This window comes from Sphingomonas sp. FW306-1B-B10E (genome assembly GCF_058782005.1).
On sequence record NZ_JBYSXG010000027.1, the window covers coordinates 1 to 56,250 of the forward strand.

The 56,250-nt window shown below is 66.5% G+C and carries 51 protein-coding genes (1 of these 51 only partly in view); 27 read left to right on the top strand and 24 right to left on the bottom strand.

From position 1 onward, the window contains the following. Positions 1–39 precede the first annotated feature (39 nt). From AC3WJI_RS11870 to AC3WJI_RS11885, 4 genes are all read right to left on the bottom strand, one after another. Complete coding sequence (locus AC3WJI_RS11870; protein ID WP_492757479.1) at positions 40–1,050, bottom strand: arginine N-succinyltransferase; 1,011 nt, start codon at positions 1,048–1,050, stop codon at positions 40–42. Beyond that, entirely contained in the window at positions 1,047–2,255 is a 1,209-nt protein-coding gene (locus tag AC3WJI_RS11875) for a hydrolase (protein WP_492757480.1), read from the bottom strand. Before AC3WJI_RS11875 ends, AC3WJI_RS11870 begins: the two co-directional genes overlap by 4 nt. A gap of 92 nt (positions 2,256–2,347) precedes the next feature. Then, entirely contained in the window at positions 2,348–3,241 is an 894-nt protein-coding gene (locus tag AC3WJI_RS11880) for a DUF481 domain-containing protein (RefSeq protein ID WP_492757481.1), read from the bottom strand. Between the two features lie 60 nt (positions 3,242–3,301). Beyond that, positions 3,302–3,796, bottom strand: a complete 495-nt coding sequence (locus AC3WJI_RS11885) for an RNA pyrophosphohydrolase (protein ID WP_492757482.1) — start codon at positions 3,794–3,796, stop codon at positions 3,302–3,304. Between the two features lie 75 nt (positions 3,797–3,871). On the opposite strand from AC3WJI_RS11885, the gene AC3WJI_RS11890 reads away from it, so the two are divergent. The 5 genes from AC3WJI_RS11890 to AC3WJI_RS11910 all read left to right on the top strand — a co-directional run bounded on the left by AC3WJI_RS11890 (position 3,872) and on the right by AC3WJI_RS11910 (position 10,352). Further along, positions 3,872–4,765, top strand: coding sequence for a histone deacetylase family protein (locus AC3WJI_RS11890; protein ID WP_492757528.1), 894 nt, complete (start codon positions 3,872–3,874; stop codon positions 4,763–4,765). A gap of 89 nt (positions 4,766–4,854) precedes the next feature. After that, positions 4,855–6,798, top strand: coding sequence for a 2-oxoacid:acceptor oxidoreductase subunit alpha (locus tag AC3WJI_RS11895; RefSeq protein ID WP_492757483.1), 1,944 nt, complete (start codon positions 4,855–4,857; stop codon positions 6,796–6,798). Positions 6,799–6,840: 42 nt separating this feature from the next. Further along, positions 6,841–7,875, top strand: a complete 1,035-nt coding sequence (locus tag AC3WJI_RS11900; protein ID WP_492757484.1) for a 2-oxoacid:ferredoxin oxidoreductase subunit beta — start codon at positions 6,841–6,843, stop codon at positions 7,873–7,875. A gap of 84 nt (positions 7,876–7,959) precedes the next feature. Continuing rightward, positions 7,960–9,198 carry a class I SAM-dependent methyltransferase gene (locus AC3WJI_RS11905; RefSeq protein WP_492757485.1) on the top strand — a complete coding sequence of 413 codons (1,239 nt, stop codon included), beginning with the start codon at positions 7,960–7,962 and terminating at the stop codon, positions 9,196–9,198. Next, on the top strand, positions 9,198–10,352 hold the full coding sequence (locus tag AC3WJI_RS11910; protein ID WP_492757486.1) for a serine hydrolase domain-containing protein: 1,155 nt from the start codon (positions 9,198–9,200) through the stop codon (positions 10,350–10,352). Before AC3WJI_RS11905 ends, AC3WJI_RS11910 begins: the two co-directional genes overlap by 1 nt. 50 nt (positions 10,353–10,402) lie before the next feature. Here AC3WJI_RS11910 and AC3WJI_RS11915 read toward each other — a convergent pair whose 3' ends face one another. Both AC3WJI_RS11915 and purF read right to left on the bottom strand, forming a co-directional pair. After that, entirely contained in the window at positions 10,403–11,113 is a 711-nt protein-coding gene (locus AC3WJI_RS11915) for an SDR family NAD(P)-dependent oxidoreductase (protein ID WP_492757487.1), read from the bottom strand. Positions 11,114–11,234: 121 nt separating this feature from the next. Then, positions 11,235–12,692 carry an amidophosphoribosyltransferase gene (purF, locus tag AC3WJI_RS11920; RefSeq protein ID WP_492757488.1) on the bottom strand — a complete coding sequence of 486 codons (1,458 nt, stop codon included), beginning with the start codon at positions 12,690–12,692 and terminating at the stop codon, positions 11,235–11,237. A gap of 129 nt (positions 12,693–12,821) precedes the next feature. Here purF and AC3WJI_RS11925 point away from each other — a divergent pair, with 129 nt between their 5' ends. From AC3WJI_RS11925 to AC3WJI_RS11955, 7 genes are all read left to right on the top strand, one after another. Then, a complete protein-coding gene (locus AC3WJI_RS11925; protein ID WP_492757489.1) occupies positions 12,822–13,070 on the top strand; it encodes a DUF7218 family protein in 249 nt (82 codons plus the stop codon). Positions 13,071–13,211: 141 nt separating this feature from the next. After that, entirely contained in the window at positions 13,212–13,574 is a 363-nt protein-coding gene (gene hisI / locus AC3WJI_RS11930; protein ID WP_492757490.1) for a phosphoribosyl-AMP cyclohydrolase, read from the top strand. Next, positions 13,571–14,062 (top strand): hypothetical protein, encoded by a 492-nt coding sequence (locus tag AC3WJI_RS11935; RefSeq protein ID WP_492757491.1) that lies wholly within the window; start codon positions 13,571–13,573, stop codon positions 14,060–14,062. The genes hisI and AC3WJI_RS11935 overlap by 4 nt, the downstream gene beginning before the upstream one ends. Positions 14,063–14,212: 150 nt before the next feature. Then, positions 14,213–15,712, top strand: coding sequence for a methionine--tRNA ligase (gene metG / locus AC3WJI_RS11940; protein ID WP_492757492.1), 1,500 nt, complete (start codon positions 14,213–14,215; stop codon positions 15,710–15,712). Next, positions 15,709–16,488 (top strand): TatD family hydrolase, encoded by a 780-nt coding sequence (locus AC3WJI_RS11945; protein ID WP_492757493.1) that lies wholly within the window; start codon positions 15,709–15,711, stop codon positions 16,486–16,488. Before metG ends, AC3WJI_RS11945 begins: the two co-directional genes overlap by 4 nt. A gap of 130 nt (positions 16,489–16,618) precedes the next feature. Then, positions 16,619–17,389 carry an MBL fold metallo-hydrolase gene (locus AC3WJI_RS11950; RefSeq protein WP_492757494.1) on the top strand — a complete coding sequence of 257 codons (771 nt, stop codon included), beginning with the start codon at positions 16,619–16,621 and terminating at the stop codon, positions 17,387–17,389. After that, entirely contained in the window at positions 17,386–18,069 is a 684-nt protein-coding gene (locus tag AC3WJI_RS11955) for a retropepsin-like aspartic protease family protein (RefSeq protein WP_492757495.1), read from the top strand. Before AC3WJI_RS11950 ends, AC3WJI_RS11955 begins: the two co-directional genes overlap by 4 nt. Positions 18,070–18,206: 137 nt before the next feature. On the opposite strand, the gene AC3WJI_RS11960 is transcribed toward AC3WJI_RS11955, so the two are convergent. The 3 genes from AC3WJI_RS11960 to AC3WJI_RS11970 all read right to left on the bottom strand — a co-directional run bounded on the left by AC3WJI_RS11960 (position 18,207) and on the right by AC3WJI_RS11970 (position 27,415). After that, positions 18,207–21,242, bottom strand: coding sequence for a glycosyl hydrolase family 28-related protein (locus tag AC3WJI_RS11960; RefSeq protein WP_492757496.1), 3,036 nt, complete (start codon positions 21,240–21,242; stop codon positions 18,207–18,209). 69 nt (positions 21,243–21,311) lie between these two features. Next, positions 21,312–24,293, bottom strand: a complete 2,982-nt coding sequence (locus AC3WJI_RS11965) for a TonB-dependent receptor plug domain-containing protein (protein ID WP_492757497.1) — start codon at positions 24,291–24,293, stop codon at positions 21,312–21,314. Positions 24,294–24,385: 92 nt separating this feature from the next. Continuing rightward, a complete protein-coding gene (locus AC3WJI_RS11970) occupies positions 24,386–27,415 on the bottom strand; it encodes a glycosyl hydrolase family 28-related protein (protein ID WP_492757498.1) in 3,030 nt (1,009 codons plus the stop codon). Between the two features lie 148 nt (positions 27,416–27,563). Between AC3WJI_RS11970 and AC3WJI_RS11975 the strand changes: the two genes are divergently transcribed. From AC3WJI_RS11975 to AC3WJI_RS11990, 4 genes are all read left to right on the top strand, one after another. Further along, a complete protein-coding gene (locus tag AC3WJI_RS11975; RefSeq protein ID WP_492757499.1) occupies positions 27,564–28,127 on the top strand; it encodes a gluconokinase in 564 nt (187 codons plus the stop codon). Between the two features lie 207 nt (positions 28,128–28,334). Next, on the top strand, positions 28,335–28,607 hold the full coding sequence (locus AC3WJI_RS11980; protein ID WP_492757529.1) for a helix-turn-helix domain-containing protein: 273 nt from the start codon (positions 28,335–28,337) through the stop codon (positions 28,605–28,607). 50 nt (positions 28,608–28,657) lie between these two features. After that, a complete protein-coding gene (mazG, locus tag AC3WJI_RS11985) occupies positions 28,658–29,404 on the top strand; it encodes a nucleoside triphosphate pyrophosphohydrolase (protein ID WP_492757500.1) in 747 nt (248 codons plus the stop codon). Between the two features lie 97 nt (positions 29,405–29,501). After that, positions 29,502–30,131: a hypothetical protein gene (locus AC3WJI_RS11990; protein ID WP_492757501.1), complete on the top strand. Its 630-nt coding sequence runs from the start codon at positions 29,502–29,504 to the stop codon at positions 30,129–30,131. Between the two features lie 20 nt (positions 30,132–30,151). On the opposite strand, the gene hflX is transcribed toward AC3WJI_RS11990, so the two are convergent. The 7 genes from hflX to dusB form a co-directional block, all read right to left on the bottom strand. Then, entirely contained in the window at positions 30,152–31,441 is a 1,290-nt protein-coding gene (hflX, locus tag AC3WJI_RS11995; protein ID WP_492757502.1) for a GTPase HflX, read from the bottom strand. A 6-nt stretch (positions 31,442–31,447) separates the two neighbouring features. Further along, a complete protein-coding gene (hfq, locus tag AC3WJI_RS12000) occupies positions 31,448–31,939 on the bottom strand; it encodes an RNA chaperone Hfq (RefSeq protein WP_492757503.1) in 492 nt (163 codons plus the stop codon). 122 nt (positions 31,940–32,061) lie between these two features. Next, entirely contained in the window at positions 32,062–33,441 is a 1,380-nt protein-coding gene (ntrX, locus tag AC3WJI_RS12005; RefSeq protein WP_492757504.1) for a nitrogen assimilation response regulator NtrX, read from the bottom strand. Next, on the bottom strand, positions 33,438–35,690 hold the full coding sequence (locus AC3WJI_RS12010) for a sensor histidine kinase NtrY-like (protein ID WP_492757505.1): 2,253 nt from the start codon (positions 35,688–35,690) through the stop codon (positions 33,438–33,440). The genes ntrX and AC3WJI_RS12010 overlap by 4 nt, the downstream gene beginning before the upstream one ends. Positions 35,691–35,750: 60 nt before the next feature. Then, a complete protein-coding gene (gene ntrC, locus AC3WJI_RS12015; RefSeq protein WP_492757506.1) occupies positions 35,751–37,193 on the bottom strand; it encodes a nitrogen regulation protein NR(I) in 1,443 nt (480 codons plus the stop codon). Further along, the gene (locus AC3WJI_RS12020) at positions 37,190–38,287 is read right to left on the bottom strand and encodes a two-component system sensor histidine kinase NtrB (protein ID WP_492757507.1); all 1,098 of its coding nucleotides are present in this window, start codon (positions 38,285–38,287) and stop codon (positions 37,190–37,192) included. The genes ntrC and AC3WJI_RS12020 overlap by 4 nt, the downstream gene beginning before the upstream one ends. Further along, complete coding sequence (dusB, locus tag AC3WJI_RS12025; RefSeq protein WP_492757508.1) at positions 38,263–39,261, bottom strand: tRNA dihydrouridine synthase DusB; 999 nt, start codon at positions 39,259–39,261, stop codon at positions 38,263–38,265. The genes AC3WJI_RS12020 and dusB overlap by 25 nt, the downstream gene beginning before the upstream one ends. Before the next feature lie 83 nt (positions 39,262–39,344). Here dusB and AC3WJI_RS12030 point away from each other — a divergent pair, with 83 nt between their 5' ends. From AC3WJI_RS12030 to AC3WJI_RS12045, 4 genes are all read left to right on the top strand, one after another. Beyond that, positions 39,345–40,487: a bifunctional 2-C-methyl-D-erythritol 4-phosphate cytidylyltransferase/2-C-methyl-D-erythritol 2,4-cyclodiphosphate synthase gene (locus AC3WJI_RS12030; protein WP_492757509.1), complete on the top strand. Its 1,143-nt coding sequence runs from the start codon at positions 39,345–39,347 to the stop codon at positions 40,485–40,487. After that, entirely contained in the window at positions 40,484–40,996 is a 513-nt protein-coding gene (locus AC3WJI_RS12035) for a hypothetical protein (RefSeq protein WP_492757510.1), read from the top strand. The genes AC3WJI_RS12030 and AC3WJI_RS12035 overlap by 4 nt, the downstream gene beginning before the upstream one ends. Positions 40,997–41,063: 67 nt before the next feature. Then, entirely contained in the window at positions 41,064–41,597 is a 534-nt protein-coding gene (locus AC3WJI_RS12040; protein WP_492757511.1) for a CinA family protein, read from the top strand. Positions 41,598–41,655: 58 nt separating this feature from the next. Beyond that, on the top strand, positions 41,656–42,027 hold the full coding sequence (locus AC3WJI_RS12045; protein ID WP_492757512.1) for a hypothetical protein: 372 nt from the start codon (positions 41,656–41,658) through the stop codon (positions 42,025–42,027). Here AC3WJI_RS12045 and AC3WJI_RS12050 read toward each other — a convergent pair. Beyond that, positions 42,024–42,479, bottom strand: a complete 456-nt coding sequence (locus AC3WJI_RS12050) for a type II toxin-antitoxin system RatA family toxin (RefSeq protein ID WP_492757513.1) — start codon at positions 42,477–42,479, stop codon at positions 42,024–42,026. The two genes, AC3WJI_RS12045 and AC3WJI_RS12050, sit on opposite strands and share 4 nt — an antisense overlap. Further along, on the bottom strand, positions 42,479–43,411 hold the full coding sequence (lipA, locus tag AC3WJI_RS12055) for a lipoyl synthase (protein ID WP_492757514.1): 933 nt from the start codon (positions 43,409–43,411) through the stop codon (positions 42,479–42,481). The genes AC3WJI_RS12050 and lipA overlap by 1 nt, the downstream gene beginning before the upstream one ends. Positions 43,412–43,527: 116 nt before the next feature. Between lipA and AC3WJI_RS12060 the strand changes: the two genes are divergently transcribed. Continuing rightward, entirely contained in the window at positions 43,528–44,157 is a 630-nt protein-coding gene (locus tag AC3WJI_RS12060; protein WP_492757515.1) for a carbonic anhydrase, read from the top strand. Between the two features lie 29 nt (positions 44,158–44,186). After that, a complete protein-coding gene (locus AC3WJI_RS12065) occupies positions 44,187–44,633 on the top strand; it encodes a hypothetical protein (RefSeq protein ID WP_492757516.1) in 447 nt (148 codons plus the stop codon). Positions 44,634–44,660: 27 nt separating this feature from the next. Here AC3WJI_RS12065 and AC3WJI_RS12070 read toward each other — a convergent pair whose 3' ends face one another. Then, positions 44,661–45,434 carry a polyphosphate kinase 2 family protein gene (locus AC3WJI_RS12070; RefSeq protein ID WP_492757517.1) on the bottom strand — a complete coding sequence of 258 codons (774 nt, stop codon included), beginning with the start codon at positions 45,432–45,434 and terminating at the stop codon, positions 44,661–44,663. 155 nt (positions 45,435–45,589) lie between these two features. After that, positions 45,590–47,428, bottom strand: coding sequence for an aspartate--tRNA ligase (aspS, locus tag AC3WJI_RS12075; RefSeq protein WP_492757518.1), 1,839 nt, complete (start codon positions 47,426–47,428; stop codon positions 45,590–45,592). Between the two features lie 95 nt (positions 47,429–47,523). Here aspS and AC3WJI_RS12080 point away from each other — a divergent pair, with 95 nt between their 5' ends. From AC3WJI_RS12080 to AC3WJI_RS12095, 4 genes are read left to right on the top strand one after another with little or no spacing between them, the layout of a single operon-like run. After that, positions 47,524–47,928: a hypothetical protein gene (locus tag AC3WJI_RS12080; RefSeq protein ID WP_492757519.1), complete on the top strand. Its 405-nt coding sequence runs from the start codon at positions 47,524–47,526 to the stop codon at positions 47,926–47,928. Continuing rightward, on the top strand, positions 47,928–48,578 hold the full coding sequence (locus tag AC3WJI_RS12085; protein WP_492757520.1) for a hypothetical protein: 651 nt from the start codon (positions 47,928–47,930) through the stop codon (positions 48,576–48,578). The genes AC3WJI_RS12080 and AC3WJI_RS12085 overlap by 1 nt, the downstream gene beginning before the upstream one ends. A gap of 58 nt (positions 48,579–48,636) precedes the next feature. Then, on the top strand, positions 48,637–49,809 hold the full coding sequence (gene rnd / locus AC3WJI_RS12090) for a ribonuclease D (RefSeq protein WP_492757521.1): 1,173 nt from the start codon (positions 48,637–48,639) through the stop codon (positions 49,807–49,809). Continuing rightward, positions 49,809–50,096, top strand: a complete 288-nt coding sequence (locus AC3WJI_RS12095) for an I78 family peptidase inhibitor (RefSeq protein WP_492757522.1) — start codon at positions 49,809–49,811, stop codon at positions 50,094–50,096. The genes rnd and AC3WJI_RS12095 overlap by 1 nt, the downstream gene beginning before the upstream one ends. A gap of 37 nt (positions 50,097–50,133) precedes the next feature. On the opposite strand, the gene AC3WJI_RS12100 is transcribed toward AC3WJI_RS12095, so the two are convergent. The 4 genes from AC3WJI_RS12100 to AC3WJI_RS12115 are packed head-to-tail and all read right to left on the bottom strand — an operon-like array spanning position 50,134 to position 55,706. Further along, on the bottom strand, positions 50,134–51,627 hold the full coding sequence (locus AC3WJI_RS12100) for a Ppx/GppA phosphatase family protein (protein ID WP_492757523.1): 1,494 nt from the start codon (positions 51,625–51,627) through the stop codon (positions 50,134–50,136). Further along, positions 51,627–53,771, bottom strand: coding sequence for an RNA degradosome polyphosphate kinase (locus AC3WJI_RS12105; RefSeq protein WP_492757524.1), 2,145 nt, complete (start codon positions 53,769–53,771; stop codon positions 51,627–51,629). Before AC3WJI_RS12105 ends, AC3WJI_RS12100 begins: the two co-directional genes overlap by 1 nt. A 46-nt stretch (positions 53,772–53,817) precedes the next feature. Beyond that, positions 53,818–54,426 (bottom strand): P-loop NTPase family protein, encoded by a 609-nt coding sequence (locus tag AC3WJI_RS12110; RefSeq protein WP_492757525.1) that lies wholly within the window; start codon positions 54,424–54,426, stop codon positions 53,818–53,820. Beyond that, entirely contained in the window at positions 54,423–55,706 is a 1,284-nt protein-coding gene (locus AC3WJI_RS12115) for a heavy-metal-associated domain-containing protein (RefSeq protein ID WP_492757526.1), read from the bottom strand. Before AC3WJI_RS12115 ends, AC3WJI_RS12110 begins: the two co-directional genes overlap by 4 nt. A gap of 221 nt (positions 55,707–55,927) precedes the next feature. Between AC3WJI_RS12115 and purM the strand changes: the two genes are divergently transcribed. Next, positions 55,928–56,250 carry the start of a phosphoribosylformylglycinamidine cyclo-ligase gene (purM, locus tag AC3WJI_RS12120; protein WP_492757527.1) on the top strand. Its footprint extends 772 nt past the window's final position, so 323 of the gene's 1,095 nt are visible here — the first part of the coding sequence; the start codon lies at positions 55,928–55,930; its stop codon lies off the right edge, out of view.

Below are 56,250 nucleotides of genomic sequence, written 5' to 3' on the forward strand. Positions count from 1 at the left end.
CCCCCTACCCCTCCCCTGAAGGGGAGGGGCTTTAGAAGTTCATCGCGCGACATGGAGCACCTCGTCGCCAGCGACGATGCCGAGCGCGCTAGCGCAGGTGGCGTCGATCGCCACGCCCGCGTCACCTGCCTCAATGCGCCCATACGCCACGCGGAAATCGGCGAGCCGGCCGGTCGCGAGCATCGCTGGCGCGCCGCCCTCGCCGATCGCCGTGACCGTCGCAGACTTGGCCTCCCGGATCGTGCGGACATTGTCGGTGCGCGCGGTCATCGTCGGGCCACCGTCGAAGATGTCGACATAATTCTCGAACGCGAAGCCCTCGCTCTCAAGCATCCGCATCGCCGCGCGGCCCGAGGGGTGGGGCAGCCCGATCACCGAGCGCGCACTCTCCTGGAGCATCGCGGTATAGATCGGGTGCTTGGGCATCAGGTCGGCGATGAACTGGTTGCCATGGGTGGCGTTGAATTCGTCGGCCTGCTGGAAGTTCATCCCGAAAAAGCGCCCGGCGACACCGTCCCAAAAGGGCGAGCCGCCCGCCTCGTCGATCACACCGCGCAACTCGGCGAGAATGCGCTCGGCGAAGCGCGCGCGGTGGCGGGCGATGAACAGATAACGGCTACGCGCGAGCAGCATGCCGAGGCCCCCGGCGCGCTCGCCGGGATGCAGAAAGAGCCCGCCGACTTCGCTCGAACCCTCAAGATCGTTGACCAAGCTCAGGATTTCAGCGCGAAAAGTTCGGTTGAGCTCCTGGCTGTGCTTGGTCACCGTGCCGAGCCGATAGCTGTAGAAGGGCCAATGCTGACCGACATGGGTAAAGATCTGGCAGGTGCCGCGCACCTCGCCGGTCTCGACATTCTCGAGCACCAGCACGAACAAATCGTCGAACAGCCCGTCCTCGGCGCGGGCGAAGGCGCTGTGGCTGCGGACGAGCTTGGCGCGCAACGCGTCTTTCTCGGGGGGCAGGTTGGTGAAGCCCCCGCCGGTCAGCTTGGCCATCTCGTAGAGCGGCTGGAGGTCCTCGTCGCGCGCGGCGCGGATGCGGAAGGTCATGGCCGGCCGCGCTCGGCGATGCGCAGGATGGTCAGCGCCGACAATGCGGCGCGCTCGGGCAGGCTCTCGGGGATCAGAAATTCCTCCGCTGAATGTATCGCGCCGCCGCGGGCGCCCATCGTGTCGACCACCGGTACGCCGCAGGCGGCGATGTTGTTGCCGTCGCATACGCCGCCGGTCGCCTTCCACGCCACCGGAATGCCGAGATCGCTGCCGGCGTCGCGGACCAGTTCGAACAGGCGTTCGGCGCCGGGATCGAGCGGTTTGGGCGGCCGATTGAAGCTGCCATGGACCTCGATCCGCACCTCGTGCGACGCCATGACGTCATTAGCCGCCTTTTCGATCGCCGCTTTGGCGAGCGAGATGCTCCATTCATCCCGCGGGCGGAAATTGACGCGCAGGATCGCTAGGTCGGGAACGACGTTGTTGGGGCCGCCGCCGTCGATCCGCGCGGGATTGACCGCAAGCCCGGGCGCCCGTGCCTCGGCGAGCCGCACCGCCAGCGCCGCCGCGGCGACCAGCGCGTTGCGGCCGTCCTCGGGATTGCGTCCGGCATGCGCGCTGCGGCCGTGGACGACGAGCGAGAAATTGCCGGTGCCGCCGCGTGCACCGGCAAGGGTGCCGTCGGGCAGCGCGGGCTCGTAGGTCAGGGCCGCGACCTTACCGCGCGCGGCGCCCTCGATCAGCGCGCGCGAGGCGAAGCTGCCGGTCTCTTCGTCCGAATTGATCACCACTTCATAGCCGAGCCGGCCGGCGAGCGGACTCGCCTCTACCGCTTCGAGCGCGGCGAGCATCAGCGCGAGCCCGCCCTTCATGTCGGCGGCGCCGGGCGCGTTCAGGCGGCCGTCGTCGAGCCAGCGCCCGGCCTGGAAGGTATGGTCGGCGCCGAATACCGTGTCCATATGCCCGGTGAACAGCATCTGCACCGGCGCCTCGGGGCGGACCGCGAGATGGAGATGGCGGCCATGATCGATTGCCTCGACGCGGCCATCCGGGGTGACGCTCTCCGCCGGCGCCGGATCAACGAGCGCGAGGTGTCCCGGAAGCACCGAGAAAGCGTCGGCGAGCGCGCCGGCCAGAGTCGCGAGTCCGGCGACATTGCGCGTGCCGCTGTTGATCGCAGTCCAGGCCTCGGTGCGCGCGAGCATCGGCGCGTCGCCGACCTGCGCGACGGCTGCCTGTTCGATGCTGGAGAGCCCGCCCATGCACGGCTGGTAGCCTGAAATATTATTGCCGTCATCCCGGCGCGTGCGGGAGCCTCATGCCGCAAGGGCATGGCCCTCGTGGGAGCCGATATTCAGAAATCCACTACCAATGCCGCCCGGCTGGTCGTGTCGGTGGTCTGGCGGCCCACTGGCGGGGTGCTTTCATATTGCAGCGTGTAGGAGAATTGCGCCGAGAGCGGCCCGAACAGCTTGGCGAGCAGCGCCGAGCGGCTCGACACCGTGCTGTTCGCGTCCTGTAGATAGGCCGAGGCATTCTGCGTCACCGAGATGCCGCGTGAGAGCTTCCAGCCGAAGTCCATGCTGCCGCGCGCGGCGAGGTTGCTCTCGCGCTTGTCGTCGATGAAGCGCGTCAGTCGATAGGCCGGGCCGAGCTCGACATCGAGCTTGACCGCCGGCGACTTGATCGCGCTGTAGCCCGCGCCGGTCGATAGCGAGACGCGATCGTAGAAGCCGGAAAAGCGGTCGCTCTCATATTGCGCGGCGCCATACATGTAAGCGCGGTCGTCGAACTTCCAATTGGGCTCGTAGGCGGCGAGATAGCGCTCGCGCGTCACGACGCTCAGGCTTTCCTGATAGTCGGCCTGGAGACGCAATTTGTGGCGCCACTCGAGCCCCTCGCGCTTGATCTCGACCGCGGCGGTGAGCCCGACATTCTCGGTGTTGCCGGTGCTGACATAGCCGCCCAGCTCGGCGCGTCCCTTCACCAGATCGAAGAAATCGGCTTCGCGGATCTTGCGATTGGCCTTGGCGACCCGGTCGTTGCGCCAGTCGGTCGCGGTCTTGACCACCAGGTCGGCGCTCGCCGGATCGGCAGAGCGCGCATATTTGACGATCACCGCGACGTCGCCCTCGCTGCCCGACTGCATCGCGGCATCGAGCATCGACTTGATCGTTGCCGGAATTTGAGGGTCTTCGGCTGCAGTGTTGGCCAGCAGCAGCGGCAAGGCGAGGAGCAGGGCGCGCATGGCCGAATCCCTAGTCATATTAATAGGGCATCAAAAGGGCGCCACGCGACGGGCCGATCGTTACGCCCGACGAAGCGAGTCGAGCGGCTCGGCGAAGATTCCGAGAAGTTGCGCGTAAAGCTCGCGTTTGAACGGCACGATGATGTCGGGGAGGTCGGCCGGCTCGGCCCAGCGCCAGGCACGGAACTCGGGCTCGGCGGTGGCGATGTTGACGTCATGGTCCTCGCCGAGGAAGCGGAACAGGAACCAGCGCTGGCGCTGACCGCGCCATTTGCCCTTCCATACCTTGCCGATCAGGTCCTCGGGCAGGTCGTAGCTGAGCTCGTCGGGCGCGGTGGCGATGAGCTCGGCATGATCGCGCTCGACCCCAGTCTCTTCCCACAATTCGCGCCAGGCGGCTTCGAGCGGATCCTCGCCGGGATCGATCCCCCCCTGCGGCATCTGCCATGCCTCAAGCGTCGAATCGAGTCGCTGCCCGACGAACACGCGCCCCTCGCGATTGACCAGCATCACGCCGGCGCAGGGACGATAAGGGAGGGAGGCGGTGTCGGTCATAGGTACTCCATACACTTTCTCCTCCCTTGAGGGAGGGGGTAGGGGCGCTGGAGGGGAGCGGCTATGTGGAACGCCATGATCCACGTCGTCCACCACCCCGCTTACGTCGGGCCCGCGCCGAAGCGGAGCCAATATCAGTGGAACAAGAACGGGCTGGTGCGCGGCCTGCTGCGTGCCGAGGGCGAGGCTTTCGCCTGGCACCTGCCCGAGGCGATGCCGCGCGACTGGCTCGAGGCGGTGCACGATCCCGATTATGTCGCCGAAGTGCTCGAGGCGCGAGTGCCGCCGGCGAAGGAACGGCGGATCGGCTTTCCCGTCACTCCGGAAGTCGCATTGCGTGCGCAGGTCGTGCCCGGCGGGACCTATCTCGCCGCACGGCTCGCGCTGACGCACGGCTATGCCGCCAACACTGCCGGGGGCAGCCATCATGCGCTCGCCGACACAGGGGCGGGGTTCTGCGTGTTCAACGATCTCGCACTCGCTGCGGTACGGCTCGCCGAGGAAGGGCGGCGCGTGCTGGTCGTCGATTGCGACGTCCACCAAGGCGACGGCACCGCCGCGCTCACCGCGGGCCGGAACGATATCGCGACCTATTCGATTCATGCCGAGAAGAACTTTCCGGTGCGCAAGGCGCGTTCGACCCTCGACGTGGCGCTCGCCGACGGCACCGGCGACGTGGAATATCTCGACACGCTCGCCACGACGCTGGTTCCGCTGCTCGACGATTTCGCGCCCGACCTGATCCTCTATCAGGCCGGGGTCGATCCGCTCGCGGGCGACCGGCTCGGCCGACTGGGTCTCAGCTATCAGGGGCTCATCGACCGCGACCGCTGGATCGCGCGGACCTTCGCGGAGCGCCGTATCCCCTTCGCCAGCGCGCTCGGCGGCGGTTACGGCATAGACGCGCTCGAAGTCTCGCAGCGTCACGTCGCGTCGATTTTCGCGCTCGGATCAGGATTCGCTACCTAAGCGGTACAGGGCTGAGCGCATTTTCTACTTTGGCGGTAGTGCAAGTCGGGCGTACAGCATTTGCAACGATAAATACCGCAGGAGATCGGATGGCCAGCGCCGTGCATCAGCTGACGCCGCAAGAGGCGCAGGCGCATCCTGCGCCCGAGGCGATCGTGGTCCGCTTCGCCGGCGATTCGGGCGACGGGATGCAGCTCACGGGAGGGCAGTTCACGCTGTCGACCGCGCTTGCCGGCAACGACCTCGCCACCTTCCCCGATTTTCCCGCCGAGATCCGCGCGCCGCAGGGCACCTTGTTCGGCGTCTCGGCCTTCCAGATCAATTTCGGCTCGGCCCAAATCGATACGGCCGGCGACCAGCCCGACGTGCTCGTCGCGATGAATCCTGCGGCGCTCAAGGTCAATGTCGGCGCGCTCAAGCCCGGCGGGCTGATCATCGCCGACACGGGCGAGTTCGGCCAGCGCAACCTCGACAAGGCCAAGTACGCCGCCAATCCGCTCGCCGACGGCAGCCTCGACCCATGGCAATTGCTCAAGCTCGACATCTCGGCGCTGACGATCGAGGCGGTCAAGCCGTTCGGGCTCGGCAACAAGGAAGCGCTGCGCTGCAAGAACATGTGGACGCTGGGCCTAGCGCTATGGATGTTCGACCGCGACCGCGCGCCGCTGGTCGAGTGGCTGGCCGCCAAGTTCGCCAAGGCGCCCAACCTCGCCGAGGCCAATATCGCCGCGCTCAACGCCGGCCATGCCTATGGCGAGACCGCCGAACTGGGTGCGATGGGAATCGCCCAGCGCCAAGTCGCTGCGGCGCCCTCCGAGCCGGGGCTGTATCGCACCGTGACGGGCGCGGATTCGATCTCGATGGGGCTGGTCGTCGGCGCGCAGCTCGCCGGGCTGCCGATGTTCTTCGGCGGCTATCCGATCACGCCCGCCTCGGCGATCCTCCACAGCCTCGCGCGCTACAAGGAATATGGCGTCACCACCTTCCAGGCCGAGGACGAGATCGCGGCGATCGCCTCGGCGCTCGGCGCGGCCTATGCCGGATCGCTGGGGGTAACGTCCTCCTCGGGGCCGGGGATCGCGCTCAAGGGCGAGGCGATGGGGCTCGCGATCATCACCGAATTGCCGCTGGTCATCGTCAATTCGCAGCGCGGCGGACCCTCGACGGGGCTTCCCACCAAGACCGAACAGTCCGATCTCTACCAGGCGGTCTATGGCCGCAACGGCGATGCGCCGATGCCGGTGCTCGCCGCGCGCTCCGCGGCCGACTGTTTCGACGTCGCGATCGAGGCGGTGCGGATCGCCACGCAGTACATGACTCCGGTGATGATCCTTACCGACGGCTATATCGCCAATGCCGCCGAGCCGTGGAAAGTGCCGGACATGTCGGCCTATGCGCCGTTCCCGGTGACCTTCCACACCGATCCGCCGGCCGAGGGCCAGAAGTTTCAGCCTTATGCGCGCGACGCGAAGCTGAAGCGCCCCTGGGTCAAGCCGGGCACGCCGGGGCTGCTCCATCGCATCGGCGGGATCGAGAAGGCGCAGGGCACCGGCAATATCGATTACTCCCCGTCGAACCACCAGGCGATGACCGACCTCCGCCGCGACAAGGTTCTCGGAATCGACGTACCAGACCAGGCGATCGAACAAGGCGGGGAAGGCGGCAAGCTCGTCGTGGTCGGCTGGGGGTCGACCTATGGTCCGATCGCCAGCGCGGTGCGTCGGGCGCGGGCGAAGGGGCTCGACGTCAGCCATGTGCATATTCGGCACGTCTGGCCGCTTCCGAAAAATCTAGGCAGCTTGCTCAAAGGTTACGAGCATATCCTCGTACCGGAAATGAACACCGGTCAGCTCAAGACGGTGCTGCGCGACCAATATCTCGTCGACGCCGTGCCGCTCAACAAGGTGTCAGGCCAGCCCTTCACCATTTCCGAGATCGAAGCGGCAATCGCGCGGCACCTGAGCAGCGATCGCGCGGAGGAGCTGGCCCCCGACGATACGCAGCTGCCGAGCCCGGAGGCAGTGAATCCATGATCTCCCTCTCCCACTGAGAGAGGGCTTTGCAGGAAGCGCGCGATGAACGAGATCACGCCGATCAAGCCGAGCACCCCCAAGGATTGGGAGACCGACCAGGAGGTGCGCTGGTGCCCCGGCTGCGGCGATTATGCGATCCTCAAGGCAGTGCAGCGCACGATGCCCGAGATCGGCGGCAAACCCGAGAACACCGTCTTCGTCAGCGGCATCGGCTGCTCGTCGCGCTTCCCTTATTATATGGAGACCTATGGCTTCCATACCATCCACGGCCGCGCGCCTGCGGTGGCGACCGGGGTCAAGCTCGCCAACCCGGATCTGGACGTGTGGATCATCACCGGTGACGGCGATGCGCTGTCGATCGGCGGCAACCACACGATGCATCTGTTGAGACGGAATCTGAACTGTCAGGTCCTGCTGTTCAACAACGAGATCTACGGCCTGACCAAGGGCCAATATTCGCCGACCTCGCGCGAGGGGACGCGCTCGCCCTCCACGCCGTTCGGCTCGGTCGACCACCCGGCCAAGCCCTGCGCCTTCGCGCTCGGCTCGGGCGGGCGCTTCGTCGCGCGCGGGATCGACGTGCACAAGAACCTGCCATCGGTTCTGAAGGCGGCGCACGCGCACCAGGGTGCGGCATTCGTCGAGATTTTCCAGAACTGCATCGTCTATAATGACGACGTGTTCGAGCCGTTCACCGCCAAGCCCAACGCCGCGCTGGGCCAGCTCTGGGTCGAGCATGGCAAGCCGATGCTGTTCGCCGGCGGCACCCAGGGGATCAGCCTCGATCGCGAGGCGCTGACGCTGAAGGTGGTCGACGTGGTCGAGGACGACTGGGAAGCTGCCGGGGTGATCGTCCACAATGTCACCAACCGCGCGATCGCGCACATGCTCGTCGAGATGCCGTTCGGACCGTTCCCGATGGCGCTCGGCGTCCTCTACGACGATCCCGCGCCGACCTTCGAAAGCGCCGTGGTCGCGCAGAACAAGGCCGCGGCCGAGGGCAAGGTGGCCGACCTCCAAAAGCTCGTCGCCAAGGGCCAGACCTGGATGGTCGACAAGGCGCCGCATGTAATCTGAGGTCGTTTTCCTCGTCCTCAGCAGAAGGCAGCTTTTCTGGCTTCAACCACTTGCTCCTGCACGTCCTGCGTGCATGAAGGCGTGATGAACGCGCCAACGCGAGAACAGAGTCGCACCCACCAGGAACGACGCAGCGGTGGCATTTTGGGCGTATTTGCGCCGATCTTCCACCGGCTGCTCGACCGGCTCGATCGCGGGATTGCCGAGGGCAGCCTCGAATTGCTGCTGCCCAACGGCCGCGCGCGGTTGCTCGGGGGGCGGGCAGATGGTCCCGCAGCAGTGGTCGACCTGCGCAGCTGGCGCGCCTTGCTGCGGCTGGCGCTCGAAGGGTCGAGCGGCTGGTACGAGGCGTGGGCGGCGGGGGAGTGGGCGAGCCCCGATCCGGTCCAGCTCTTCGCCTTGTTCAGCCGCAACCGCGCCGGCCTGGCAAGTCCCGCGCGCGCCACCGGTCCGTGGCGGCTCGCCAAGCGCTTCTGGCATTGGGCGCGACGCAATCACCGCGACGGTTCGCGTCGCAACATCCAGTTCCACTACGATCTCGGCAACGACTTCTATCGCCACTGGCTCGACGCGGGCATGACCTATTCGAGCGCGCGATTCTCCGCGCCGGGCCAGTCGCTCGAGGCAGCGCAGCAGGCCAAGCTCCAGGCGATGCTAGAGCGCACAGCGACCGCGAAGGGTGACGCCATTCTGGAAATCGGCTGCGGCTGGGGCTCGTTCGCCGAGCTCGCTGCGCGTGCAGGCCGGCGGGTCCACGGCATCACCTTGTCGACCGAGCAGAAGGCCTGGGCCGAGGCGCGCACCGCGGGGCTCGATGGCGCCAGCTTCGCGCTCACTGATTATCGTGACGTCACCGGCCGCTACGACGCCGTGGTCAGCATCGAGATGGCCGAGGCGGTGGGCCGGCAATATTGGCCGGCCTATCTCGCCGCGATCGCGCGCGTGCTCAGGCCCGGCGGTCGCGCCGCGCTGCAGATCATTACCTTCGACGACGCGCTGTTCGAGGGCTATGCCAACAATGTCGATTTCATCCAGCGTTACATCTTCCCCGGCGGGATGCTGATCCGCGCCAGCGAATTCCGCCGTCTTGCCGCCAACCATGGGCTGGACTGGCGCGACGAGGCGCGGTTCGGGCTCGATTATGCCGAGACGCTCAAGCGATGGCGCGAGAATTTCGATGCCGCGGCCGGCGCGCGGGCGCTGCCAGCGCAATTCGACGCGCGCTTCGTCGCCTTGTGGCGCTATTATCTCAAATATTGCGAGGGCGGCTTTCGCGGCGGCGGCATCGACGTCGTGCAGGTGACCTTGGTCAAGGAGGGGTGATGAAGAGCTGGGTGCTCGCGGGCGCGCTCGCGCTGATGACGACCGCCGCGACGGCGCAGACCGCTCCGCAGGATACGAGCGGGCTCCGCAAGGTCGGCGCCGAAGTGCTGTTCTGGAGCCAGAAGCAGCGCGACGCCAATTTCCCGCACATGGAAGCGATCTTCCCGGGCCATGTCGTCAAGGCCGGCGGCAAGGTCCGCGCGCTGCCGGTGGGCAAGCTGCTGCCGTTCTCCGACGCCGAACTCGACGCCTTTATCGCGGCGCAGAACATTTCGGGGCTGATCGTCATCCAGGACGGCAAGATTCGCCTCGAACGCTACGCGCGCGGCTACGGCAAGGAGGGGCGCTGGACCAGCTTCTCGGTCGCCAAGTCGTTCACGTCGACCCTGGTCGGTGCGGCGATCAAGGACGGCTACATCAAGTCGGTCGGCGAGCCGGTGACCAAATACATCCCCGAACTGACCGGCAGCGGCTATGACGGCGTCACCATCGCGCAATTGCTCACGATGACCTCAGGCGTGCGCTGGAACGAGGATTATACCGACGCCAAGTCGGACGTCGCGCGGATGTTTCTCGAGGCGGTGCCGGCGGGCGAGGATCCGACGGTCTATTACATGAAGAAGCTTCCGCGCGAGACCGCGCCGGGGAGCAAGTGGGTCTACAAGACCGGCGAGACCAACCTGATCGGCGTGCTGGTGATGCGCGCGACCAAGAAACCGCTCGCCGACTATCTCAGCGAGAAGGTCTGGCGACCCTACGGAATGGAGCAGGACGCCTTCTGGATGATCGATCCCTCAGGGCACGAGGTCAGCGGCTGCTGCCTGTCGGTGTCCTTGCGAGATTATGCGCGAATGGGCCAACTCGCGCTTGAGGGTGGCAAGGGCGTCGTGCCCGCGAACTGGTTCGCCGAAGCGACCCGCGGCCATGCCGATGTCGGCCGCCCAGGGTCAGGCTTCGCTTATGGCTATCAATGGTGGACCTATCCCGAGGGCCGCTACGGCGCGCAGGGGATTTTCGGCCAGGCGATCCGCATCGATCCCAAGACGCGGACAGTGATCGCGGTGTCCGCGGCCGCCGAAAAGGCGACCGACCCGGCTTACACCCAGGCGCGCATGGCGTTTTACGACAAGCTGTTCGCGGCTGCGGCCAAATAAGTCCCTCTCCCGCAATGGAGGGGGAGCGATCATTCGCAGCGGTTGGAGCCTTATTCCACCCGCTCGAAATGCCCGGTCTCGAAGCCGTTGACCGCCAGCGCCAGGATCCGCTCGGCCACCACCTCGGGTGCCTTCACCGTCTCGGCATTCTCGCCCGGGAAGGCGCGCGCACGCATCTTGGTCCGCGTCGCGCCGGGGTCGAGAAGGCCCACACGCACTCCGCTGACGTGGCGAACTTCCTCGCCATAGCTCAGCAGCAAATTCTCGAATGCCGCCTTGGACGCGCCATAGGTCCCCCAATAAGCGCGCGGCGTCCGCCCGACGCTTGACGTGATGCCGAGCACCCGCGCCTGCTTGGCCGCCCTGAGCGAGCGATCGAACGCCGCCAGCATCGCCGCCTGCGCGGTGACGTTGAGGGTCAGTACCTTGGCGAACTCTTTGAAATCGATCGCGGGGAGGGCGCTGAGGCTCCCCAGCGAAGCGGCGTTGAGCACGAGCAGGTCGAGCGCCGGCCAGCGCTCGGCCACTGCCGCGGCGAGCCGCGACACGCTTTCATTCTCGGTCAGGTCCATCGGCGCGATCGTCGCCGATCCGCCGCTCGCATGGATCGCCTCCTCGACTTCCTCGAGCCCGCCGGCGGTGCGCGCGGTCAGCACGACATGCGCCCCGGCAGCGCCGAGCGCCTTGGCGGTGGCGGCGCCGATCCCGCGGCTGGCGCCGGTGACGAGCGCGATTCTGTCTTGGAGAGGCTTGTCGGTCATCTACCCACTTCCGTTCGCCCTGAGCTTGTCGAAGGGCCGTTCTTCTTGAGTCCAGCGCTCATAGAGAAGAACGGTGCTTCGACAAGCTCAGCACGAACGGGGAGGGGGTGGTCTGCGATCCTCAGCCCACCCGCTCTTCGAGCAAGGCGAATTGGTCGACCGGCGCAAGCTCATCCTGGTCGGTGAGCGTGGTCGGATAATCGCCGGTGAAGCAGGCATCGCAATATTTCGGGTGGATATCGGCGCGGCGCGCCTCGCCAAGCGCCTTGTAGAGCCCGTCGATGCTGACGAAGGCCAGGCTGTCGGCATGGATGAAGTCGGTCATCCCGCCGACATCGAGCTTCGCTGCGAGCAGTTTGGCGCGCTCGGGCGTATCGACGCCGTAGAAGCACGAATGCCGTGTCGGCGGGCTGGCGATGCGCATATGCACTTCGGCGGCGCCCGCCTCGTGCATCATCTGGACGATCTTGAGGCTCGTCGTCCCGCGCACGATCGAATCGTCGATCAGCACGATGCGCTTGCCCTTGATCAGCTCGCGATTGGCGTTGTGCTTCAGCTTGACGCCAAGGTGTCGCACCTTGTCCCCCGGCTGAATGAAGGTGCGGCCGACATAATGCGAGCGAATGATGCCGAGCTCGAACGGGATCCCGCTCTGCTGGGCATAGCCGATCGCCGCGGGCACGCCCGAATCGGGCACCGGCACGACCAGATCGGCCTCGACCGGCGACTCGATCGCGAGCTGCGCGCCGATCGCCTTGCGCACCGAATAGACGCTGCGATCGTCGGCGATCGAATCGGGGCGCGAGAAATAGACATATTCGAAGATGCACGGCCGCGCGGCCTGCGGCGCGAAGGGCTTGTGCGAACTGATCTCGCCGCCCTTGACGATCACCAGCTCGCCCGGCTCGACGTCGCGGACATATTCGGCACCGACCACGTCCAGCGCTACCGTCTCGGAGGCGAACACGATCGTCTCGTCGAGCTTGCCCATCACCAGCGGCCGGATGCCGAGCGGATCGCGGCAGGCGATCATGCCCTCGGGAGTCATCACGATCAGCGAATAGGCGCCCTCGACCTGCTTGAGCGCGTCGATGAAGCGATCCATCAGCGTCCGATAGTGCGAGGTTGCGACGAGGTGGATGATCACCTCGGTGTCGCTGGTCGACTGGAAGATCGCCCCGCGGCGAACGAGGTCGCGCCGCAGCCGCATCGCGTTGGAGATGTTGCCGTTATGCGCCACCGCGAACCCGCCGCTCGCCAGCTCGGCATAAAGCGGCTGGACGTTGCGGATCGCGGAGCCCCCGGTGGTGGCGTAGCGGACATGGCCGCATGCGGTGTTGCCGACCAGCGCGCGAATCACGTCGTCGCGGTCGAAATTGCCGGCGACATGGCCCATCGCGCGGTGGGTGTGGAACTCGCGGCCGTCCCAGCTGGTGATCCCCGCCGCCTCCTGGCCACGGTGTTGGAGTGCATGAAGCCCCAATGCCACGAGCGCAGCGGCGCCCTCGGCATTGGAAACGCCAAAAATGCCGCACTCCTCGTGCAGCTTGTCGTCATCGAACGGGTGCGTGGTAAGCATCAGCCCTCAGGGGGGTTGGAACTGTCGAGCGCCATATAGGCAGTTCGCCATCGTTTGTCGCCGGTTTGTCACAAGGAAATGAACTTACGGGCGTTTCCGGTGGTTTTTCAGGGCGAAAGGAGCCCAGACATGGCCAAGGATCACGGACCCCAAATCAAGAATGACAAGCTCTATGAGGAGCTTCGCGACGACGGCGCATCGAAGGAAAAGGCCGCCCGAATCGCCAACGCCAAGGAAGCCGGCACGCTCGACCATAAGGGCACCAGGCTCGACGATCGTAGCAAGGACGAGCTTTACGACGAGGCCAAGGACATCGGAATCGAGGGTCGCTCGAAGATGGACAAGGACGAACTGGTCGAGGCGATCCGCGAGCATTGACCTTTTACGTCACCCCGGCTTTGTGCCGGGTCCACTCCGCGGCGACGGCTGGCGTCGAGCCTCCAGCTCTTCCTGAGCTCCCGGCAGACCCCGGCACGAGGCCGGGGTGACGAAGGGTAGGGGAGGCGCTAAGCCCCCTTCGTGACCAACGACCGCGACACCAGCCTCGCCCTCAACCCCAAATACGATCCCGCCGGGCTGATCACCGCGGTTGCGACCGATTCCGCGACCGGCGAACTGCTTATGCTGGCGCACATGAACGCCGAGGCGCTGGCGGCGACGCTGGCCACCGGCGAAGCGCATTTCTGGTCGCGCAGCCGCGGGCGATTGTGGAAGAAGGGTGAGAGCTCGGGTCATGTTCTCCGCGTCGTCGAGGCGCGGATCGATTGCGACCAGGATGCGCTGTGGCTCAAGGTCGAACCCTCCGGTCCCGCCTGCCACACCGGCGAACGTAGCTGCTTCTTCCGCCGCATCGAGGACGGTCGTTTGGTCCGCGACGTATGAGGGTCGCGCTGGCGCTATTGCTTGCGCTTGCCGCCTGCTCGGGCGGGAAGGGCGACGGCAACGCGCAGGCGCCGCAGGACCTCGAAAGCGCGGCAATAGAGCGGGGCCTCGTCCGCGATCCCGACGACAGCGACCTGACCGGTCTCTACGCCCGCGACACCGACCGGATCTGCGTCGTCCGTGCCGGCTCGGCCTATAGGATCGGCGCCTATGTCGATTATGGTGACCGCATCACCTGCAGCGGCGCCGGCAGCGTCGAGCGCCGCGGTACGACGTTGCGGATTATGCTCGGCAAGGACGGGTGCACGTTCGACGCGCAATATGATGGTGACCGGATCAAATTCCCCGGCGCGCTTCCCGACGCCTGCAAGAAACTCTGTGCCCGCCGCGCTGCGTTTACCGGGCTGGAAGTGACGCGGCTGAGCGAGTCGAGCGCCGAAGCCGCGGCAATGCGCGATGCCGGCGGGCGGCGATTGTGCGGGGAATAACCCCTTATCTCCGTTCGCCCTGAGCTTGTCGAAGGGCCGTTCTTTCTTCCCTGCCAGAGAAGAACAGTGCTTCGACAAGCTCAGCACGAACGGAGAGGTTGAGCGCCGCCACAGGTTGCCCCCAAAGCACACCGCTCCTAAAGCCGCGGCATGGCCGATCCCTTCTACATCTCCACCGCGATCCACTATCCCAATGGCCGTCCGCATATCGGTCACGCCTATGAGATGATAGCCGCCGATGCGATCGCGCGCTTCCGGCGCCAGCACGGCCGCGACGTGTTCTTCCAGACCGGTACTGACGAGCACGGTCTCAAGATGGTCAAGACCGCGCGCGACCGCGGCATCGAGGCGCGTGCGCTCGCAGATGAAATGTCTAGCTATTTCCATGAGATGGCCGATGCACTCGATATTTCGTACGATCGCTTCATCCGCACTTCGGAACCCGCGCATTATGCCGCCAGCCAGGCGATCTGGCAGGCGATGCAGGACGCCGGCGATCTCTATCTAGATCGCTACGAGGGCTGGTACTCGGTCCGCGACGAGGCCTTCTACGAAGAGAAGGAATTGATCGAAGGGGAAGGGGGGAAGCTCTCTCCCCAGGGCACCCCGGTCGAATGGACCGCCGAGGAAACCTGGTTCTTCAAGCTGTCGAAATACCAGCAGCCCTTGCTCGACTTCTACGCCGCCAACCCTGATTTCATCCGCCCCGAATCACGCCGCAATGAGATATTGCGCTTCGTCGAGGGCGGGCTGGTCGATCTGTCGGTCAGCCGCACCAGCTTCGACTGGGGCGTGCCCGTGCCCGGATCGCCCGATCATGTGATGTACGTCTGGGTCGACGCGCTGACCAATTACATCACCGGCGCGGGCTATCCCGACGATCCCGAGCGTTTCGCAAAGTATTGGCCCGCCGACATCCATCTGATCGGCAAGGACATTGTCCGCTTCCACGCGGTCTATTGGCCGGCCTTCCTGATGTCGGCCAATTTGCCCTTGCCTCGCCAAGTGTTCGGCCACGGCTTCCTGCTCAATCGCGGCGAGAAGATGTCGAAGTCGGTCGGCAACGTCGTCGATCCCATGGAACTGGCCGAACTCTACGGCAAGGACGCACTGCGCTATTTCCTGCTGCGCGACGTCAGCTTCGGCAATGACGGAACGTTCAGCGACGAGGCGATCGTCACCCGTGCCAATGCCGACCTGTCGAACAGCTTCGGCAACCTCGCCCAGCGCACGCTCGCGTTCATCGCCAAGAATTGCGACGGTCATGTCCCCGAGGGTCGGGCCGAAGAAGCTGACTCAGTGCTGCTCGCCGAGATCGACGTCGCGAGCGCGGCATTCCGCGTCGCGTTCGAGGATCTCGCGCTCAGCCAGGGCATCGAGGCGTGGATGACCGGCGTGTTCGCCTGCAACCAATATATCGACGCGCAGGCGCCCTGGACACTCCGCAAGACCGATCCGGAACGAATGAACGCCGTGCTGCGCACCCTGCTCCGCGCGATCCGTCGCCTCGCCACCACGATCCTGCCGGTGATCCCGACTTCGGCGGGCAAGCTGCTCGCCCAGCTCCCCTCGGAGGACGACGAGGACTTCCGCATCGCGGCACCGACCCCCATCTTCCCCCGATTGGAACTGCAAGCGAGCGACGCGTGAGACTGGCCGACAGCCATTGCCACCTGATCTACAAGGGCCTGGGCGAGCAGCAGCCCGAGGTCTTGGCGCGCGCGCGTGACGCTGGCGTCGTGGCGATGCTCAACATCTCGACGCGCGAGAACGAGTGGGATGACGTCATCGCGGTCGCCGAGCGCGAGGCGGACGTCTGGGCGAGCGTCGGCATCCATCCGCACGAGGCCGACCAGCACCCGCACGTCGACACCGGCAAGCTGGCCGCGCGTGCGCAGCACCCGCGCGTCGTCGGCATCGGTGAGAGCGGTCTCGATTATTATTACGATCACAGCGACCGCGACCGCCAGCGCGCCAGCTTCCGCGCGCACCTCGCGGCGAGCCGCGAGACCCAGCTGCCGATCATCGTCCACACCCGAGACGCCGAGGCGGACACTGCCGAGATCCTGCGCGACGAGATGGGGAAGGGCGCCTTTCCCGGCGTGATCCACTGTTTCACTGCGAGCGGCGCCTTTGCAGACATCGCGCTAGGCTTGGGCTTCTATATCTCGATCTCGGGGATCGTGACCTTCAAGAACGCGAAGGAGCTGCAGGAGACCGCCGCGCGCCTGCCGCTCGATCGGTTGCTGATCGAGACCGACGCCCCCTTCCTCGCCCCGGTGCCGCATCGGGGCAAGACCGGCGAACCTGCCTTCGTAGCGGATACCTGCCGCTTCCTCGCCCAGCTCCGCGGCGAAGATCCCGAAGCGCTCGCCGAGGCGACGCGGCAGAATTTCCACAAGCTCTTCGCCAAGACGCTGGCGTGAAGCGTGCCGCATGTGTTCCCCTTCCGCTTGCGGGAGGGGCTAGGGGAGGGGCCGCTTCCTTGCGCCGGGCACCAAAATACAGGCCCTCCCCCGACCCCTCCCGCAAGCGGAAGGGGAGCGCACGCGGCCCATGCTGAAAATCCGCATCCTCGGCTCGGGCACTTCCTCGGGTGTTCCGCGGATCGGCAACGATTGGGGCGCCTGCGATCCGAACGAGCCGCGCAACCGGCGCACCCGGGCCTCGGTGCTGGTCACCACCGACCGCACCACGATCCTCGTCGACACCAGCCCCGACATGCGCGCGCAATTGCTCGCCGCGGAGGTCGCCGATGTCGATGCGGTGATCTGGACGCACGATCATGCCGATCACACCCACGGCATCGACGATCTGCGCCAGCTCATGCATATCCGTAACGGCGAGCCGGTGCCCGGGCTGGCGCGACCGTTCACCCGCGAGCAGCTCGAGCTCAAATTCCACTACGCCTTTTTCGGCCGCGCGCTCTACCGGCCGACGATCGCGCTCGAAACATTGCCTGACAGGCTGGTCATTGGCGACATCGCCATCACCGTCGCCGATCAGCCGCACGGCGGCATCACCTCTGCCGGTTTGCGGTTTGACAGTAACGGAAAATCAATAGGTTACGCGACAGACTTCCATGAGATGACGAGCGCCATGCGCGCGCTTTACACTGGTCTCGACATCTGGGTGGTCGACGCGCTCCGCCGCGCGCCGCATCCGACGCATCCCAATCTCGACCAGGTGCTGGACTGGGTAGGGGCATTGCAGCCGCGCCGCGCCGCGCTGGTTCATATGGACCAGTCGATGGACTATATCGGCCTCGCCGCCGAGCTGCCCGCAGGGGTCGAACCCGGCTATGACGGCCTGGAGATGATTGCGTGAGCGACTGGGACAGCATGGATTTGATCTGGCTGGTCGGTGCGCTGGTGCTTGTCCTCAGCGCGCTGTCGATCCGCAAATTGTCGATCGGCTTCGTTTTGCGCTCGCTGGTCAGCTGGGCGCTGATCATCGTGCTGACGGTCCTTGCTGTGGCACATCGCAATCAGATCGGCGCGTTGTTCGCCGCAGCCTCGGCGAAGCTCGGCATCGACGACCAGCAGGTCGAGGGGGAAACGGTGCGCATCCGCATGGCGCCCGACGGCCATTTCTGGGCGCGGGTGAAGATCAACGGCGTCGAGCGCCGTATGCTGATCGACAGCGGCGCGACGATCACCGCGATCTCGGACCGCACCGCGGCGCAATCGCACGTCAGCGCCGGCAATGGTTTGCCCGCAATGATCGAGACCGCCAACGGCACGGTGGCGGCGCGCCGCGGCCGCATCGACCGGCTGGCGATCGGGCCGCTCGAGACCGAGGATCTCGGCGTCGTGGTATCGGAAAGCTTCGGCGACCTCGACGTGCTCGGCATGAACTTCCTGTCACGGTTGCACAGCTGGCGCGTGGAGAACAATGTGCTGGTGCTCGAACCAAAAGCGGATGCCGCCGATGAAGGCAGTGATGCGACTACCGCGCCGACCAAGAGCCGTGAGCGCCGCAGCTCGCGCGAGGGACGCGAACGCTGACAAGCCAATTTCAATTTTACATAATGTATATTATCGTTCTGATGGTTCTGGGGGGAGCCCTTGAGGGTTCCTGCTCCTGAGGCCCCGGTGCGCCGGCATGACGATGATCAAGAACTTCGATCGTTCTGGCAGCCGTTTCACAACCCGACCGCATACAGCGCGTGGTGCGAAAGCACGAACAAGGTTCGGCGATCCGGACCGCCCAAGAGCAGCTGTAGCGGCCGATCCGGCACGTCGATCCGGCCGATCTGCTTGCCGTCCGGCGCGTAGACGAACACCTGACCATTGGCGACGTAGACACGGCCCTGCGCGTCGGCGACGACGCCTTCTCCGCCGCGCTCCGCAAAGGGCTCCAGGTCGGTGATCGCGCCATTGGCGGCGACCGTGCCGCGATAGGTGCGGTTTTCCGAGCCGTTGGTCAGGTAGATGCGTTCGCCTGGCTTGCCTTGGATCAGGCCGTAGCTATCGAGCGCGTGCGAGAAGCGCAGCCCGCGCTGGTCGGGCGGACCTTGCTGGAACACGCGAAAGGCCGGGAGCGCGACGCTGCCGTCGGGCGATACGTAGCGTTGCAGCTTGGGCGTTGCGAGATCGGCGGCGAACATCTCGGCGAGCGTGGTGAACTGGTAGCTTCGCGGATCGAGCTGGTCGCGAAACTCGCCATTGACCCACCAATTGATCGGCAGCACGACTGCCGCCACCGGCGCCGTTGCCGGGGTCGGCGAGAGCATCGTCAGTTCCTGGTCGGGCGCACCCGGGCGGAAGCTGTAGACACTGCCGTTGCGGCCGTAGGACGACAGCACCAGCACGTTGCCCGAGCGATCGACCGCGAGGTTGACCGGATCGAGCGCGGCGTCGCGGACCAGCTCGAGCCGGCGCTCGTCGGACCAGCGCCAGATCCGCCGGAAGAAGCGATCGACGAAGTAGAGCCTGCCCTCCGCGTCGACTGCGCCGCCGCCGAGCGAATGGAAGTCGCCCGCGAGCTTCTCGACCGTCGCGCCGCGGAAACTGGCAGGTTTTACCGGTTCGGACCTGGCCGGCACGTCGAGCACGGCGAATTCGCGCTCGCGCACGTCGATCCCGTGCGTGACGTCACGAATGGCATTCTCGAACGGGAATTTGGTCAGCCGCAGGAAGGTTGCGCAGCCATTCTCGTCGCAGGTGCCGAAGCCGCTCTCGCCGTTGACGTGGACGTTGCGGAATCGGATGTCGTGCGAATTGTACAAGGTGACCGCGGCAGGCGCTGCCTTGCGCGTGCGGGTGACGCGGTAGCCGTGGAAATTGGCGACGAGGATGTCCTGCGAATCCCGGATCTCGAGCGCGACGGTGTCGCCGCCCTCCCCGGCTTCCTCCTCGGTCTGCGGGGCGAGCAATTCCCAATTGGCGACGCGGTTGAGCGCAATCTCGGTGCGGACATGATGCTCGACCGACGCTTGGATGATCCGCCCCGGCGTCTCGGTATCCGATATGAGGATGCCGGGATGCGCGAAGCTGCTCGGGCTCCAGATATTGGCGAAAGTGCCGCCGCCGCCCTCGGTCACCCACAGGCTGGCATATTGGCCGTCCCAGCGCCGCGCCGCATCGGGGTCGGCGGTGGCGTTGTTGTTGTAGGGCGTGACGCGGCTGCCGTCGTAGCGGTTGGTGCCGTGGCCGCCCTGGAACTTGACGTCATTGACCATCGACAGGGCCCCTGCCCGCCACAGAAGCGCCGTCGCACGCGGATTGGCGCCCTGGGTATCCAACCCGAGCCCTGCGACGATCGCGTCGCCGCCGCGTGCGCTCTCGATCAGCGCCTTGGGCGTGCCGATCCCCTGATAGCCGGGCGCGCCGTCGGGCAGGACGATCTGGGTCAGGCTGGGGTGCAGCCCGAGCAGCACCGTGTCGGGGCGCAGGCGCAGCGTGTCGGTCACGCGGTAGAAGCCGGCAGGCAGATAGACCACCCGGTGGGTGTCGATCGCCTTCTGAAGCGCGGCGGTGTCGTCGGTCCTGTCGTCGCCTTTGGCGCCGGTCGAGCGGACGCTGGCCCATTCGGAGACCGGTGGAAGCAGGCGGATCGCCGGTGCCGGGCGGGGCGGGAGCGCGGCGATGCGGCTCGCCTGCATGTCGGTCTTGAACTCGCCCATTCGGCCGAGGCCGGGCAAGGTCAGTCCGTAAGTGAAGCTCGCAACCTTGTACGCAGGCCCTGCCCCCGGCACCGTCTTGCCGCTGTCGCGGAACCGGGCGAACACCGGCGTGCTTGCAGCCACGACGTTCTGAAAGGCCACTTGGGTATAGACGTTGTTCTCGTTCGAGATCAGCACGCCCGCCTTCGCGACATTCTCGAAGCGGACATCCTGCCCCCACAGCCAGTCGCCATAGCCGCGGTCGATCTCGATCCCGACGGGCACGTTGCGGAACGCGACATTGACGAGGGTCAGCCCGGCTTCGTGCTCGCGGATCGCCGCGTCGCGCTGCCCCTCAAAGGTCGAATCGACCAAGGCGAACGGCCAGGCGGGCGAGGTCTTTTCGGCAAGGATGCCGTAGCGCCCGCCGCGGAAATGCAGGTCCTCGGCTTCGTTCGCGACATGATAGAGCCCCGCCAGTCCCGAGCCGATATCGAAATCGGCGTGGCTGACGAAGCTGTGCTGCGCGGCGTGGAAGCGGATCGCGGTCGCTGCCGGATTGCCGTCGAGGATGCGGAAGTCGATATTGCCGAGCGCTGTGTAGAAGGTCCCGGAATTGGCATCGGGCACGTCCTTGTCGAACGGCACGCTTCCGGGCGGTGGAAAGGCAACCGGCCCGCGCTGCGCGGATTCGGCACCCGGCTTGGCGCCCGCGAAGATCAGCATGTGCGCGACGCCGCGCTGGAAGCCCGCCGTATTGGCACCCAGCACGATCACCGGGCGCTTCTGCCCGATCCCAAAGATGCGCACGCCGGGCCAGAGATAGATTGTCCGGCTGATCCGCCAATTGCCCGCCGGCAGGAAGACGATCCCGCCCCCGCCCTTCGCCGCCGCCTTGTCGATCGCGCGCTGGATCGCGGCGCTGTCGTCCGCGCGGCCGTCGCCCGCCCCCGCTACCGTGACCGCATTGGGCTCGTCGGGCGCGCTGGTGTAGACCGATTGCGACGCGGCGGCTTCCACCGTGCCGAACAGCGCGAGCAGCGCCGCGCAGATCCCGATCAGTCGCTGGTGCATGTCGCGCGCCTCATAAAAAGAGTCCCGGCCGCGAGGCCGGGACGAGTTCCCACGGGAGGTGGGTGGCAATCAGAAGTTGAAGCGGACGCCGACACGATAGGTGCGCCCGAGCGTGTCGTAGAGCGCGGGATTGACGTCGAGCCCGGTATTGGTCTGCGGCGACGGCGCGGGATCGTGGTCGAACAGATTGTCGACCTTGAAATAGGCCTTGATCGCCGAGCTCAGATTGTACGAGCCGCCGAGATCGACATAGAAAGCGCCTTCCATGAAATTGCGGTCGATCGTCGGGTGGTTGGCGGTCGATACCGGACAGCCCGAACTGCACACGACATATTGGTGGCCGAACACACCGTCGGAGAACCAGCGCTCCTGCACCGTCAAGCTGAAGCTGTCATTCTCGTAGCTCTGGATCGCCAGCCACTTCCAATCGGGGGTGTTGCCGGTATTGGCGCCGGCCTGGTCGACCTTGTCGACATTGGGCGCGCCGGCATTGACCACGAATTCGCGAATGTGCGTGCCGAGCGCGCGCAAGGTGAAGCTGCCCGGCAGTCCGAGCGGCTGGCTCCAGCGATAGCTCGCCTCTATATCGAACCCGCTGGTCTTCCACGAGGCCAGGTTGAACGGCTGGACGTTGATGAAATTGCCGCCCTGGACCGGGCTGTTGAGCACGAAGCCGCCGCAGAAGGCTTGGTTGCCGTCGAAGCACAAGCGGACGATCTGGTCGGCCGACAGGGTCGAGACGACGTCGCTCAGCTTGATGCTGTAATAGTCGACCGACAGGCTCAGCCCGGGCAGCCAGGAGGGATTGGCGAGCGCCGCGCCGATCTCGGTGTTGCGAGCGATCTCGGGGGTGAGATTGGGGTTGCCGATCGTGTTCTGGAACGCCTGCACCGCGCCGGCGGGCGGGAACGGATTGGCGAAGTTCGGCAAGGTCGTCACCGTCGGCGCGGCGAACAGCTCGGACAAATTGGGCGCCCGGACGTCGCGTGACGTCACTGCGCGCAGCCGGAAGCCGTCGAGCGGAGTCTCCCAGGTGCCGCCGATCTTCCACGCCCACACCGTGCCCGACGTGCTGTAATGCGTGACGCGCGCGGCGCCGTTGAGATTGGCCTTGCCGGCCCCGCCGCCGTTGAACAGCGGCAGGTTGAACTCGGCCGAGCCTTCATAGACGTCATAGGCGCCGCCGCCATTCTTGTAGTTGCCCGCGGCGTAGTTGGTGCCCTGCGCCGAATTGAGCAGAGGGTCAGCGGGATAATCGGCGCTGTTGGGGCTGAGCGGCGAGACGCCGGCACCATAGGGATCGGCGCGCACGCGGTAGAATTCGTGGCGATATTCGCCGCCGAACGCCAGCGAGAGCGGGCCGGCCCAGAGATCGAACAGGTTGCCCGAGAAGTTGATGCTGGCGACATCCTGGGTCAGCTTGGTGCGCTGGAACGGACCGTTCTGCGGCAGGACATAGTCGAGCGCCGCTTGGGACGGCGCGGCGCCACCGAAGACGTTGATCGGCTGGCATCCCAGCGCGCGCGCCGCGGGATCGGCGCAGACGATCGCCCCGTTGAGCGTGATCGCATTGGTTGCGGCGACATAGCGGGGCTGCAAGACGATGTTGTTGACGTCGATGTTCGAGATCGTCGTGCCGTGCTCGTAATAGGCGTCATAGTTCCAGTCGCCCTCGCCGATCCCGAACTGCCCCTTGAGGCCGCCGACGAAGCGATATTGGCGGCGATCGGTATAGACCCGGGTATCGGGGAACGCGCCGTTGCTCGTGCCGAAGTTGAAGTTGGTGATCCCTGCGGTGGCGCAGCGATCGCGTACCAGCTGCGGCAGGAACGGATTGGCGCATTGCACCGTCAGATTCGGCCGGTTGTAGCCGGGGCTGGGCTGGTTATTGGTCTTCACCTGCGCGACGTTGGCAGTGAAGTAGATTTCGTTGTTCGGCGCGAAATCCCACCCGATCCGCCCGAAGCCGACGACGCGCTGGAGTTCGGAGACCAAGGATGCGCCCGAGCCCGGCGCGCCGCTCAGGTCGCCGCCGACGCAGAAGCTGTTGCCCGGAAAGCAGTTCGACACGCGGCCGTTGCCGAGCGGCGCGCCGTTCGATCCATAATTGAAATTGTACGGCGTGCCGTTGACGTCGAACGCGATGCCCTGGAGCGGACCGTTGTTGATCAGCCCGTAGCGCGCATATTGATACGGCTGGGCGAAATCGCTGTAGACGAACTGCGGCGAGCCGTTGTTGGTCTGCCCGGTGTTGAGCAGGGTCGAGGCGCGATACCAGTCGCGCTTGCCGGCGAGGTCGGTGCCGAAATCGCCCGGGCCGACGCCGCCGTCATGGGCATATTCGCCGCTCAGGATCAGGTGCAGCTTATCGTTGGCGAGCGCGGTGCCCCAGGCGCCCTGGACGAGGATCTGCTCATTGTCGCCATAAGTGGTGACGCCGCCCTGGACGTTGCCCTTGAAGCCGGTGAAGCGCGTGTCGGTGATGAAGTTGACCACGCCGCCGACCGCGTCCGAGCCATAGGTCGCCGAGGCGCCGCCATTGACCACGTCGACGCGCTTGACCAGCAATTGCGGGAACATGCTGATGTCGGGCACGCCGGTGACGTTGGCGCCGACGACGCGCTGGCCGTCGAGCAGGGTCAGCGTGCGGATCGCACCGAGCCCGCGCAGCGAGAAGGAGCTCAACCCCTGCTGGCCGCTCGACGTGCTGAACGTGCCGGTGGACGTGCCGGTCGAGCCCTGCAGCGACGGCAATTGCGCGATCGTGTTGAACAGGTTCGGCTGGGCATTGGCGGCGATCTGCTCGGCGCCGATTACGGTGGTGGGGGTCGGCGCATTGAACCCGTTTGCGATGATGCGCGAACCCGTGATGACGATGTCGTCGCTGTCGCGCTCCGCTGGGGCCTCTGGCACGGTTTCGGCCCGCGGCGGCGCGACTTCCTGCGGCGCCGGCGCGGTCTGCGCCTGCGCGCCGCTCGCCAGCATGATTGCGGCGACTGCGATCATGCTGACGCCGCCGCGCTGCCGATCGAGTGCGAGAATTCCCTTCATCCGTCCCCTCCAGTTTATCGTCTTTTGATTTGTCCGGACGGTATCCCCCGCCCCGCCCCGCCGCACGTACGACATAGGTCGTAGCGCCCGGCTCAGGGCCGCGCGGCGTAGAGCGCGTGATGCGTCAGGATGAACAAGGTCCGCTTGTCGGGGCCGCCGAAGAGGATCTGGAGCGGCCGTTCGGGAACGTCGATCCGCCCGGTCTCTTGACCGTCGGCGCCGTAAACGAACACCTGCCCGTTCGCGACATAGACCCGGCCGTCACTCGCCACCGCAACGCTCTCGCCGCCGCGATTGGCGAAGGGCTTGAGGTCGGTCAGCGTGCCGCCGGGGCCGACCGCGCCGCTATAGGTGACATTCTCCGATCCGTTGGTGACGAACAGTCGCTCGCCCGGCCGCGCGCTCACCAATCCGTTGGCGTTGAGCGCGTTGGACCAGCGCCAGCCGACATGGTCGATCGGCCCCTGCTGCCAGACGCGGAACGCCGGCAGCGCGAGGCTGCCGTCGGGCGAGACATATTCGCGCGGCTTGGCCGTCCCCACCTCGCGCGCGAACATCTCGGCGAGCGTGGTGAACTGATAAGTCTGGTGGTCGAGCTGGTCGCGGAATTCGCCATTCTGCCACCAATTGACCGGTAGCAAGGTCCGCGCCTTTCCGCGCTCGCGCACCGGCGTCGGCTTGATCACGGTCAGGTCGTCGCTCGGCCCGTCGGGATCGAACGAATAGACCGCGCCCTTCGGCCCGAGCGACGACAGCACGAGCAGGTGCCCCGAAGCGTCGACCGCGAGATTGACCGGGTCGAGCGCATGATCGCGCACGACTTCGAGCCCCTTGGCTTCGCTGAAGCGGTGGATCCGCTGGAAGCGCCGGTCGATGAAATAGAGAGCGCCCTTGGCGTCGACCGCGGCACCCGAGATCGACCAGAACCCCTCGGCGACCTTCTCGACCGGCACCGCACTCGGCGCGGGCGCGGCGACGCTGCGGTCCGCCGCGCCGATATCGAGCCTGGCGAACTCGCGCTCGCGCACCACCAGCCCTCGCGACACATCCTCGATCGCATTGTCGAACGGATATTTGCTCGCGCGCAGGAAGGTCCCGCAGCCCTCGTCGTCGCAGCTCGCATAGCCGCTCTCGGCGTTTACGTGCACGTTGCGGAAGCGGATGTCGCTCGAGTTGAACAATTTCACCGCGCTGCGTTGCGGTGCATAGCTGCGGGTCACGCGATAGCCGTGATAATTGGCGAACAGCAGGTTGCGCGAGTTGCGGATCTCGAGGCCGACCGCATTGGGCCCGTCGCCGACTTCCTGCTCGGTCTGCGGCGCGAGGAACTCCCAATTCTCGACATTGTCGAGGACGAACTCGTTGCGGGCGTGATGCTCTACCGACATCTCGTAGACATGGCCGGGGGTGCGCGTGTTGGTCACCACGAAGCCCGCCGAGGCGAAGGTGTTGGGGCTCCACACATCGGTAAAGGTGCCGCCGCCGCCGTCGGTCACCCAGATGCTCGGATATTGGGCGTCCCAGCGCCCGTCCGAGACCGGATCGCCGCTCCGCGCCGAGAGCGTGTAGAGCGGCTTGCCGTCGGCGGTCGGCGTGCCGCCGCCGCCCATGATCTTGGCGTCCTCGACCAGGCTGTTCGCACCCGAGCGCCACAGCAAGGCCGAGGCGCGCGGATTGACGCGCCCGGTGAACAGCCCGATCCCCGAAAGGATGTTGTCGCCGCCGCGCGGGGTCTCGACGATCGGCAGCACGCTGCCAAGCCCGGCGTGACCGGGATTGTTGTCGGGGATGTAGAGCTGGGTCATCGCCGGGTGCAGCCCGATCAGCACGCTGTCGGGGCGCAGCTTGAGGCGGTCGGTGACCTTGTAGAAGCCCGCCGGGAAATAGAGCACGCGGCGGCTGTCGATCGCGCGCTGGATCGCGGCGGTATCGTCCGCAGTGCCGTCGCCAACCACGCCGAGGCTGCGGACATCGACCCATTCCGCCATCCGTGGCAGTGCGCGGATCGCCGGCGCGCGGCGCTTGGGCATTCGCGCCAAAGGCCGGACATCCGCCTCGGTGGCATACTTCCCCATCTGGCCGAGCTCGGGGACCGCGAGGCCATAGGAGAAGGACGCGACCTTGTACGCCTTGCCCTTGCCGTCGATCGTCCGCCCACTATCGCGGAACCGTGCGAACACCGGGCTGTCGACCGCGAGCGCGTTCTCGAAGCCGATCTGAGTGAAGACATTGTTCTCGTTCGAGATCACCACGCCCGCGCGGCTGACCTTCTCGAAGCGCACGTCCTTGCCCCACAGCGAGTCGCCATAGCCGCGGTCGATCTCGATCCCGACCGGGGTGTTGCGGATCGCAACATTGACCAGGGTCAGGTCGACCTCATGCTCGCGGATCGCCGCGTCGCTCTGCCCGTCGAAGGTCGAATCGATCAGGGTGAACTGCCAGGCCGGCGAGGTCTTCTCGGTGACGATGCCGTAGCGTCCGCCCTTGAAGTGGACATTCTCAATGACGTTGCCCGCCTGGTACACGCCGGCAAAAGCCGAGCCGAGGCGGAACTCCATGTCGGCGAGGAAGGCGTGCTGGGCCATGCGGAAGCGCACGCCCGCCGCCGCCGGATTGCCTTCGCCGATCTCGATGTCGATGTTGCGAATCGACGAATAGAAGGTCCCCGAATTGGCATCGCGGACGACCTTGTCGCGCGGCACGATCGTCGGGACCGGCACCGGCACCTGGCCGACCTGATATTGGTCGTCGCCGCCGAACACGATCATCGTCGAGACGCCCTGCTGGAAGCCGGGCGTGCCGGCGCCGAGCAGGATCACCGGCCGGGTCCGCCCGACGCCATAGACCCGCACCCCCGCGGGCACGACCAGCGTCCGGGTGATGCGGTATCGGCCCGAGGGCAGGAAGACCAGGCCGTGGCCGGTCTTGCCGCGCGCGCGGTCGAACGCCTGCTGGAGCGCTTCGCTGTCGTCGGCCCGGCCGTCGCCCGCCGCCTTGACCGTCACGGCGCCGGGCTCGGCCGGCGCGGTCGGGAACACCGAGACGCCCTGCGCCTGGGCCAGTGCCGGAGCGGTCAGCGCGGTCGCCGCGACCAGCCCTGCCAGAACGCCGCGCATCTGCATCGCACTCTCCCTCGTGACCTGTCAGGACTGGCTAGCCCGCCCCCCGAAGCGTGGCACGTGCGACCAAGGTCGTAGTTTCCAGCCGCGCGAGGCCGATCCAGAAAGCGCGGTAGTCCCCGGGACCGGCCCGGTTCCCGAGGAGTCCGACGTGCCGCCGAGCATCGCCCCCGCCCTGCCCCTCGCCATCGTCGTGATGGGCGTCAGCGGCTGCGGCAAGACCACCTTGGGCAAGCTTCTCGCCGAAGCATTGGACTGCCCGTTCCTGGACGGCGACGATTTCCACGCGCCGGAGGCGGTGGCCAAGATGCGCGGCGGGCAGCCGCTCGACGATGCCGATCGCTGGCCATGGCTCGAGAGGCTCGGCGTCGCCACTGCGCAGGCGGTGTCGGAGCACGGCAGCGCGGTGACGGCCTGTTCGGCGCTGCGCCGCTGCTATCGCGATCGGCTGCGCCTCGCGATCGGTCCGGCGCTGCGCTTCGTCCTCCTCGACCCACCGCGCGAGCGCCTGCTCCAGCGGCTCACCGATCGCGGCGGCCACTTCATGCCGGCGATCCTGCTCGACAGCCAACTCGACACGCTCGAACGCCCGGTCGCCGAGGACGACGCGATTACCTTCGCCGGACAGGATTCGCCCCAGGCGCTATGCAACCACGTGCTGGCGCAATTGGCGGGTATCTCGCCGCAATCCGCCGCCAAAATGAAAAGCTGTTAGACAAGTTTGGCGACCGGCTGCGTCCAGAAACACACGGTATCCCGCGCTTTTTCTGCACGTTGACAACGCTGCCAGCGAAATATTGCTTGAAGCTGTCTAACCGATTCCATTATTGTTAGCGGTAACGAATCCTGGGGCGATCCGATGTGAGCCGGTGACGCCCTCGAAACCGGATCGCGAACAGGGAGAGGTAGAATGCATGCCGCAATGGATCTGCATGACGGTCTCGATCACGAGCGCGAGGCATCCTCGCCCCTATCGCCACCGCGCTTGACCCCGACCCAGATGGAAGTGCTGCGCTGTGTCCATTCGGGGCTGCTCAACAAGCAGATCGCGCACGAGCTCGGCATCGCCGAGGCGACGGTCAAGGTCCACATGACTGCGGTGATGCGCAAGCTCAACGTCCGCAACCGCACCCAGGCAGCGATCGCCGCGGGCAATTTCGGCTGGTCCCGGCCCGGAGGACTCTGGGCCGCATAGGCCTACCGCTTTCCGTGGTGCCGCCGCCGCAGCGGCGCTATGCAGGCGGCATGAGCCAGACGAATATCGACCGCCTCGTGGCGATCATGGCGCGGTTGCGCGATCCCGAGACCGGCTGCGAATGGGACACCGTCCAGACCTTCGCGACGATCGCACCCTATACGATCGAGGAAGCCTATGAGGTTGCCGATGCGATCGCGCAGGGCGACATGGCCGAGCTCAGGGACGAGCTCGGCGACCTGCTCCTCCAGGTCGTATTTCACAGCCGGATGGCCGAGGAAGCCGGACATTTCACGCTCCGCGACGTGATCGACTCGATCAGCGACAAGATGGAGCGCCGCCACCCGCATATCTTCCAGGGCGCGGCCGAGGGCGGTCACCATCTCTGGGAGCAGGTCAAAGCTGCCGAGCGTGGCGCCAAGGGCCATGCCAGCGCGCTCGACGGCGTCGCGCTCGGCCTCCCCGCCTTGCTCCGCGCCGAGAAGCTCCAGAAGCGCGCCGCACGCACCGGCTTCGACTGGCCCGACGCCAGCGGCGCGCGCGCCAAGATCGATGAGGAGCTCGCCGAAGTCGAGGCCGCCGAGACGCCGGCCGAGGTCGAGGAGGAGATCGGCGACCTGCTGTTCGCGGTGGTCAATTGGGCCCGCAAGCACGGCGTCGATCCCGAAGCGGCGCTGCGCGCCGGCAATGCCAAGTTCGAACGCCGCTTCAAGGCGATGGAGGCCGAAGCTGCCGGCGGATTCTCAAATCTAACGCTGGAGAAGCAGGAACAGCTTTGGCAAAAGGTGAAACGTTAGAAGGCCTGTCGGAGAGCGATTCCGTGTTCAGAGCTTGTTACGTCGATCGCAATTCCATTTTACGCCGGCGCTTTTTTTTAGTGCCGCAAGCATCTTCTTGATCGTCTTGTCCGGAGCGGCGGCGGTATATTCCGCCTTCGCAAAAGGGCTGGGAGCGGATGCAGCAGCATGGGTTCAAGCAGCTGGCTCGATAGCCGCTATTTCCGGCGCGGTTTGGCTTTGGATAGCAGAAAAGAAAGAAGCTCGCCGCTCTCGACGATTGAACCGCGAAGAAGCAGCCTGGAGCGTTAGATACTCTATTGTTCAGGCGCAGCATGAGGTTAATACAGTACTGGGAAGCCTGATTCATCCGTCGGTCTGGAGTGAGATAAAGCCAACAAGAGACTGGCATCTGCAGCTTCAAAATGCAAAAGTTGTATTAAAACGACATGTCGATAGCTCGGACTTTTTTACGCCTGCCTTGATACATTTTGCGAGCAACGCGATATTGCTCTTAGATCATTTTGAGGAAGATTTGTTAGAAACTTGGAAATGCGCAGAGCCGAATAAGGCTATCGTCGCGGATGACATTCCTCATCTTATAAGATACGTTTATCGGTTCGGGGACATTGTCGAGACGTTTGACTCAGTTCTGACGGGGGTTTCTGAAGCTCTCAACAGAGGCGATGATTATTTGCCTCTAAGTGAGTTTGTCGCTTGGAGTGCCGAACCCACGAGACAGCCGTAATCGATCTTAGAGTCAGGACACTAACTTCGCGTGAGAAACCGCTCGTAATCCCCAGGCGCCATCCGGACCTCGTACAGCGCCTGTTCGTCCTCGATCCGCTGCTCGACCACTTCGCCATGCTGGTGGAGCCACGCCGCGCCCGCGCCGTCGCCCGCGGGCAGCGTGATCGTATAGCGCCGATGCCCCGCGGTCAGTCGCGCGGCGACCGTGTTGACCAGCGTGTCGACGCCCTCGCCGGTCCATGCCGAGATCGGCATCACGTCCTCGCGCCTGGCGGCATCCTCGAGCAGTTGCGCGCGGCGCTCGGCGTCGAGCAAATCGAGCTTGTTCCAGGCCTCAAAGCGCGGCGTCGCCTCGGCCACGCCGATCTCGCTCAGCACTTTCTCGACGTCGGCGCGCTGCGCCTCGCTGTCGGGGTGCGCGACGTCGCGGACATGGATGAGCAGGTCGGCCGACACCACCTCTTCCAGAGTCGCCTTGAACGCGGCGACCAATTGCGTCGGCAGCTCGGAGACGAACCCCACCGTGTCCGACAGGATCGCCTTGTCGATGCCCGGCAGCGAAATCTGCCGCAAAGTCGGGTCGAGCGTCGCGAAGAGCAAATTCTCCGCCATGACGTCAGCGCCGGTCAAGCGATTGAAAAGCGTCGACTTGCCGGCATTGGTGTAGCCGACCAGCGCGATCACCGGCCAGGGCGCGCGCTGGCGGCGATCGCGGTGGAGCGTGCGGGTGCGGCTGACCTGGTCGAGCTCCTTCTTGAGCCGCGCCATGCGGTCGCGGATCAAGCGCCGGTCGGCCTCGATCTGGGTCTCGCCCGGGCCGCCGAGAAAGCCGAAGCCGCCGCGCTGGCGCTCGAGATGGGTCCAGCTGCGCACCAGCCGGCCCGCCTGGTAATCGAGATGCGCGAGCTCGACCTGCAGCCGGCCCTCGGCGGTGCGGGCGCGCTCGCCGAAGATCTCGAGGATCAGGCCGGTGCGATCGATCACCTTGCAGCCCAGCGCCGTCTCGAGGTTGCGCTGCTGCACCGGGGTCAGCGCCGCGTCGAACACCGCGAGCTGGAGCTCTTCGTCGCGGACCGTCTCGGCGATGGCCTCGACCTGGCCCGAGCCGATCAAGGTCCCCGGCTTGGGCTGGCGCAGCTTGACCGCGAGCTTCTCCTCGACAACGACGCCGATCGCCGCGGCGAGGCCAGCGGTCTCTTCGAGACGCGCTTCCGCGTCGCGCGAGCTCGCGCCCATTTCGGGATAGACGACGATCGCGCGCGCGCCGCGGGCGAACTCGTCGGCGTCGCGATCAAAACCAGTGGACATGAGACCTTAATCGCCGTCGGGCGCGGAGGTTTCCTCGGCGAGGTTGAGCGGATGCGCCGGCTGGATCGTCGACACCGCGTGCTTGTAGACCAGCTGCGCCATGCCCTCGCGCTGGAGCAGCATGCAGAACAGGTCGAACGCGGCGATCTGCCCCTGGAGCATCACGCCGTTGACGAGGAACATCGTCACGTTTTCCTGCTGCTTGCGCACCGAGTTGAGGAAAATTTCCTGCAAAACCGGGTTCTTGTGCTGGAATTCTCCCGCCGCTTCGAGGAGCGTGGTGAGATCCACCGGCCCCGCCGGCATGATCGTCGAGATCGCGTGCTTGTAGATCAGCTGCGACTGGCCGTCGCGGCGGAGCAGCACCGAGAAATTGTCGAACCAGGTGACGATGCCCTGGAGCTTGACGCCCTTCACGAGGAACATCGTGACCGGCACCTTGGAGCGCCGGAGCGAGTTGAGGAACAGGTCCTGAAGCGAGGTCTGCTTCTCGGCCATGATCATGTCCTTCTATTCTTGGCGGGCTCACGTCCCGCTTCGCGCCGGTTCCCGGCGTCGGAATGCCGCACCACCCTGGTGCGGAGCGCGCATTCTATTGGTTCCGGGCGCGCGCGTCCAACCTATTCCTCGCGCGTCTCGGTGATCCCGAGCAGCTTCAATTTGCGGTGGAGCGCCGAGCGTTCCATCCCGATGAAGCTCGCGGTGCGCGATATATTGCCCGAGAAGCGGCGGATCTGGACGCGGAGATATTCGCGCTCGAAGCTCTCCCGGGCTTCCTTGAGCGGCGCGCCCATGATCGCGTTGGCGCCCGCCCCACCGCCGGCATCGCCTTGCCGGCCGAGGACCTCAGGGGGCAGCAGATCCAGGTCGATCCGCCCGATCCGGTCGCCAGGTGCCAGGATCACCGTACGCTCGACGACGTTGCGCAGCTGGCGGACATTGCCCGGCCATTCGTAGCTCTGCAGCGCGACCATCGCGTCGGGCGCGACCTCGGGCGTCGGCACGCGGCGCTCGCCGGCATAATGCGCGACGAAATGCTCGACGAGTACCGGAATGTCCTCGCGGCGCTCGGTGAGCGGCGGGATCAGCACCGGCACCACGTTGAGCCGGTAATAAAGGTCCTCGCGGAAGCGCCCCGCGGCGATCTCGGCCATCAGGTCGCGCGCGGTCGCCGAGACGACGCGGACGTCGACCTTGACGATGCGCGTGCCGCCGACGCGGCTGAAGCTCTGGTCGGTGAGCACGCGCAGGATCCGCGCCTGGGTCGCCACCGGCATGTCGGCGATCTCATCGAGGAACAAGGTGCCGCCATGTGCCTGTTCGAGCAGTCCGGGGCGGACAAGGTCGCCGCCCTCCTCGACGCCGAACAATTCCTCCTCGACGCGCTCGGGCGTCATCCGCGCCGCGCTGACGATCACGAAGGGCGCCGCGGTGCGCTGGCTCCAGCCGTGGAGCAGCCGTGCGGCGACTTCCTTGCCGACGCCGGCACCGCCGCTGATCAGCACGCGGCTGCCCGTCGAGGCGACGCGCTTGAGCGTCGCGCGCACCGTGTTGATCGCCGCCGAATTGCCGGTCAGGTCGTTCTCGCGGCCGACCGAGGCGCGCAGCGACACCACTTCCTGGCGCAGCCGCTCGGTCTCGGTGGCGCGCTCGACGAGGAGCAGCAGCCGCTCGGCCTCGAAAGGCTTCTCGATGAAGTCCGAAGCGCCGCGGCGGATCGCCGCCACCGCAGTGTCGATATTGCCGTGCCCCGAGATCACCAGCACCGGAATCGACGGATCGCGCCGCTTGATCTCGTCGAGCAGTTCGAGCCCGTCGAGCCGCGAGCCCTGCAGCCACACGTCGAGCAGCACCAGGCTCGGCCGGCGCTCGGCGATCGCCTCGAGCGTCGCGTCGCTGTCAGCGGCCGAGCGCGTGGCATAGCCTTCGTCCTCCAGCACGCCCGCGACCAACTCGCGGATGTCGCGTTCGTCATCGACGACGAGGATATCGAGGCTCATGAAGGTTTTCCGCTTCTGGTAAGTGCCGGGGCCTTGGGCTCGGCCGGTTCGGCATCGTTGTTCTGCTGCGCCAGGCGCTCGAGCGCCTCGGTGTCGAACGCAATCGTGACGACGGTGCCGCCGCCTGCGCGATCGCTGAACGCGATCGTGCCGCAATGCTCCTCGACGATCTTCTTGACGATCGCGAGGCCCAGCCCGGTGCCGCGGCTGCGCGTCGTCATATAAGGTTCGACGATGCGGTCGCGCTCGACCGGGAGGCCGACGCCATTGTCCGCGACGGTCAGCACGACGCGCTGGTCGTTCTCGGCGACGATCGCGAGCGCGATCTCGCCTTGCGGCAGCGCGGCGCCCTCTCCCCGCGCCTCGATCGCCTCGACCGCGTTCTTGATCACGTTGGTGAGCGCCTGCCCCATCTGGCGCCGGTCGCAGACCAGGCTGGGCGGTTCGTCGGGCGAGTCGAGGTCGAAGCGGATCGCCGGATGCGCGACCTCGTGGAGGAACAGCGACTGACGGGTGATGTCGAGCAGCGATTCACGGCGGAACAGCGGCTTGGGCATCCGTGCGAACGACGAGAATTCGTCGACCATCCGCCGCAGGTCGCCGACCTGGCGGACGATCGTGTCGGTCAATTGGCTGAACACCCCCTCCCCGCCTTCGATTTGCTTGCCGTAGCGGCGCTGGAGCCGCTCGGCGGCGAGCTGGATCGGCGTCAGCGGGTTCTTGATCTCGTGCGCGATGCGGCGCGCAACGTCCGACCAGGCGGCGCGGCGCTGGTCGAGCAATTGCTGGGTAATGTCGTCGAAGGTGAGCACCTGCCCGACTTCGTCCGAGGTGATCTTCACCGCCAGCGTGCGCGCCTCGCCGCCGACGGTGACCTGCGCGACGGCCTCGCGTTCGGCGCCATCGAGCAGGGCGTCGAGCTCGGGGGCAATCCCGATGAGCGGCTTGCCGACGAACTCCTCCTCGCTCCGCCGGAGCAGCGCCAGCGCCGAGGCGTTGACCAAGCGGATGACCCGATCGGCCCCGATCGAGATAACGCCCGCCGAGACGCCCGACATCACCGCCTCGATCAGCGCGCGGCGGCTTTCGAGTTGGGCATTGGCGGTGACGAGTGCCGTGTTCTGCAGTTCGAGCTGTGCCGTCATCCGATTAAAGGCGTCGCCGAGTGTGCCGATCTCGTCCTCATGCTTTGGCGCGGCGACTCTTGCACCCAGATCGCCATCCGCGACCCGTCGCGCCGCAGTTACCAACTCGTCGATGGGACGCACGAGACGATCAGCCACCGCGAGAGCGATCGCCGTCGCGATCCCGACAATCAGGAGAGCAACGCCGAACAGCACCGCGTTGAACTGGATCTGAAGCGAGCGCGCGCGCTTCTGCAGCGTCTCATATTCGGCGATGATGCCGGCGGCCGCCTGACTCTGCCGGTTGAGAAAATCGACGTTGTTCGGCGTGGCGACGTAGAGAAAGAGGTTCTGCGCCCGGTTTACCGGCGTCACCACCCACAACATGTTGGGATCATAGTTCGTCGCGCTGTCCTGATTGCGCAACTGATTGAGAACCTGCGCCGAAACGCGCGCCGTGAAGACCGCGGGCTCGGGTGCTTCATACGCATAAAGTGCCTCAACGGTCTTGCCGTCGACGACCCGGAACAGAACCGACTGGTACAGGCTACGCAGATAGGTCTGCTCGAGGAAGCGAAGCTGGAAGTCAGAAGATTCTTCGGGGATCTGAGGATATTTTCTAAGCAGATCCTCCACCATGGTACGCGCCTCGCCGGTCCAACGCTGGACAATGAGGCTCTGTCCCTCTTTGGCTATCGCAACCGTGGAATTGAAGGCCTTCTGGGCGCGCTCGGAGCCCCAGAGCTGGACCCCCGACTGGAACATGATCGACGCTGCGATTACAGTGAGCACGATCGGGATCGTCGCCATCAGGCTGAACACCGCGACAAGGCGGACGTGCAGGCGGCCGCGCTCCGCCAACCCACGCTGGGCAGCACGCCGGATCGCGATCCGCCGCCCAACCAGCACGATGAGTGCGACACAGGGAAGCAAGTTAGCCAGCAGCAACAGCGCAGCGATGCCCGGGCTGAACAGCTGGCCACTCCAGAAGCGGGTGACGAAGAAAAAGGTACCTAACGGCGCCGCCAGTACCAACGCGACGACAATGATCTCCAGCGGGCGGATACGTGCGAAGCGACGTTCGCTTTCAATTGCTACGATCGCTGACTCTGTCACCGCATCCATCGTTGCCGGGATACAACGAGATTGTGGCCGAAAGAACACATAATTTTGCGTGAACCGTCGCTAATCGGTACCGTCCGACCGATCCGCGCTCATTTCGATCCCGAGCGTGTCGAGCCGCTTGCGCAAGGTATTGCGGTTGATCCCCAGCGCCCGGGCGGCGCGCAGCTGGTTGTTCTGGTGGCGGGCGAGCATCGCCTCGATCAGCGGACGCTCGACCTCGCCGATGATCCGTTCGTAGAGGCTGCCGTCGTCGAGCGCGCGCGGCTCCTCGATCGCCATGCGTTCGAGCCGGGCGCGCACCGCAGCGTCGATTCCGGGATCGCGGCTCTCCGACGGGAAGTGGCTGGCATCTCCGAGCGCGCGGCGGATCGCATCGGCGTCGATCCATTCGTCGCGGCTGAGCGCGGCGATGCGGCGCATGAGATTCTCGAGCTCGCGGACGTTGCCGGGCCAGTCATAGCCTTCGAGTACCGCCATCGCGCCCTGATCGAGCTGCTTGCGGGGCAACCCCGCCTCGGCAGCGCGATCGAGGAAATGGCGTGCGAGCAGCGGCACGTCCTGGCGGCGCTCGCGCAAGGCGGGCAGGCTCACCGGCACGACGTTGAGCCGGTAGAATAGGTCTTCGCGGAACTGCCCGCTCTGGACCAATGCGCCGAGATCCTTGTTGGTCGCCGCGACGATGCGGACGTCGGCGCGGATCGTCCGGGCGCCGCCAACCGTGGTGAATTCGCCCGACTGGAGCACACGAAGCAGCCGGGTCTGCGCGTCCATCGGCATGTCGCCGATCTCGTCGAGGAACAAGGTCCCCCCCGCCGCCTGCTCGAACTTGCCGGCGACCCGCGTCGCCGCGCCGGTAAAGGCGCCGCGTTCGTGCCCGAACAGTTCGGCTTCGATCAGGTCGCGGGGGATCGCGGCCATGTTGAGCGCGACGAACGGCGCGCGTCGGCGCGGGCCGAGCTCGTGGATCGCCTGCGCGACCAGTTCCTTGCCGGTGCCCGACTCACCCGAGACCAACACGGTCAGGTCGTTCGAGACGACCCGGGCGATCACGCGATAGACCTCCTGCATCGCCGGCGAGCGGCCGATCAGGGTCGAGCCGCCGCCAATCTCCGCCTCGGCGAGTTCGGCAGGCTGGCGCCGCCGCCGTGCGATCGCCCCGCGCACCGCCTGGGCGAGCACGTCGAGGTCGAACGGCTTGGGCAGATAGTCGAACGCGCCGACTTCGGTCGCGCGCACCGCGGTCGCCAGCGTGTTCTGCGCCGAGAAGACGATGATCGGCAGCTCGGGATGTTCGCTGGCCAGCCCGGCCGCAACGTCGAGCCCGTTGCCGTCGGGAAGCACGACGTCGGTGACCAGCACGTCCGGAACCCCGCCGGCGAGCGCGCGGCGCAGTTCGGCGATGCTCGCCGCGGTGGTCACGCGGTGCCCCTCGCGCTTGAGCGACGCTGCCACGACGGTGCGGATCGCAGCATCGTCGTCGACGATCAGGACGGTACCGGTCATGCCGCCCTCGGCAGCAGGATGCGGAACACGGTCACTTCGGGGTCGCGCTCGCGGCCATATTGAACGATCCCGCCCATGTCGCGGACCAGTTTCTCCACCAGCGGCAGGCCGAGTCCCTTGCCCTCGGGTTTGCCTGAGACGAACGGCTCGAACAGATGCTCGGCAATGTCGGCGGGGGCGCCGGGGCCATTGTCGATGACGAGGATCTCGATCGGCAGCTTGTGGCGCGGGCGCCCCGGCACCGTGCTCACCGACATGCCGTGGCGATAGGCCGTGGCGAGGGTGATGCGCGGAGCAGCAGCGTCCGCCAATGCCTCGGCGGCGTTCTTGAACAGGTTGAGCAGTACCTGCAGGAACGCGTCGGGGTCGATCAGGACGGGTGGCAGCGACGGATCGAAATGCTCCTCGATCGCCACGTCGCGCGCGAACCCGGCGAGCGCGACGCGGCGGGCATGATCGAGCAGCGGATAGATGTTGGTCGGCGCCAGCTTGAGCGGCCGCGTGTCGGTGAAGTCCTGCATCCGGTCGATCAGCGCGACGATGCGGTCGACCTCGGTGGTGATCAAGTTGGTGAGCTCGCGCTCCTCGCTGCCGCTGGCGAGCAATTGCGCGGCGCCCCGGATTCCCGAGAGCGGGTTTTTGATCTCGTGCGCGAGCATCGCCGCCGCGCCCACCGCTGCCCGCGCGCCCGCGGTACGATCGGCACCCTGCGCTACTCGGCGCGATTGCGGGGCGTGATGCAACGTGACGATCCGCCAGCCGGGCTGGTCAGCGACCGGGCTCTCGACCAAGTCGACGCGGATGCGCGGTCCGCGCACCGCTTCCACCTCGATGTCGAACGCCGCGAACCCGTGCCCGTCGCGTCGGTCGGCATAATCCTCGGGCGGGCGCAACACCGCGTCGTACGGCTGCCCGACCATCGTGCTCTCGCTATGGTTGAGCAGCAATTCGCAGGCCGAATTGGCATGCGCGATACGGCCGTCGGGATCGATCACCAGTACCGCGACGGGCAGAGCCGCGAACAATTCGCCGAAGCCTGGTCCCCTTACCGGTTCCGGCCTGGCCCGCCTCAGGCCGCCGCGCGCGAAGACCATGGCGCGTAGAATTCGGCGAGCATGTCTAGCACGACCCGGCCGTCGGCCTCTTTGTTGACCTTGTTGCGAAACTCGGCCGAGCCGTGGATGCCCTTGGTGTACCAGCCGATATGCTTGCGCATCATGTTGACGCCGACTTCGTTGCCATAATGGCTGAGGGTGTCGGCGTAATGCTCTACGATCACGCCATATTGTTCGTCGAGCGAAGGCTCGGGCCGTTCAGGTTTGCCAGTCAGCGCGTCCATCACCTGGCGCAGGATCCACGGCCGGCCATAGGCGCCGCGCCCGATCATCACGCCGTCGGCGCCGGACTGTGCCAGCGCAGCATGCGCGTCCTCGATCTCGCAAATGTCGCCATTGGCGATCACGGGGATCGACACTGCGTCCTTCACCGTCCGGATGAAGCCCCAGTCGGCGCTGCCCTTGTACATCTGGTTGCGGGTGCGGCCGTGGACGGTGATCATCTTCGCGCCGAGATCCTCGGCGATGTGCGCGAGTTCGGGGGCGTTGAGGCTCGCATGGTCCCAGCCCATCCGCATCTTGACGGTGACGGGGACGCTCACTGCCTTGGCGCAGGCCTCGATCAGCGACGCGGCAAGCTTGAGGTCGCGCATCAGCGCCGACCCCGCATCGCCGCTGGTCACTTTCCGGACCGGACAGCCCATGTTGATGTCGACGATCGCTGCACCACGATCCTCGCTGAGCTTGGCGGCCTCGGCCATCTCATGGGGGGTGCAGCCGACCAACTGCATCGACACCGGATCCTCGATCGGATCCCAGGCGAACTTCTGGAGCGACTGGCGCGTCTCGCGGATCGCCGCCTGGCTGGCGACCATTTCGGTGACGTTGAGCCCCGAGCCATAGCGCCGCACGACGCGGCGGAACGGCAAGTCGGTCACGCCGGTCATCGGCGCGAGCAGCACCGGGGCTTCGACCCGGACGGGGCCGATCTGGATGGGAGCGAGTTCGCGCATGATCTGCCTGAAAAATAGGCAGTGACGCCTAGCCGCACAACCCCGGATTGGCAAGCCGGGGCTTCCCCGCTACCCGCGCGCTGATGGGAACAACCGCCGCACTGATCGTCGCCGCCGGACAGGGCATCCGCGCTGGCAGCGCCGTGCCCAAGCAATTCGCGCCGCTCGCCGGAAAGCCGATGCTTGCGCACAGCTATGCGGCATTGTCCTCGCACCCGGCGATCGACGAGGTCGTGGTGGTGATCGCCGATGGTCAACAAGAGGCGCTCATGCGTGCTGTAGGCGATGTTCGCCACGTTCTCGGCGGCGCCAGCCGTCGCGAGTCGGTGGCGAACGGCCTCGCCGCAATCGCCGCCGACCGCGTGCTGATCCACGATGCCGCGCGGCCCTTCCTCTCGCACGCCGTGATCGACGCGCTGCTCGCGGCGCTGGATAGCCACGAGGGCGCCCTCCCTGCCCTCCCCGTCGCCGATACGCTCGCGCGTGGTGGCGAGGCACTCGGCGAGACGGTGCCGCGTGACGGGCTGGTCCGCATCCAGACCCCCCAGGCGTTCCGCATGGAGACGATCCGTGCCGCCCACGCCGCCTGGCCTGCCGACCGCGAAGCCACCGACGATGCGCAGATGGTGCGCGCGCTCGGGCACGCCGTCGCTCTCGTCCCCGGAGACTTGCAGCTGGAAAAGATCACCCACCCCGCCGACTTTGCCGCCGCCGAAGCGCGCCACGCCGCCGCGATGCGCGTCCGCACCGCGATGGGCTATGACGTCCACCGCTTCGCCGAGCGCGAGGAACTCTGGCTCGGCGGCATTCGCGTCCCGCACAGCAAGGGCCTGTCGGGCCATAGCGACGCCGATGTCGTGCTCCACGCGATCACCGACGCCCTGCTCGGCACGATCGGCGCGGGCGATATCGGCATGCATTTTCCGCCGAGCGACCCGCAATGGCGCGGCGCGGCGTCGGCGCGCTTCCTCGAGCACGCTGCCGGTCTGGTCGCCGCGCAGGGCGGGATCGTCGACTTCATCGACGTCACGATCATCTGCGAGGCGCCTAAGATCGGTCCGCACCGCGAGGCGATCCGCGCGTCGATCGCGGCCATCCTCGCGCTTCCGGAGTCGCGGGTCAGCGTCAAGGCGACCACCACCGAAAGGCTCGGCTTCACCGGCCGCGGCGAAGGCATGGCCGCGCAGGCGGTGGCAACGATCCGCATCAAGGAGACGGCAGAATGAAGACCCGGATGGCAGCGGCGGCGTGGCTCGCACTGTCGGCGACCAGCGCGCATGCGGCGGCCGACACCGCCCAGAAGCCGTGCCTCACTTCGCAGGAAGCCCAGGCGCTGGTGACGGTGCTTGCCCCGCCGGCGATCCAGGGCTTCACCCGCGCGTGCAGCGGCGCGCTTCCGGCCAACGCCTATCTGACGGTCAATTCCGACAGGCTGGTCAAGCGCTACCAGGCCGCGGCGGTCCTCGCCAAGCCGGCGGCGGCGTCCGCGGTCGGCAAGATCGGCGGCATGGGCACGACCGCCACGCCGGAAGTGTTCGACGCCTTTTCCGGCATGCTCGTCGCCGAACTGGTCTCGAAGGACATCAAGCCCGATGTCTGCCTGAAGGTCGACCGCATGGCGGCGCTGCTGGATCCGCTGCCGCCGGCCAATCTCGCGGGAATCGTGGCGGCGATCTTCGAATTCGCCGCGGAGGACAAGAAAAAGGCGCCGCCATTCGCGATCTGCAAGGCATGATCGGGTTCGCCACGGTCCATCGTTCCAGACTCGCTACTGAAACCTTGTGGTGGCAGAGACCCTAGGGATGGATACGATTCTCCCTGCCAAACTGGTCGACGCCGCCCGCCGGGTGCTCGAGGCCAACCGCGCCGCCGGGCGCAAGATCGCCGTGGCGGAAAGCTGCACCGGTGGGCTGGTCAGCGCCGCGCTGACCGAGATCCCCGGCTCGTCCGATGTGTTCGAGGCGGGGTTCGTCACTTATTCGAACGAAGCCAAGACCGAGGTGCTCAAGGTCAGCAGCGACGTGCTCGAGACCTTCGGCTCGGTGTCGATCGCAGTGGCGTGGAGCATGGCGCAGGGCGCGCTCAAGCGCAGCACCGCCGATGTCGCGGTGGCGATCACCGGGATCGCCGGCCCCGATGGCGGCAGCGAGAAGAAGCCGGTGGGCACCGTGGTGTTCGCCCAGGCCGAGCGCGGTGCCGATCCGCAGCATATCGTCGCCGATGCGCGCCATTTCGAGGACACCGGCCGCGCCGGCGTGCGGCTTCAAGCGGCGCTCTGCGCGCTCGAACTGCTGATGCCGGGCGAGCCCGCGGCTGCGGACGAAACCGCCGGCTGAGGATCGACGGACACCTTCACGTTCGCTAAGCTGTCCCTGCTACCAGGGAGTATCGCGCATGGTCCTGACCGCATTGATCCTGACGTCGCTCGTCCCGTCCACGGCGCTCCCGCCGGCTACCACGCAGGCCCAGCGCAAGCCCGACCTCGGCGACGCGGTCGCGGGCGTCTATGAAGGCGATGTGATTTCCGACGCGCGCGGCGCCTCGCAATCGGGTGTGACGATCACCGTGCGGCGAGTCGGCAAGAATCTGGTCGAGGTTTCGAGCGACTATAAGCGCGTGCCCACCGTCACCATACCGCTCACTCAGGCGATGCGCTCGATCGTCGCCGCGCGCGGCGATGCGGTGTTCGTCATCGATCGCGCCAAGGACCCGCGCCAGCTCTCGCTCACCATCGACGATGCATCGCTTTCAGTGACGCGCCGCTAGGCTGCGCTCTGCGCGCCCACGTCGCCGTAGAGCCGCGCCGCGCGCTCCTCGAAGGCATTGATCATCTTGCGCAGCGCACGATCGAACACCTGGCCGGCGAGCATCTCGAACACGCGGTTCTTGAACTGGAAGTCGACGCAGAAATCGACGAGGCAGCCGCCCTTCCCGTCCGAACGAAACTTCCAGTCGTTGTTGAGGTGCTTGAGCGGCCCTTCCAGATAGTCCACGCGGATATGCCCGGGCCGCTGCTTCTCGACGCGCGAGGTGAAGCTCTCGCGCAATCCCTTGAACCCGACGATCAGGTCCGCGACCATCTGAGTATCGCTGTTCGAGCGCACCCGTACGGCCGAGACCCAGGGCAGGAACTCGCCATAGCGCCCGACATCGGCGACGAGGTCGAACATCTGCTCGGGGCTATAGGGCAGCGCCCGCGTCTCGCTATGCTTGGGCATCAGGCGGCTGCAGTGGCTTTCGCCAGCTTGGCCGCACGCGCGTCGCGCATCTTCGCGAAATCGTCGCCGGCGTGATAGCTCGACCGAGTCAGCGGCGAAGAGGCGACGAGCAGGAAGCCCTTGGCCCGCGCGATCGCGCCGTAGGAACCGAATGCCTGCGGGGTGACGAATTCCTGCACCTTGGCGTGGCGCGGGGTCGGCTGGAGATACTGCCCCATCGTCAGGAAATCGACGTCGGCGCTGCGCATGTCGTCCATCACCTGGTGGACCTCGAGCCGCTCCTCGCCGAGTCCGAGCATGATGCCCGACTTGGTGAAGATCGACGGGTCGAGCTTCTTGACCGTCTCGAGCAGCCGCAGCGATGCATAATAGCGCGCGCCGGGACGGATCGTCGGATAGAGCCGCGGCACCGTCTCGAGATTGTGGTTGTAGACGTCGGGCCGCGCCGCGACGATCATCTCGACCGCCTGTTCGTGCTTGTTACGGAAGTCGGGCGTGAGAATCTCGATCGTCGTCACCGGGTTCGACTTGCGGATCGCCTCGATCACCTTGACGAACTGCTTCGCGCCGCCGTCGGGCAGATCGTCGCGATCTACCGAAGTGATCACGATATGCTCCAGCCCCATCTGCGCCGCGGCGTCGGCGACATTCTGCGGCTCCATCGGATCGACCGCGCGCGGCATGCCGGTCTTGACGTTGCAGAAGGCGCAGGCGCGCGTGCAGGTGTCGCCGAGGATCATCACCGTCGCGTGCTTCTTCGACCAGCACTCGCCGATATTCGGGCAGGCGGCTTCCTCGCACACCGTGGTCAGGCTCTTCGAGCGCATCAGCGCACGCGTCGCGGCGAAGCCTTCCGAGGTCGGCGCCTTGACGCGGATCCAATCGGGTTTCCGCACGCGCTCGGGCCGCGGCAGCGGGGACATCTCGTTCATGCGACGCCAGATAGCGATGCACGCGTGCACGCACAACAACCGCGCGTGCATCGCCGATTGCATCGCGCGAACGCAGGCGGGGTTTGCAAACGCATCGGACGGAGTATGGAGCGGTCATGACCGACTTTACCGACCTGCTCGATGGCTATCAGCGTTTTCGGACCAGCGAATATCGCCGCCACCGCGAACGCTGGGAGGAGTTGCGCGAGGGACAGAGCCCGCGCGTGATGGTGATCGCCTGCTCGGACAGCCGAGTCGATCCGGCGCAGATCTTCGATACCGTCCCCGGCGAGATCTTCGTGGTCCGCAACGTCGCCAATCTGGTGCCGCCGTTCGAGGACGATGCCAGCCGCCACGGCGTCTCGGCGGCGCTCGAATTCGCCGTGACGCAGCTCGAAGTGCCCGAGATCGTTGTGATGGGCCACGGCGCGTGCGGCGGCGTCTCGGCGTCGCTCTCGCAGCGTTTCAAAGGCGCGCCCAATGGCGAGGGTGGATTCATCGCGCACTGGGTCGACATGCTCGACGCGGCGCGTGATCGCGTCGTCGCCGAGCATGGCAACGGCCCGGAGGCGGTGCGCGCACTCGAGCTGGAGACCGTGAAAGTGTCGCTGGTCAATCTGATGACCTTCCCCTTCGTCGCCGCGCGAGTCGCGGCGGGCACGCTCACGCTCCACGGCGCCTATTTCGCGATCGCCGAGGGCGTGCTGCACGTGTTGGGCGAAGACGGTAGCTTCGCACCGGCCTGACGACAGGTTTCCGCAAGTCCGGAGAGACCATGAAGCCCAAGACGATGCAGAAGCTGCGCCGGTACCACCATTATGTTGGCGTGTTCTTTGCGCCGGCGATCCTCTTGTTTGCGCTGAGCGGCGCGCTTCAGACGTTCCGGCTTCAGGAGGAGCGTGGTTATGGCGGCACGCCGCCGGGCTGGATCGTGTGGATGGCAAGCGTCCACAAGGATTCGCGCATGCCGCGGGCAGCGGTGCCCGAGGCCGCGCACCGGCACGAGGGCGACGCGCCGGCACGCGCCACGCCGAAGCCAAAGCCCGCCGGGCAGGCAACGACGCTGCCGATGAAGATCTTCGTCGCCCTGCTCTCGGTCGGGCTGATGGCGTCGACGCTGTTGGGCGTGGTGATCGCGCTCAATAACCGCGCGATGCGACGCGTTTCGATCGCGATGCTGGTAGCGGGCGCAGTGGTGCCGTTGGGGCTGTTACTGCTCTAGGCGGGCGGCGTATCGACTTCGCTTCGGCTATAGCCCCAGCGCCCTCTTCGCCGCCTTCTCCACCTCGGGATCGAGTTCGGGCGGCTCCATCGGCACCTTCGCTTCCAGCGCGTCGGCGATCGCGGTCAGCGCGGCGATCCGCGCCGATTTCTTGTCGTTGCCGTCGATCACGATCCAGCGCGCATGCTTGGTGTCGGTGCGCTCGAACATGTCGGCCATTGCCTTCAGATAGTCGGCGCGCTTGGCACGGTTACGATAATCGTCGAGGCCGGTCTTCCAGCGCTTCCACGGATGTTCGAGCCGGTCGCGCAGCCGTTGGTCCTGCGTCTTCTGGGTGACGTGGACGAAGACCTTGACCAGCGTGGTGCCTGCGGCGACCTGCTGTGCCTCGAAATCGTTGATCTCGTCATAGCCGCGCTGCCACTCGGCCGCCTTCGCGAAGCCTTCGACGCGCTCGACCAGCACGCGACCGTACCAGCTGCGGTCGAAGATCGCGATGTTGTGCTGCGCCGGGAGCCGCCGCCAGAAGCGCCACAGAAAATGGTGCGCGAGTTCCTCGGGAGTGGGCGCCGCAATCGGCCAGACCTCGAAATAACGCGGGTCCCATTCGGCGGTGAGCCGCTGGATGATACCGCCCTTCCCCGCGGCGTCCCAGCCTTCGAACACGATGATCGCGCGGCGCTTGTGGACGATATGCGCGTAGTGGATGTGGCTCAGGCGCTTCTGGAGCTTCTTGAGCGTCTTCTTGTAGTGCCCGTCGAAAGGCTCGCCGGCTTCGTAGTCGCTGAGATCGATGGTCATAAGGGAGCCGTACCCAATTCCCTCTCCCATTGGGAGAGGGGGGAGCCGCGAAGCGGCGGAAGGGTGAGGACAGGAAGGGTGTCCTGCCCTCACCCCTTTCTACTCGCTGCGCTCGCGGGCCCCTTCCCGCTCCCGAAGGGAGCGGGAGATCGGGCTCAGCCCGCCGCCGGATCGACGATTCCGTCGGTGCCCTTCTTTGCCAGATCGGCGGCCACCTGCGGCGCGAGGCGGATGTTGAGTTCCTTGAGCTGCTTCTCGCTGACGAAGCTTGGTGCCTGCATCATCAGGTCCTCGGCCTTCTGCGTCATCGGGAAGACGATCACCTCGCGGATATTGGGCTCGTCTGCCAGCAGCATCACGATACGGTCGACGCCCGGCGCCGAGCCGCCGTGCGGCGGCGCGCCGAACTTGAACGCGTTGATCATGCCCGCGAAGTTAGCGTCGACATCGGCTTGGCTGTAGCCGGCGATCTCGAACGCCTTGTACATGATCTCGGGGCGGTGGTTCCGGATCGCGCCCGAGCTCAATTCGACGCCGTTGCAGACGATGTCGTATTGGAACGCCAGGATGTCGAGCGGGTCCTTGGTCTCCAGCGCCTCCAATTCGCCCTGCGGCATGCTGAACGGGTTGTGGCTGAAGTCGATCTTGCCGGTGTCCTCGTCGGCCTCGAACATCGGGAAATCGACGATCCAGCAGAATTCGAAGCGGCTCCCATCGATCAGACCGAGCTGGTCGGCGACGCGGGTTCGCGCGAACCCGGCGAGCTTGGCGGCCTGCGCTTCCTTGCCCGCGGCGAAGAAGATGCCGTCGTTCGGGCCGAGGCCCATCGCTTCCGCAATCGCCTTCATGCCGTCCTGGCCGTGATTGTTGGCGATCGGACCGCCGAACACGCCGTCCTTCTGCGTCGCATAACCGAGACCGGGGAAACCCTCGGACTGCGCCCAGCTATTCATGTCGTCGAAGAATTTGCGGCTCTTCTCGTGGGTGCTCGGCGCCGGGATCGCGCGGACCACGTCGCCGCCCTCGACCATCGAGGCAAAGCGGCCGAAGCCCGAGCCCTTGAACTGCGTAGTGACGTCGGTAATCAGCAGCGGGTTGCGCAGATCGGGCTTGTCGTTGCCGTATTTCAGCATCGATTCGCGGTACGGGATGCGCTTGAACGGCAGTGCCGAGACGCTGCGCCCCTTGCCTTCCCAGTCCGCGAATTCCTCGAACACGCCGTGGAGCACCGGCTCGATCGCCGCGAAGACGTCGTCCTGCGTGACGAAGCTCATCTCGAAGTCGAGCTGGTAGAATTCGCCCGGGCTGCGATCGGCGCGCGCATCCTCGTCGCGGAAACACGGCGCGATCTGGAAATAGCGGTCGAAGCCGGCCACCATCAGCAGCTGCTTGAACATCTGCGGCGCCTGCGGAAGCGCGTAGAACTTGCCCGGGTGGACGCGGCTCGGGACCAGATAGTCGCGCGCGCCCTCGGGGCTGCTCGCGGTCAGGATCGGCGTCTGGAACTCGGTGAAGCCCTGGTCGATCATCCGCCGGCGCAGCGACGCGATGACGTTCGAGCGCAGCAGGATGTTCTTGTGGAGCCGCTCGCGGCGCAGATCGAGAAAGCGATAGCGCAGGCGGATGTCCTCGGGATATTCGGCGTCGCCGAATACGGGCAGCGGCAGCTCCTGCGCGTTGCTCTGGACGGTCACCTCGGCGGCGCGGACCTCGATCTCGCCGGTGGGCAGGTTCGGGTTCACCACGCTGGCGTCGCGCGCGATCACCTTGCCGGTGACGGTCACCACCGCCTCGCTGCGCAGCGATTCGATCGCGGCGAAGGCCGGGCCGCTGATGTCGGTGACGATCTGGGTGATGCCATAATGGTCGCGCAGGTCGATGAAGACCAGGTCGCCGTGATCGCGCTTGCGGTGGACCCAGCCCGACAGGCGGACTTCCTCGCCGACATTGGCGGCGCGCAGCGCGGCGCAGTTATGGGTGCGATAGATGTGCATGTCGGGGTCCTGCAAAGAGGGCGCCGCCACACCGGATCAAAACCCCGTTGTCAAGCGCCGCGAATGGTGTTCTTCTGTTTGCAGGGGATAGCGACATGGCGATCAAGGCGACACCCGACATCGACGGCATGATCCGTTTCGAAGCGCATGGCAGGGCGTTCGAGGTGGCCACGCAGCGCACGCGCACCGTCACGCCCACTCCCAAGCCCGCCACGCCGCCTGCGCCGGCTCCGCCGCCGCCGACCAAGCAGGGACGCGACTGGCGCCGGGGGTGGCCTGCCTTCCAGGTCTCCGGCACACTCGACGACTCGGAAGTCACGCAAATCCTGCAGGGGCTCGATTTCGACGAGCATGCGTTCGACGGCACGAGCGTACCGATCGTCATCGTCGAAGGCGTCAAGGAGTTCGATGCCGCAAGCCTCGCCCGGCTATCGGAAGAGATCGACAAGCGTTTCGACAGCGTTTCGCTGATGCTCGATATTGAGCCTGACGAGGATTGATGGCGGGCGACGCGGACCCCGATGCCGCGGTACTCGCCGCCAACGCCGCCGCGGTGGCAAGTCTTCGGGATACGGCGAAATGGCTGGTCGGCGGCGTAACCGCGACGGCGGTGGGGATCTTCGCCGGCAGCTCGCTGACCAAGCTCGGCAGTCTCGATTTCGAGGTGCACGCTTCCCGGCTCGGCCTCGCCGGCGCGGGAGTCGCGGTCGGTTTCGTCGGGCTGGCGCTGATCCTCGTCAACGCCATCGCGGTGCTCACCGTGGAAAGCGTCGACTTTCCCGGCCTCACCGAGGCGCGACGCGGCGCGCTCAAGCGTACGCGCGACAAGCTCGACAAACGGTACAAAGGCCTGCTCCCGGGCTCGGCCACCGATCTCGCCGGCCTCCGCCGCAAGGCTGAGCAGCATGAGGTGGGCAAGACCGAGGCGGACCAGGCGTTCATGGCCGAATTCCTCGGCTTCCTCCCCACCTTGATGGGCGAAGGTAGCTTCCTCTACGTCCGCTACAAATTCGCCTCGCTGGTCTGGGCGCTCTATTTCGGCACGCCGCTCGCGCTGGCAGGCTTCGGCCTCTACGCCTGGGCCGCCAACCCGCCCGAGGACAAGCCGCCGCCGAGCAAGCCGCCATTACTGATCCTCAACGCGCCCTGATGCCACATCCTGCGCGGATGCAATTGTTCCCGCTCGAAGACCAGTATATGGGCCCCGGATGCATATCCATGGTCTGATCGAAGACAGCGCGACTCTCGCCAACCTCTGCGCCCGTTTCGCCAACAAGCCGTACATCTGCGTGGACACCGAGTTCATGCGCGAAAACAGCTACTGGCCCGAGCTCTGCCTCATCCAGATCGCTGACGACGAGGAGGCGGCCGCGGTGGACCCGATGGGCGGCATCGACATGCAGCCGCTGCTCGACCTGCTCGTCGACAATGAGGACGTGCTCAAGGTCTTCCACGCCGGCGGGCAGGACATCGAGATCGTCTACAACCTCACCGGCAAGACCCCCCATCCTCTGTTCGACACCCAGGTCGCGGCGATGGCGCTCGGCCAGGGCGAGCAGATCGGCTATTCGAACCTCGTCGACACCTATCTCGGCATCACCGTCGACAAGGGCGCCCGCTTTACCGACTGGAGCCGCCGCCCGCTCGACAAGCGCCAGATCGACTATGCGATCTGCGACGTCACCTATCTCTCCGAGATCTTCCCCAAAATGCTCGAGAAGCTGCGCAAGACAGGGCGGGGCCAATGGCTCGACCAGGAGATGGAGCGGCTCGCCGACCCCGGAAACTACCGCAACGACCCCGACCAGGCGTGGCAGCGCGTCCGCGTCTCCAGCCGCAAGCCCGAGGTGCTCGGCCGCCTGAAGGCGCTCGCCCGCTGGCGCGAGATCGAGGCGCAGGGCAAGGACTTGCCGCGCGGCCGGATCATCAAGGACGAGACGCTCGCCGACCTTGCCGGCACCCCGCCGCGCAAGCAGGGCGACCTCGCCAAGGTCCGCGGGCTGTCGCCGGCCTGGGGCGGCAACGATATCGGCGGCCGGCTGATGGCGGCTCTGGAAAGCGCGCGGCCGATGTCGGGCGACGAGCTCCCGCCGCGCGACGACCGCAAGCCCGCTCTGGGAAAAGACGGCGCGCTCGTCGCTGACCTGCTCAAGCTGCTGCTCAAGATCCGTGCCAAGGAGATCAACGTCGCCGCGCGGCTGCTCGCGCGCTCGGACGACCTCGAGGCGCTCGCCGCCGGCGTCCGAGAGGATCTGTCGATCCTCCAGGGCTGGCGCTTCGAGCAATTCGGCCGCGACGCGCTCGAATTGGTCGAAGGTCAGCTCGGGTTCACCGTCCGCAACGGAAAGCTCAAGATGACTCGAACCGAGGAGCCGTCTTGATGATCCGCATCGTGTTTCCGCTGGCACTGCTCGCCACCGGCGCCTGCACCTATGACACCAAGCCCGAAACGGCCCCGCCGCCGGGCAAGTGCGTCGCCGACGGTCTGGGCGGCCTGACCGGCAAGGCGCGCAGCGAGGCGGTCGCCAAGCAGGCGCTGCGCCTGTCGGGCGCCAAGACGATCCGCTGGATCGCGCCGGGCATGGCCGTGACGATGGACTACCGCGAGGACCGGCTCAATCTCGACATCGACGAGCAGGGCAAGATCACCCGCGCGCACTGCGGCTAATGCCTCGTGCTCCTGCTTTCGCAGGAGCATGACGGTCTCACACCTCCAGCACCGGCTCGCGCTCGAACGCCGCTGCCAGCGCCTTGTGACGCTTTTCGACCGCCTCGCCGTACAGCGCCTCGTCCTGATGTTCGAGCGCCAGCGCGAGCGTGCCGTCCTCCAGCGTGAGGTGCGAACGTTTGAGGGGCGCCGCCACGCCGCCGCTCAACCGCTGCCCCAGCCGGATCGCCAGCCCCCAGAGCCGTGCATGGGCAAGCGACTCCGCATCGGCGAGGCGTTCGAGCGGCGCGGGGCAGCCGGTGCCGCCGCCCAGCGCAGTGTAGAGCGCCTGCGCGAGCACCGCACGGCCCGGCGCGTCGATCGCCACCCAATTGCCATGCAGCGCGATTTCCATGCCGCGTTCGGCGCGAAATTCGGGGTTGGCGCGCCAGCCGACGTCGGCGAGCAGGCACGCCGCATGGCGCAGCCGGGCCAGCTCGGGCGCATCGTCGAACAAGGGCGCGATCCACGCGTCGAGCAGGTCGCCATGCTCGGGGAAACGTCCGGAGCGCTCGCCCTCGTCGCGCGCCGCCGCGATCAGCGGATCTTCGAGCCGCTGATCGGCGGTGAGCCGCTGGTACAGCAGGCCTTCGCGCAAGCCATAGGCCGAGACCACGCTGCCGCTGCTGCCGAGATGGCGCAGCACGCTTGCCAGCAGCGCGGTGGCGTCGCCCAAGGTCGGGATGCGCGCGCTCGAAATGTCGGGGATCGCCTTCAATTCGGCGCGCGGGATCTCGGCCAGCACCTGCTGCAATTCGCCGACGCGGCCGAGCGCGATCGGGTATTGATGCACCACCGGCAGCAAATAGCCGGTGCGGTGCATGTCGAGCCGCGCCAGCGCACGCCACGATCCGCCGACGAGATAGAAAGGCAGCCCCTTCCCGCGCCCGGCCCAACCCGATTCGGCGATCAGCTTGCCGACGCGCCGGTCGAGTGCATCCTTGCCTTCGGCCCGGATCGCGCCGAGCCGCAGCACCCCCAGCGGAAACGACGCGCGATCGGTGATCGTCCCCGCGACGACGCGGACCAGCTCGAGGCTGCCGCCGCCCAGGTCGCCGACCACGCCATCGGCATCGGGGATGCCCGAAAGCACGCCCAGGCCGGAGGCGGTGGCTTCCTCGACGCCCGAGAGCAATTCGACCTTGAGCCCCAGCGCCTCGGCGGCGCGAATCAGTTCGCCGCCATTGGACGCGTCGCGCACCGCCGCGGTCGCCACCGTGCGGATGTCGGTCGACTGCATTTCGCGCGCCAGCGCCGCGAAGCGCGCCAGCGCCGAGCGCGCGCGCGCCAGTCCGGCCTTGTCGATCGCGCCGGTCTCGCTCAGCGAGCGGCCGAGCCCCGCCATCACCTTCTCGTTGAACAGCACCGCCGGCAGCCGCGCCGCGCCTTCGTAGACGACGAGACGCACCGAGTTCGAGCCGATGTCGATGATCGCGGTCCGGGCCTTGGCAGGCGCCGTCCGATGCTCCGGATTGCGGAGGAGCGTGGCCATCAAGCTTCCTTCTTGGCCGCCGCGCGCCGCCGCTTGAGCGACAGCGTCGGCACCGGCTTGCGCTTCTCCAGCGCCGCGCCGCGGCCGGACAGCGACGGGTTGGTCATGAAATAGCGATGCAGATTGAACGGCTCGGCACCGCGTTCGGTGCGGGCATAGCGGCCGTCCGGCTGAAGCTGCCAGCTCTGCTCGTCGTCGAGCAGGTTGGCGACCATGACCTGGTCCATCACCTGGTCGTGCACCGTCTTGTTGAGGATCGGCAGCATGAATTCGACGCGGCGATCGAAGTTGCGCGGCATCCAGTCGGCCGAGGAGATGAACAGCCGCGCTCCGTCGCCCGGCAGGCCCTTGCCGTTGCCGAACGCCCAGATCCGGCTGTGCTCAAGGAAGCGTCCGACGATCGACTTGACCCGGATGTTCTCGGAAAGCCCGGGCACGCCGGGGCGTAGACAGCAGATGCCGCGGATGATCAGGTCGATCTCGACGCCTGCCGCGCTCGCCTCGTAGAGCTTCTCGATCACTGCGGGATCGACCACCGAGTTCATCTTCGCCCAGATCGCCCCGGGCCGCCCGGCGCGAGCATGCGCGATCTCGCCATCGATCATCTCGACCAGCTTGTTGCGCAGGTCGCGCGGACTGATGCTGAGCAGTTCCAGCGACGCCGGCTCGACATAGCCGGTGACGTAGTTGAACAATTGCGCCGCGTCGCGTCCCACCCGCGGATCGGCGGTGAAGAAGCTCAGGTCGGTGTAGATACGCGCGGTGATCGGGTGGTAATTGCCCGTGCCGAAGTGGCAATAGGTGCGGTATTGGCCCGCCTCGCGGCGCACGACCATCGAGACCTTGGCATGGGTCTTCCAGTCGATGAACCCGTAGACCACCTGCACGCCGGCGCGTTCGAGCGCGGTCGCCCAATAGAGGTTCTGCTCCTCGTCGAAGCGCGCCTTCAATTCGACGACCGCGGTCACCGACTTGCCCGCCTCGGCCGCGGCGATCAGTGCGTTGATCACCGCGGGCTGCTTGCCCGCGCGATAGAGCGTCTGCTTGATCGCGACGACGTCGGGGTCGCTCGCCGCCTGCCCCAGGAACGACAGCACGACGTCGAAGCTCTCATAGGGATGGTGGACGACGATGTCCTTGGCGCGGATCGCCGCGAAGCAATCGCCGCCATATTCGCGCACGCGCTCGGGAAAGCGCGCCGAATAGGGGGTGAACTTCAGGTCGGGCCGGTCCTCGTCGACCATCATCGACAGGTCGCCGATGCCGATGAAGCCGCCGGTCTCGGTCAGCAACGCCTCGCTGCCGCCCAGCTCTTCCTTGAGCACCGCTTCGAGATCGGAGGAGATGCCGTCCTCCATCTCCAAACGGATCACCCGCCCTCGCCGCCGCCGCTTGATTGCCGAACGGAAGGTCATGACGAGGTCTTCGGCCTCTTCCTCGATTTCGAGATCGCTGTCGCGCAGCACGCGGAACGCCGCGGAGCCGAGCACGTCGTAGCCGGGGAACAGCAGGTCGGTGAAATGCTTGAGCAGCACCTCGACCGCGACATAGCGCGCCGGCTCGCCCGGCAGCCGCACGAAGCGCGGCATCGTCGTCGGCAGGAGCACGAGTTCGCGGATAGGCTCGCGATCCGACCGGCGGACGAGGTCGAAGATCACGCTCGATCCCTGGTTGGGGATGAACGGAAACGGATGCGCCGGGTCGAGCGCCTGCGGGGTCAGGATCGGAAAGATCTGCTCGCGGAAATGGCCCAGCAGCCAGGCCTCGGTCTCGCCCTCGATCGCGTCGGGCTCGAGCACGTGGATGCCGACCTCATCGAGCTGGCTGCGAATGTCGTGCCAGACGCTCTGCTGGCTGTCGGCAAGGATCTCGGCCTCGGCGGAGATCGCCGCGAGCTGCTGCCCCGGGGTCATCCCGTCGGCCGAGCGTGCCTCCACGCGCTGGAGCTGCTGGCCCATCAGCCCAGCGACGCGGACCATGAAGAATTCGTCGAAGTTCGAGCCCGAGATCGACAGGAAGCGGAGCCGCTCGAGCAGCGGATGCGCGGGATTGCAGGCCTCTTCCATCACCCGGCGGTTGAACGCTAGCCAGCTCAGCTCGCGATTGAAATAACGGCTGCCCTGGTCAGCCGGTTGATCGGTCATCGAAACGCCCCCTGCGGCCTGCGGTCTTGCTGCCTTGTTCATCGCCCTAGGGTTCGTCCGTTTCGGTTATGAGACCATTTGCCGCGAGCACCGCGCGCATCGCCGGGATCGATAGCCGCGTGTCGACCGATTCGGTCTCCAGCACGTCGGCAACGCGCAGGATCGCGACATGGCTGCGTTCGATCCGCTTGGCGAGCCATGCGATCACCTCGGGTCTCGCATGGAGCAGGTGGCGTTCGAAGGCGCGTTCGATCAATTGGGGCATCAGCGCGTCGTCCGGAGGCCCGAGCGTGAGCAAGGGCGACGCGGCGAGCCGCGAGCGCAGGTCTGGCAGCTTGACGTCCCACACCGGCGGCGTCGCCTCGGCGACGATCAGCAGCGGCCGGCGCTCCTGCTGTGCCTGGTTCCAGGCGTGGAACACGTCGGCCTCCTTCGCGCGGTCGGCATCGTCGAGGATCCGTCCGCCGCTCTTCGCCGCGAAGATCCGTGCGAGCAGGCTGCGTCCCGACTTGCGCGGCCCCACGAGCAGGGCCGACATCACCGGCCAGGTCGCCCAATGTTCGAGCTGATGGACCGCGCGCGCGTTCGATTCGCCGACCAGGAATTCCGTCTCGCGCGCCTCGGGCAGTCCGAGCGGCAGGCGCAATTGGCTCATTTGGCCGCCGGGCTGCTCGTCGCCGTGGGCGAAGGCGCCGGCGCGGGCGGTCGTGCCCCGCCGCCGCGGCGGATGAGCAGCACGCCTGCGCCTTCCTGCACCTGCCAGCCGCGCGCCTCGAGCGCCGCGCGCAGGCTCGCGATCGGCCCGTCAAAGCCCACCCGCATCACCGATACGCCGCCCAGCGCCAGGCTGGTGGTCACTGCCGAGCGCACGCCCGGCACCCCGCGTACCGCCGATTCGGAGGCGGTCAGCGCCGCCGCGCTCGGCGTATCGACCTGGACGGTGAAGGTCGCGGTCGCGGCGCTGGTCGCACTCGCTTCCGGCGTCGGCGTCGCCTCCGCGGCAGCGAGCGCTTCGGCCTCGGCGGCGAGCTCCTCGGCGGTCTTGACCCGCGGCGGACGCGTGGCGAGCAAGGCGTCGGGGCGCAGCAGCCCCGATGCGAGCGCCTTTTGATAGGCCTGGTCGAGCCGCACGATGCCCGCGTCGAGCAACGCATCGAGCGAATCGCCATTGTCGACGCGGAGCGCGAAGCTCGCGATCGGGCGTTTGTCGGGCCCGTGATTGGCGGCGAACACCCCGATGATCGGGCCGCCGGGATATTCGCGGCGCAGCTGGACCTCGGCGACGAGCACGTCCGACGCGCCATATTGGTCGAGCACCGTGCGCCACCAATTGCGCCCGCGGCGGATCGTCTGCCCGGCATTGAGCAGCATCGCGTCGGGTCCGGTGCCGCGCAGCCGGACATAGTCGATCGTGCTGCCGCCGGCGCGGAAGCGGTTCCAGGCCTTCGACCAAGCCGTCTCGCGCTCGAACACCCGGCCGGTCCCGCCGGAGAACTCGAGCGGCAGCAGCAACATCGGCGCCGAGCGCGACACCGCGGTCGACACGCCCAGAATACCCCCCGCCTTGCCGCGATCGAACAGCACCCCGAGTTTGGCGATATAACGCGACGGCCCGATCTGCTCGCGCTCGACGACGATTCCGGTGACCAGGGCGTCGAGTGCCGAATCGCCGAGGGTCGATTTCTTGCCGGTCAGCCGCTCGGACAGCATTTCCCAGCCCTTGCGCTGCGCGAGCCGCCAGCCGCCCTGCCGCGCCGCATCGGCGGTCTTGCCCGACACGTCGACCTGGACCCCGGACACCTCGAAGCTGCCCGAGGCGTCGATCGGCACCGCGCTCGCGCCGCCCGCCTCGCCCTGCGCCATCACCATGCCCGCCCCTGCGAGAGCGAGCGCGCCGGCGACACCGATGGCGAGGGAAATGCGGGAAAGCTGCATGCGGCCGCCCTTTTGGCGAAGCGCGCGCGCGAAGCCAAGCGGCGATTGTACGCGCTGCCTGGAGGCGTGGAAGAAGAACAGTGCTTCGAACAAGCTCAGCACGAACGGGGATAGGCGGACCTCCCTCACCACCCGTTCGCCCTGAGCTTGTCGAAGTGCCGTACTTTCTTCGCCGGACGCCGGGGTGACGAATGTACAACTCCCCGCTAAGCGCATCCCCCATGACCGACCCCAAAGCCTATACCTACGCCCAGGCAGGCGTCTCGATCGCGGCCGGCAATGCGCTGGTCCGCGCGATCGGCCCGCTCGCCAAATCCACTCGCCGCCCCGGCGCCGATGCCGCCCTGGGCGGATTCGGCGGGGTGTTCGACCTCAAGGCGGCGGGGTTCAAGGATCCCCTGCTCGTCGCGGCGAACGACGGCGTCGGCACCAAGCTCAAACTTGCGATCGAACATGACGCGCATGACGGCGTCGGCGTCGACCTGGTCGCGATGTGCGCCAACGATCTGATCGTCCAGGGCGCCGAACCGCTCTTCTTTCTCGA

What these genes read in the sequence shown, in the direction of transcription:
- AC3WJI_RS11910 (WP_492757486.1), top strand. Translation starts at nt 9,198, where the DNA reads ATGAAGAGCTGGGTGCTCGCGGGCGCGCTCGCGCTGATGACGACCGCC.
- AC3WJI_RS12010 (WP_492757505.1), bottom strand. Translation starts at nt 35,690, where the DNA reads ATGGATGCGGTGACAGAGTCAGCGATCGTAGCAATTGAAAGCGAACGT.
- AC3WJI_RS11965 (WP_492757497.1), bottom strand. Translation starts at nt 24,293, where the DNA reads ATGAAGGGAATTCTCGCACTCGATCGGCAGCGCGGCGGCGTCAGCATG.
- AC3WJI_RS11905 (WP_492757485.1), top strand. Translation starts at nt 7,960, where the DNA reads ATGAACGCGCCAACGCGAGAACAGAGTCGCACCCACCAGGAACGACGC.
- hfq (WP_492757503.1), bottom strand. Translation starts at nt 31,939, where the DNA reads ATGGCCGAGAAGCAGACCTCGCTTCAGGACCTGTTCCTCAACTCGCTC.
- AC3WJI_RS11980 (WP_492757529.1), top strand. Translation starts at nt 28,335, where the DNA reads ATGGATCTGCATGACGGTCTCGATCACGAGCGCGAGGCATCCTCGCCC.
- AC3WJI_RS11970 (WP_492757498.1), bottom strand. Translation starts at nt 27,415, where the DNA reads ATGCAGATGCGCGGCGTTCTGGCAGGGCTGGTCGCGGCGACCGCGCTG.
- AC3WJI_RS11925 (WP_492757489.1), top strand. Translation starts at nt 12,822, where the DNA reads ATGGCCAAGGATCACGGACCCCAAATCAAGAATGACAAGCTCTATGAG.
- AC3WJI_RS12020 (WP_492757507.1), bottom strand. Translation starts at nt 38,287, where the DNA reads ATGGTCTTCGCGCGCGGCGGCCTGAGGCGGGCCAGGCCGGAACCGGTA.
- AC3WJI_RS11880 (WP_492757481.1), bottom strand. Translation starts at nt 3,241, where the DNA reads ATGCGCGCCCTGCTCCTCGCCTTGCCGCTGCTGCTGGCCAACACTGCA.
- ntrX (WP_492757504.1), bottom strand. Translation starts at nt 33,441, where the DNA reads ATGAGCCTCGATATCCTCGTCGTCGATGACGAACGCGACATCCGCGAG.
- AC3WJI_RS12110 (WP_492757525.1), bottom strand. Translation starts at nt 54,426, where the DNA reads ATGAGCCAATTGCGCCTGCCGCTCGGACTGCCCGAGGCGCGCGAGACG.
- AC3WJI_RS12040 (WP_492757511.1), top strand. Translation starts at nt 41,064, where the DNA reads ATGGATACGATTCTCCCTGCCAAACTGGTCGACGCCGCCCGCCGGGTG.
- AC3WJI_RS12050 (WP_492757513.1), bottom strand. Translation starts at nt 42,479, where the DNA reads ATGCCCAAGCATAGCGAGACGCGGGCGCTGCCCTATAGCCCCGAGCAG.
- AC3WJI_RS12085 (WP_492757520.1), top strand. Translation starts at nt 47,928, where the DNA reads ATGGCGGGCGACGCGGACCCCGATGCCGCGGTACTCGCCGCCAACGCC.
- AC3WJI_RS12045 (WP_492757512.1), top strand. Translation starts at nt 41,656, where the DNA reads ATGGTCCTGACCGCATTGATCCTGACGTCGCTCGTCCCGTCCACGGCG.
- AC3WJI_RS12100 (WP_492757523.1), bottom strand. Translation starts at nt 51,627, where the DNA reads ATGGCCACGCTCCTCCGCAATCCGGAGCATCGGACGGCGCCTGCCAAG.
- AC3WJI_RS12080 (WP_492757519.1), top strand. Translation starts at nt 47,524, where the DNA reads ATGGCGATCAAGGCGACACCCGACATCGACGGCATGATCCGTTTCGAA.
- AC3WJI_RS12035 (WP_492757510.1), top strand. Translation starts at nt 40,484, where the DNA reads ATGAAGACCCGGATGGCAGCGGCGGCGTGGCTCGCACTGTCGGCGACC.
- AC3WJI_RS12105 (WP_492757524.1), bottom strand. Translation starts at nt 53,771, where the DNA reads ATGACCGATCAACCGGCTGACCAGGGCAGCCGTTATTTCAATCGCGAG.
- rnd (WP_492757521.1), top strand. Translation starts at nt 48,637, where the DNA reads ATGCATATCCATGGTCTGATCGAAGACAGCGCGACTCTCGCCAACCTC.
- AC3WJI_RS11895 (WP_492757483.1), top strand. Translation starts at nt 4,855, where the DNA reads ATGGCCAGCGCCGTGCATCAGCTGACGCCGCAAGAGGCGCAGGCGCAT.
- lipA (WP_492757514.1), bottom strand. Translation starts at nt 43,411, where the DNA reads ATGAACGAGATGTCCCCGCTGCCGCGGCCCGAGCGCGTGCGGAAACCC.
- AC3WJI_RS11885 (WP_492757482.1), bottom strand. Translation starts at nt 3,796, where the DNA reads ATGACCGACACCGCCTCCCTCCCTTATCGTCCCTGCGCCGGCGTGATG.
- AC3WJI_RS11935 (WP_492757491.1), top strand. Translation starts at nt 13,571, where the DNA reads ATGAGGGTCGCGCTGGCGCTATTGCTTGCGCTTGCCGCCTGCTCGGGC.
- AC3WJI_RS11870 (WP_492757479.1), bottom strand. Translation starts at nt 1,050, where the DNA reads ATGACCTTCCGCATCCGCGCCGCGCGCGACGAGGACCTCCAGCCGCTC.
- AC3WJI_RS11950 (WP_492757494.1), top strand. Translation starts at nt 16,619, where the DNA reads ATGCTGAAAATCCGCATCCTCGGCTCGGGCACTTCCTCGGGTGTTCCG.
- AC3WJI_RS12115 (WP_492757526.1), bottom strand. Translation starts at nt 55,706, where the DNA reads ATGCAGCTTTCCCGCATTTCCCTCGCCATCGGTGTCGCCGGCGCGCTC.
- AC3WJI_RS11890 (WP_492757528.1), top strand. Translation starts at nt 3,872, where the DNA reads ATGATCCACGTCGTCCACCACCCCGCTTACGTCGGGCCCGCGCCGAAG.
- AC3WJI_RS12065 (WP_492757516.1), top strand. Translation starts at nt 44,187, where the DNA reads ATGAAGCCCAAGACGATGCAGAAGCTGCGCCGGTACCACCATTATGTT.
- ntrC (WP_492757506.1), bottom strand. Translation starts at nt 37,193, where the DNA reads ATGACCGGTACCGTCCTGATCGTCGACGACGATGCTGCGATCCGCACC.
- mazG (WP_492757500.1), top strand. Translation starts at nt 28,658, where the DNA reads ATGAGCCAGACGAATATCGACCGCCTCGTGGCGATCATGGCGCGGTTG.
- AC3WJI_RS12070 (WP_492757517.1), bottom strand. Translation starts at nt 45,434, where the DNA reads ATGACCATCGATCTCAGCGACTACGAAGCCGGCGAGCCTTTCGACGGG.
- AC3WJI_RS12060 (WP_492757515.1), top strand. Translation starts at nt 43,528, where the DNA reads ATGACCGACTTTACCGACCTGCTCGATGGCTATCAGCGTTTTCGGACC.
- metG (WP_492757492.1), top strand. Translation starts at nt 14,213, where the DNA reads ATGGCCGATCCCTTCTACATCTCCACCGCGATCCACTATCCCAATGGC.
- aspS (WP_492757518.1), bottom strand. Translation starts at nt 47,428, where the DNA reads ATGCACATCTATCGCACCCATAACTGCGCCGCGCTGCGCGCCGCCAAT.
- AC3WJI_RS11960 (WP_492757496.1), bottom strand. Translation starts at nt 21,242, where the DNA reads ATGCACCAGCGACTGATCGGGATCTGCGCGGCGCTGCTCGCGCTGTTC.
- hflX (WP_492757502.1), bottom strand. Translation starts at nt 31,441, where the DNA reads ATGTCCACTGGTTTTGATCGCGACGCCGACGAGTTCGCCCGCGGCGCG.
- purF (WP_492757488.1), bottom strand. Translation starts at nt 12,692, where the DNA reads ATGCTTACCACGCACCCGTTCGATGACGACAAGCTGCACGAGGAGTGC.
- AC3WJI_RS11900 (WP_492757484.1), top strand. Translation starts at nt 6,841, where the DNA reads ATGAACGAGATCACGCCGATCAAGCCGAGCACCCCCAAGGATTGGGAG.
- AC3WJI_RS11875 (WP_492757480.1), bottom strand. Translation starts at nt 2,255, where the DNA reads ATGGGCGGGCTCTCCAGCATCGAACAGGCAGCCGTCGCGCAGGTCGGC.
- dusB (WP_492757508.1), bottom strand. Translation starts at nt 39,261, where the DNA reads ATGCGCGAACTCGCTCCCATCCAGATCGGCCCCGTCCGGGTCGAAGCC.
- AC3WJI_RS12095 (WP_492757522.1), top strand. Translation starts at nt 49,809, where the DNA reads ATGATCCGCATCGTGTTTCCGCTGGCACTGCTCGCCACCGGCGCCTGC.
- AC3WJI_RS11915 (WP_492757487.1), bottom strand. Translation starts at nt 11,113, where the DNA reads ATGACCGACAAGCCTCTCCAAGACAGAATCGCGCTCGTCACCGGCGCC.
- AC3WJI_RS12030 (WP_492757509.1), top strand. Translation starts at nt 39,345, where the DNA reads ATGGGAACAACCGCCGCACTGATCGTCGCCGCCGGACAGGGCATCCGC.